General features: G+C 74.8%; 54 protein-coding genes, 1 pseudogene and 1 riboswitch (1 of these 56 cut by a window edge). Of the genes and pseudogenes, 34 read left to right on the top strand and 21 right to left on the bottom strand.

The genetic code is table 11. The annotated features are described in order from the left end of the window. A pseudogene (locus LPA27_RS11830) lies at positions 1 to 883 on the top strand (hypothetical protein); the annotation flags it as partial. A gap of 68 nt (positions 884 to 951) precedes the next feature. On the opposite strand, the gene LPA27_RS11835 reads toward LPA27_RS11830, so the two are convergent. Next, positions 952 to 1,701: a hypothetical protein gene (locus LPA27_RS11835; protein WP_056864190.1), complete on the bottom strand. Its 750-nt coding sequence runs from the start codon at positions 1,699 to 1,701 to the stop codon at positions 952 to 954. Positions 1,702 to 1,799: 98 nt separating this feature from the next. Between LPA27_RS11835 and LPA27_RS11840 the strand changes: the two genes are divergently transcribed. The 6 genes from LPA27_RS11840 to LPA27_RS11865 all read left to right on the top strand — a co-directional run bounded on the left by LPA27_RS11840 (position 1,800) and on the right by LPA27_RS11865 (position 9,342). Further along, a complete protein-coding gene (locus LPA27_RS11840; protein ID WP_228942557.1) occupies positions 1,800 to 3,107 on the top strand; it encodes an oligosaccharide flippase family protein in 1,308 nt (435 codons plus the stop codon). Beyond that, a complete protein-coding gene (locus LPA27_RS11845) occupies positions 3,104 to 4,492 on the top strand; it encodes an O-antigen ligase family protein (RefSeq protein ID WP_228942558.1) in 1,389 nt (462 codons plus the stop codon). Before LPA27_RS11840 ends, LPA27_RS11845 begins: the two co-directional genes overlap by 4 nt. A gap of 35 nt (positions 4,493 to 4,527) precedes the next feature. After that, the gene (locus tag LPA27_RS11850; protein WP_228942559.1) at positions 4,528 to 5,679 is read left to right on the top strand and encodes a glycosyltransferase family 4 protein; all 1,152 of its coding nucleotides are present in this window, start codon (positions 4,528 to 4,530) and stop codon (positions 5,677 to 5,679) included. Next, positions 5,676 to 6,791 carry a glycosyltransferase gene (locus LPA27_RS11855; RefSeq protein WP_228942560.1) on the top strand — a complete coding sequence of 372 codons (1,116 nt, stop codon included), beginning with the start codon at positions 5,676 to 5,678 and terminating at the stop codon, positions 6,789 to 6,791. The genes LPA27_RS11850 and LPA27_RS11855 overlap by 4 nt, the downstream gene beginning before the upstream one ends. A 128-nt stretch (positions 6,792 to 6,919) precedes the next feature. Continuing rightward, complete coding sequence (locus LPA27_RS11860; RefSeq protein ID WP_228942561.1) at positions 6,920 to 8,191, top strand: hypothetical protein; 1,272 nt, start codon at positions 6,920 to 6,922, stop codon at positions 8,189 to 8,191. Between the two features lie 44 nt (positions 8,192 to 8,235). Next, positions 8,236 to 9,342, top strand: a complete 1,107-nt coding sequence (locus tag LPA27_RS11865) for a glycosyltransferase (RefSeq protein ID WP_200919048.1) — start codon at positions 8,236 to 8,238, stop codon at positions 9,340 to 9,342. Between the two features lie 30 nt (positions 9,343 to 9,372). On the opposite strand, the gene LPA27_RS11870 is transcribed toward LPA27_RS11865, so the two are convergent. Next, the gene (locus tag LPA27_RS11870) at positions 9,373 to 10,914 is read right to left on the bottom strand and encodes a sugar transferase (RefSeq protein ID WP_082502842.1); all 1,542 of its coding nucleotides are present in this window, start codon (positions 10,912 to 10,914) and stop codon (positions 9,373 to 9,375) included. Positions 10,915 to 11,042: 128 nt separating this feature from the next. Between LPA27_RS11870 and LPA27_RS11875 the strand changes: the two genes are divergently transcribed. From LPA27_RS11875 to hemW, 4 genes are all read left to right on the top strand, one after another. Then, positions 11,043 to 11,699, top strand: coding sequence for an MOSC domain-containing protein (locus LPA27_RS11875; protein ID WP_228942562.1), 657 nt, complete (start codon positions 11,043 to 11,045; stop codon positions 11,697 to 11,699). A gap of 102 nt (positions 11,700 to 11,801) precedes the next feature. Further along, entirely contained in the window at positions 11,802 to 13,622 is a 1,821-nt protein-coding gene (locus LPA27_RS11880) for an AMP-dependent synthetase/ligase (RefSeq protein WP_056864197.1), read from the top strand. Between the two features lie 94 nt (positions 13,623 to 13,716). Beyond that, positions 13,717 to 14,622, top strand: a complete 906-nt coding sequence (locus LPA27_RS11885) for a 3,4-dioxygenase subunit beta (protein ID WP_228942563.1) — start codon at positions 13,717 to 13,719, stop codon at positions 14,620 to 14,622. Positions 14,623 to 14,680: 58 nt separating this feature from the next. Then, positions 14,681 to 15,919, top strand: a complete 1,239-nt coding sequence (hemW, locus tag LPA27_RS11890; protein ID WP_056864199.1) for a radical SAM family heme chaperone HemW — start codon at positions 14,681 to 14,683, stop codon at positions 15,917 to 15,919. On the opposite strand, the gene LPA27_RS11895 is transcribed toward hemW, so the two are convergent. From LPA27_RS11895 to LPA27_RS11915, 5 genes are all read right to left on the bottom strand, one after another. Further along, complete coding sequence (locus tag LPA27_RS11895; RefSeq protein WP_082500244.1) at positions 15,912 to 16,334, bottom strand: DUF4870 domain-containing protein; 423 nt, start codon at positions 16,332 to 16,334, stop codon at positions 15,912 to 15,914. The two genes, hemW and LPA27_RS11895, sit on opposite strands and share 8 nt — an antisense overlap. A gap of 24 nt (positions 16,335 to 16,358) precedes the next feature. Next, a complete protein-coding gene (locus LPA27_RS11900; protein WP_228942564.1) occupies positions 16,359 to 17,204 on the bottom strand; it encodes a DUF3097 domain-containing protein in 846 nt (281 codons plus the stop codon). Between the two features lie 48 nt (positions 17,205 to 17,252). Next, positions 17,253 to 17,450 (bottom strand): hypothetical protein, encoded by a 198-nt coding sequence (locus tag LPA27_RS11905; protein ID WP_056903886.1) that lies wholly within the window; start codon positions 17,448 to 17,450, stop codon positions 17,253 to 17,255. Between the two features lie 104 nt (positions 17,451 to 17,554). Further along, on the bottom strand, positions 17,555 to 18,415 hold the full coding sequence (locus tag LPA27_RS11910; RefSeq protein ID WP_228942565.1) for an MBL fold metallo-hydrolase: 861 nt from the start codon (positions 18,413 to 18,415) through the stop codon (positions 17,555 to 17,557). Positions 18,416 to 18,900: 485 nt separating this feature from the next. Next, positions 18,901 to 19,626, bottom strand: a complete 726-nt coding sequence (locus LPA27_RS11915; protein WP_228942587.1) for a hypothetical protein — start codon at positions 19,624 to 19,626, stop codon at positions 18,901 to 18,903. Positions 19,627 to 19,900: 274 nt separating this feature from the next. Between LPA27_RS11915 and hrcA the strand changes: the two genes are divergently transcribed. The 3 genes from hrcA (at position 19,901) to LPA27_RS11930 (ending at position 23,031) form a co-directional block, all read left to right on the top strand. Continuing rightward, a complete protein-coding gene (gene hrcA / locus LPA27_RS11920; RefSeq protein WP_228942566.1) occupies positions 19,901 to 20,932 on the top strand; it encodes a heat-inducible transcriptional repressor HrcA in 1,032 nt (343 codons plus the stop codon). Between the two features lie 169 nt (positions 20,933 to 21,101). Then, positions 21,102 to 22,283 carry a molecular chaperone DnaJ gene (gene dnaJ / locus LPA27_RS11925; RefSeq protein WP_193661040.1) on the top strand — a complete coding sequence of 394 codons (1,182 nt, stop codon included), beginning with the start codon at positions 21,102 to 21,104 and terminating at the stop codon, positions 22,281 to 22,283. Between the two features lie 7 nt (positions 22,284 to 22,290). Next, positions 22,291 to 23,031, top strand: coding sequence for a 16S rRNA (uracil(1498)-N(3))-methyltransferase (locus tag LPA27_RS11930; protein ID WP_228942567.1), 741 nt, complete (start codon positions 22,291 to 22,293; stop codon positions 23,029 to 23,031). Between the two features lie 258 nt (positions 23,032 to 23,289). On the opposite strand, the gene LPA27_RS11935 is transcribed toward LPA27_RS11930, so the two are convergent. Continuing rightward, positions 23,290 to 24,240, bottom strand: coding sequence for a Gmad2 immunoglobulin-like domain-containing protein (locus LPA27_RS11935; protein WP_056864207.1), 951 nt, complete (start codon positions 24,238 to 24,240; stop codon positions 23,290 to 23,292). Positions 24,241 to 24,417: 177 nt separating this feature from the next. On the opposite strand from LPA27_RS11935, the gene LPA27_RS11940 reads away from it, so the two are divergent. Further along, on the top strand, positions 24,418 to 24,756 hold the full coding sequence (locus LPA27_RS11940) for a histidine triad nucleotide-binding protein (protein WP_228942568.1): 339 nt from the start codon (positions 24,418 to 24,420) through the stop codon (positions 24,754 to 24,756). 58 nt (positions 24,757 to 24,814) lie between these two features. On the opposite strand, the gene LPA27_RS11945 is transcribed toward LPA27_RS11940, so the two are convergent. After that, positions 24,815 to 25,099, bottom strand: coding sequence for a hypothetical protein (locus LPA27_RS11945; protein ID WP_056903894.1), 285 nt, complete (start codon positions 25,097 to 25,099; stop codon positions 24,815 to 24,817). 218 nt (positions 25,100 to 25,317) lie between these two features. On the opposite strand from LPA27_RS11945, the gene LPA27_RS11950 reads away from it, so the two are divergent. Genes LPA27_RS11950 through LPA27_RS11965 form a run of 4 tightly spaced genes read left to right on the top strand, consistent with a single transcriptional unit; the run spans position 25,318 to position 28,396 of the window. After that, entirely contained in the window at positions 25,318 to 26,277 is a 960-nt protein-coding gene (locus LPA27_RS11950) for a PhoH family protein (protein ID WP_228942585.1), read from the top strand. 5 nt (positions 26,278 to 26,282) lie between these two features. After that, complete coding sequence (ybeY, locus tag LPA27_RS11955) at positions 26,283 to 26,732, top strand: rRNA maturation RNase YbeY (protein ID WP_056864211.1); 450 nt, start codon at positions 26,283 to 26,285, stop codon at positions 26,730 to 26,732. Positions 26,733 to 26,739: 7 nt separating this feature from the next. Continuing rightward, a complete protein-coding gene (locus LPA27_RS11960) occupies positions 26,740 to 28,047 on the top strand; it encodes a hemolysin family protein (protein WP_056864212.1) in 1,308 nt (435 codons plus the stop codon). Beyond that, on the top strand, positions 28,040 to 28,396 hold the full coding sequence (locus LPA27_RS11965) for a hypothetical protein (protein WP_056864213.1): 357 nt from the start codon (positions 28,040 to 28,042) through the stop codon (positions 28,394 to 28,396). Before LPA27_RS11960 ends, LPA27_RS11965 begins: the two co-directional genes overlap by 8 nt. Before the next feature lie 19 nt (positions 28,397 to 28,415). Here LPA27_RS11965 and thiD read toward each other — a convergent pair whose 3' ends face one another. Beyond that, positions 28,416 to 29,336: a bifunctional hydroxymethylpyrimidine kinase/phosphomethylpyrimidine kinase gene (gene thiD, locus LPA27_RS11970; protein ID WP_228942569.1), complete on the bottom strand. Its 921-nt coding sequence runs from the start codon at positions 29,334 to 29,336 to the stop codon at positions 28,416 to 28,418. 20 nt (positions 29,337 to 29,356) lie between these two features. Next, positions 29,357 to 30,073, bottom strand: coding sequence for a thiamine phosphate synthase (thiE, locus tag LPA27_RS11975; RefSeq protein WP_228942570.1), 717 nt, complete (start codon positions 30,071 to 30,073; stop codon positions 29,357 to 29,359). Next, positions 30,064 to 30,159: riboswitch (TPP riboswitch) on the bottom strand. Its footprint overlaps the gene before it by 10 nt. Positions 30,160 to 30,227: 68 nt before the next feature. On the opposite strand from thiE, the gene LPA27_RS11980 reads away from it, so the two are divergent. From LPA27_RS11980 to era, 4 genes are read left to right on the top strand one after another with little or no spacing between them, the layout of a single operon-like run. Beyond that, positions 30,228 to 31,604: an FAD-binding oxidoreductase gene (locus tag LPA27_RS11980; protein ID WP_228942571.1), complete on the top strand. Its 1,377-nt coding sequence runs from the start codon at positions 30,228 to 30,230 to the stop codon at positions 31,602 to 31,604. After that, positions 31,601 to 32,884 carry a class I SAM-dependent methyltransferase gene (locus LPA27_RS11985; protein WP_228942572.1) on the top strand — a complete coding sequence of 428 codons (1,284 nt, stop codon included), beginning with the start codon at positions 31,601 to 31,603 and terminating at the stop codon, positions 32,882 to 32,884. Before LPA27_RS11980 ends, LPA27_RS11985 begins: the two co-directional genes overlap by 4 nt. Positions 32,885 to 32,897: 13 nt before the next feature. Beyond that, on the top strand, positions 32,898 to 33,701 hold the full coding sequence (locus LPA27_RS11990; RefSeq protein WP_056903897.1) for a siderophore-interacting protein: 804 nt from the start codon (positions 32,898 to 32,900) through the stop codon (positions 33,699 to 33,701). Then, positions 33,694 to 34,704: a GTPase Era gene (era, locus tag LPA27_RS11995; RefSeq protein WP_082500245.1), complete on the top strand. Its 1,011-nt coding sequence runs from the start codon at positions 33,694 to 33,696 to the stop codon at positions 34,702 to 34,704. Before LPA27_RS11990 ends, era begins: the two co-directional genes overlap by 8 nt. A gap of 33 nt (positions 34,705 to 34,737) precedes the next feature. Here the strand turns inward: era and LPA27_RS12000 are convergent, their stop codons facing one another. From LPA27_RS12000 to LPA27_RS12010, 3 genes are all read right to left on the bottom strand, one after another. Next, a complete protein-coding gene (locus LPA27_RS12000) occupies positions 34,738 to 35,601 on the bottom strand; it encodes a septum formation family protein (protein WP_228942573.1) in 864 nt (287 codons plus the stop codon). Further along, entirely contained in the window at positions 35,598 to 36,452 is an 855-nt protein-coding gene (locus tag LPA27_RS12005) for a septum formation family protein (protein ID WP_228942574.1), read from the bottom strand. The genes LPA27_RS12000 and LPA27_RS12005 overlap by 4 nt, the downstream gene beginning before the upstream one ends. A 100-nt stretch (positions 36,453 to 36,552) precedes the next feature. Beyond that, entirely contained in the window at positions 36,553 to 37,044 is a 492-nt protein-coding gene (locus LPA27_RS12010; protein WP_056864630.1) for an NAD(P)H-dependent oxidoreductase, read from the bottom strand. Positions 37,045 to 37,114: 70 nt separating this feature from the next. Between LPA27_RS12010 and LPA27_RS12015 the strand changes: the two genes are divergently transcribed. Further along, positions 37,115 to 38,044, top strand: coding sequence for a LysR family transcriptional regulator (locus LPA27_RS12015; protein ID WP_156718132.1), 930 nt, complete (start codon positions 37,115 to 37,117; stop codon positions 38,042 to 38,044). Here the strand turns inward: LPA27_RS12015 and LPA27_RS12020 are convergent. Beyond that, positions 38,041 to 38,670: a helix-turn-helix transcriptional regulator gene (locus LPA27_RS12020; protein ID WP_228942575.1), complete on the bottom strand. Its 630-nt coding sequence runs from the start codon at positions 38,668 to 38,670 to the stop codon at positions 38,041 to 38,043. The two genes, LPA27_RS12015 and LPA27_RS12020, sit on opposite strands and share 4 nt — an antisense overlap. Before the next feature lie 304 nt (positions 38,671 to 38,974). Between LPA27_RS12020 and leuA the strand changes: the two genes are divergently transcribed. Then, a complete protein-coding gene (gene leuA, locus LPA27_RS12025) occupies positions 38,975 to 40,726 on the top strand; it encodes a 2-isopropylmalate synthase (protein ID WP_056903900.1) in 1,752 nt (583 codons plus the stop codon). 1 nt (position 40,727) lies between these two features. Here the strand turns inward: leuA and LPA27_RS12030 are convergent, their stop codons facing one another. Further along, positions 40,728 to 43,577 (bottom strand): ATP-binding protein, encoded by a 2,850-nt coding sequence (locus LPA27_RS12030; protein WP_228942576.1) that lies wholly within the window; start codon positions 43,575 to 43,577, stop codon positions 40,728 to 40,730. A 48-nt stretch (positions 43,578 to 43,625) separates the two neighbouring features. On the opposite strand from LPA27_RS12030, the gene LPA27_RS12035 reads away from it, so the two are divergent. Genes LPA27_RS12035 through LPA27_RS12045 form a run of 3 tightly spaced genes read left to right on the top strand, consistent with a single transcriptional unit; the run spans position 43,626 to position 46,089 of the window. Next, positions 43,626 to 44,495 (top strand): alpha/beta fold hydrolase, encoded by an 870-nt coding sequence (locus LPA27_RS12035; protein ID WP_228942577.1) that lies wholly within the window; start codon positions 43,626 to 43,628, stop codon positions 44,493 to 44,495. A gap of 36 nt (positions 44,496 to 44,531) precedes the next feature. Next, positions 44,532 to 45,260, top strand: a complete 729-nt coding sequence (gene recO / locus LPA27_RS12040) for a DNA repair protein RecO (protein WP_056864632.1) — start codon at positions 44,532 to 44,534, stop codon at positions 45,258 to 45,260. A 43-nt stretch (positions 45,261 to 45,303) separates the two neighbouring features. After that, positions 45,304 to 46,089, top strand: a complete 786-nt coding sequence (locus LPA27_RS12045; protein ID WP_193661023.1) for an isoprenyl transferase — start codon at positions 45,304 to 45,306, stop codon at positions 46,087 to 46,089. Between the two features lie 7 nt (positions 46,090 to 46,096). On the opposite strand, the gene LPA27_RS12050 is transcribed toward LPA27_RS12045, so the two are convergent. The 5 genes from LPA27_RS12050 to LPA27_RS12070 are packed head-to-tail and all read right to left on the bottom strand — an operon-like array spanning position 46,097 to position 50,043. Further along, on the bottom strand, positions 46,097 to 46,657 hold the full coding sequence (locus tag LPA27_RS12050; RefSeq protein WP_228942578.1) for a gluconokinase: 561 nt from the start codon (positions 46,655 to 46,657) through the stop codon (positions 46,097 to 46,099). Then, positions 46,639 to 47,100, bottom strand: a complete 462-nt coding sequence (locus LPA27_RS12055) for a Fur family transcriptional regulator (protein WP_267477208.1) — start codon at positions 47,098 to 47,100, stop codon at positions 46,639 to 46,641. Before LPA27_RS12055 ends, LPA27_RS12050 begins: the two co-directional genes overlap by 19 nt. 5 nt (positions 47,101 to 47,105) lie before the next feature. Continuing rightward, the gene (locus LPA27_RS12060; protein WP_056903903.1) at positions 47,106 to 48,164 is read right to left on the bottom strand and encodes a metal ABC transporter permease; all 1,059 of its coding nucleotides are present in this window, start codon (positions 48,162 to 48,164) and stop codon (positions 47,106 to 47,108) included. Continuing rightward, on the bottom strand, positions 48,161 to 49,045 hold the full coding sequence (locus tag LPA27_RS12065) for a metal ABC transporter ATP-binding protein (RefSeq protein ID WP_228942579.1): 885 nt from the start codon (positions 49,043 to 49,045) through the stop codon (positions 48,161 to 48,163). Before LPA27_RS12065 ends, LPA27_RS12060 begins: the two co-directional genes overlap by 4 nt. After that, the gene (locus LPA27_RS12070; RefSeq protein WP_228942580.1) at positions 49,042 to 50,043 is read right to left on the bottom strand and encodes a metal ABC transporter substrate-binding protein; all 1,002 of its coding nucleotides are present in this window, start codon (positions 50,041 to 50,043) and stop codon (positions 49,042 to 49,044) included. The genes LPA27_RS12065 and LPA27_RS12070 overlap by 4 nt, the downstream gene beginning before the upstream one ends. A gap of 117 nt (positions 50,044 to 50,160) precedes the next feature. Here LPA27_RS12070 and LPA27_RS12075 point away from each other — a divergent pair, with 117 nt between their 5' ends. From LPA27_RS12075 to LPA27_RS12100, 6 genes are all read left to right on the top strand, one after another. Then, positions 50,161 to 50,481, top strand: coding sequence for an antibiotic biosynthesis monooxygenase family protein (locus LPA27_RS12075; RefSeq protein WP_056903905.1), 321 nt, complete (start codon positions 50,161 to 50,163; stop codon positions 50,479 to 50,481). Positions 50,482 to 50,532: 51 nt separating this feature from the next. After that, positions 50,533 to 51,930, top strand: a complete 1,398-nt coding sequence (locus tag LPA27_RS12080; RefSeq protein WP_056864226.1) for a glycine--tRNA ligase — start codon at positions 50,533 to 50,535, stop codon at positions 51,928 to 51,930. A 25-nt stretch (positions 51,931 to 51,955) separates the two neighbouring features. Further along, positions 51,956 to 52,735, top strand: coding sequence for a hypothetical protein (locus LPA27_RS12085; RefSeq protein WP_056903906.1), 780 nt, complete (start codon positions 51,956 to 51,958; stop codon positions 52,733 to 52,735). A 37-nt stretch (positions 52,736 to 52,772) separates the two neighbouring features. Further along, positions 52,773 to 53,945: a tRNA dihydrouridine synthase DusB gene (gene dusB, locus LPA27_RS12090; RefSeq protein ID WP_267477209.1), complete on the top strand. Its 1,173-nt coding sequence runs from the start codon at positions 52,773 to 52,775 to the stop codon at positions 53,943 to 53,945. 206 nt (positions 53,946 to 54,151) lie between these two features. After that, complete coding sequence (locus tag LPA27_RS12095) at positions 54,152 to 55,105, top strand: hypothetical protein (protein WP_228942581.1); 954 nt, start codon at positions 54,152 to 54,154, stop codon at positions 55,103 to 55,105. Positions 55,106 to 55,125: 20 nt separating this feature from the next. Next, a protein-coding gene (locus LPA27_RS12100) for a deoxyguanosinetriphosphate triphosphohydrolase (RefSeq protein WP_228942582.1) crosses the window boundary here: on the top strand, positions 55,126 to 56,050 show its 5' portion. The gene runs 344 nt beyond the window's last position; only the first 925 of its 1,269 coding nucleotides appear in the window; its start codon is at positions 55,126 to 55,128; its stop codon lies off the right edge, out of view.

Consider the following 56,050-nt stretch of genomic DNA (forward strand, 5'->3'; position numbering starts at 1 on the left):
CGGCGGCGCCATCTCCCCCGAGGGCGTGGACTACAAGGAGTTCCTGGTGCCGGGCATCTTCGCCCGCGTGCGCGACGCGGCCGTGGCCGAGGCCGACGACCTCGTGCGCGAGGCCCAGGAGCTGGCCACCACGCTGGTGGCCGAGGCCCGCGCCGACGCCGAGCGCGAGCGCGACGCCGCGGCGGAGCGGGCCCGCAGCACGGTGGCGGAGGCGGAGGCGACGGCCACCCGGGTGAAGGCGGCGGCCGAGGCGGAGGCCGTCCGGGTGCGCGACGAGGCCGAGGCCGCGCGCACCGAGGCCCGCCGCGAGGCCCGGGCCGAGGCCCTCGCCGAGATGGCCCAGGTGCGCCAGCAGGCCGAGCGGCTCATCGCCGGGATCGACTCCGACCTGCGCGGTCTCGCCACCACCCTGGCGAGCGCCAGCACGGTGGCGCTCGCGGTGACCACCGCGGCCGCCGAGCTCGACGCCGCCGTCGGCTCCGACCTGACCGACACGACCGACACGACCGACACGGCGGACACGACCGACACGGCGGACGCACCCCAGGGCGCCGACGGCGCCTCCGGCCCAGGGGCCGAGGTCACCGCGCTGTCGGTCGTGGTCGTGGGTCCCGACGACCACGCTGCCGACGACCTCGCTGCCGACGACCTGGCCGACGACCTGGCCGACGACGGTGACGGGGAGCCCGGGTCCACCTCGGGCGCGGAGACCGCCCCCGGCCCGGTGCCCGTGGGGGAGGACGAGACCGTGGCGCCCGAGCCGGCGACGGGTCCGTCGCAGCGGACGGCGTCGGGCGCCCGTGCCACGGGCGGCGAGCAGGACGACCTCGACCAGGCCCTCACGGGTGCCCGCCCGCTCGGCTGGCTCTTCCGCGGCCACTGATCCGCTCGGGCGGCCGCGGCGCACGCGGTGCCCTCGGCGCCTCCTGCACCCGGGGCTCCCGGGCGTGGCTAGCCGCAGGTGGGTGCGACGGGGCTGGTCGAGGGGTCGAGCGGTCGCACCGTGATCGAGTCGACCACGGTGCCCTCGGGCACGCCCTGGAAGAGCTGCATCTCGATCGGGCGCACCTCGAAGGCCGTCAGGCAGGTCCACACCCCGGTGACGACCGCCACCAGCTGACCGTCGACGCCGCGCAGGATGGCCTGCACGAGGGCCTGCGGGATGTCGGCGCTGCCCACGGTGAGGTCGGCGTTGACGACGGTGCGGCTGGCGTTGAGGTCGCTGGCCAGGCCGGTGGCCGAGGCGGTGGAGCTGTCCTGGTCGGTCGCGGCGGGCTGCCAGGCGACGTCGCGGTAGTCGAGGTCGACCGCGGCGACCTCCCCGACGTCGACGCCGACGGGGAAGTAGAGCCCGTAGATCTCGCCGGGGGCCAGGTCGGTGACGGTGCAGCAGGCGTCCTGCCCGACCATGGCGCTGGCGCTCCAGGTGCCGAGGGACACGTCGTCGCGGTCGAAGGCCTCGAGGGTGACCTCGGCGGTGCGCAGCGTGCGGTCCTCCTCGTTGCGCACCAGCACCGAGAGGAGTCCGTCGGTGACGGCCCACTCGCTGGTGGTCAGCACGTCGGGCGCCTCGGCCGCGCCCGAGGCGGGGGCGTCGGCCGCGCCGGCCACCTGGGCCCGCAGGTCGGCGCAGCCGGCGAGGGCCAGCAGCAGAGCGGGCAGCAGGAGCGCCACCAGGAGGCGGGCCGGCTGGGTGCGCATGTGTTCCCCCGAATCACCGTCGACACGCGTGGACCGGCCCCCATGATGCCCTCGCGGGTGTAGCGACACACCATCCGGGGTAGCGTCGGAGCACGATCATGGCGATCGGGAGGACGTCCCGGTCGCAGTCCGGGGGGATGATGTTCGACGTCGCGCGTGCCGTGCTGGCCGCACCGACGCGCGCCCTCCCGCCCCGCGAGCGTCCTGTGGGCACGGGGGCGCTGTGGTTCGCCACGCACGCCGTGAGCCTGAAGGCCGGGCAGACCGTCGTGCTGCTGGCCCTGGCCGCGGCCCTGGTGCCGGCCGACCTCGGGGTCGTCGCCCTGGCCACGCTGGTGTCGAGCGCCGTGGCGCTCGTCAGCGGTCTCGGGGCCTCCGCCGCCCTGGTGCGCTGGGAGGGCGACGTCGACCGGGCCGCCCGCTCCGCGGTCTCCCTCGCGCTGGCCTCGGGCGCCGCGGCGACGCTCGCGGTGTGGGTCTCGGCGCCGGCGCTGGTGTCCGCGCTGGGGGCGGGGCCCGCCGCCGTGGGCCCGGTGCGCGGCCTCGTGCTGACGGCGCCGCTGGTCGCGGCGGCCATGGTCACCCTCGAGCTGATGCGCCGGCGCCTGGCCTTCGGCCGCCGGGTGCTGCCCGACGTCGCGGCCTCCCTGCTGGGGGCCGCGCTGGCGGTGTGGCTGGTCGGGCGGGGCTGGGGCGTCGGAGCGCTGGTGGCCGGCCAGGTGGTGCAGGGCGTCGCGGTGCTGCTGCTGGCCTGGTGCGTGCACCCGCCCGTGCGCCCGGGGTGGCACGCCGACGACGTGCGCGGCCTCCTGCGCTTCGGGCTCCCGTGGTCGGGGGCCCACCTGCTCGAGCTCGTCCAGGTCAACCTCGACTACGTCGTGGTCGCCCACCTGCTCGGCGCCGTGGCGCTGGGCCACTACTCGTTGGCCTTCCGGGTGGCGGCGGTGCCCTACCTCCTGGTGGCCGTGGTCCTCTCCAGCGCCGCCTTCCCCGTGCTGTGCCGCCGGCACGGCGCGGAGCTGCGGGCCACGGTGTCGGACCTCGCGCGGCTCTCGCTGGCGCTGCTCCTGCCCGTCTGCGGGCTGCTGGCCCTGCTGGCCGACCGCCTGGTGCTGCTGGGACCCGCCTGGGCACCGGCCGTGCCGGTGCTCCGGGTGCTCGCGGCCTACGCCCTCGCGGCGGGGCTGCTCCACGTGACGCTGACCGTGCTGCACGCCATGGGCCGTCCCGGCGAGGCGGTGCTCGCGCGGCTGGCCCACCTGCTGCTCCTGCTGCCGACGCTGCTCCTGCTCGCTCCCGCCGGGGTCGTGGCCGTCGCCGCGGCGCAGGTCGTCGTGGCGGCAGCCGTGCTCCTGGCGGCCCTCGCGCGCGTCGGCTCGCTCCTGGGAGAGGGCCGGACCCGATGACCCTCATGCTCCGGGAGGCGCCCAGCGCCCTGCTGTCGGTGGGGCGCCCCCGTCGGCACGACCCGTCGCGGCGGACCCGGCCGGCGTGGCTGCACACCGTCGTACCGGTCCTGCTCGCCCTCCTGGGCGGCGTGTCGGTGGGTCTCGCCCCGGGCCTCACCGGGCTGGTCGTGCTCGCCGTCGTCGTGCTGACGCTGCTGCTGGGCCAGATCGAGATCGCCGCCCTGGTGGTCGTGGCGGCGTCGGTCTTCGAGGACTACCTGGTCTTCGTCTCGCCCGCCGCCACCAAGACGCTGGCCGTGGTGGTGGTGGTCGCCTGGGCCGTACGCCGGGCCGCGCGGCCCTTCCACCACGCACCGCGCAGCCCCGTGCTGGTGTCGGCCGGCGTGCTCGTCGTCGTGCTGCTGCTGTCGACCCTGGTCACCGGCTCCGACGGCGCCGCGGTGGCCACCCTGGGTCGGTGGGCCGGCTTCCTGGCCGTGCTGGTCGTGCTCGCCGACTGCCTGCGCGGGCGCCTGGCGCCCACCGTGCTCGCCGAGGTCTACGTCGCGTCCTGCGCCCTGGCGGCCCTCTGCGCCCTCGTGGTCTTCCCCTCCGCCGACGGCGACCGCCGGGTCGGCGGTCCGGTGGCCGACCCCAACGACTTCGCCTTCTACCTCCTCGCCGCGGTGCCGCTCGGCCTGGCCGCGCGCGCGGAGAGCCGCCGACCCCGCGCGTGGGACCTCGCCACGGTCGTGTGCGCGGTCGCCCTGGCCGGCACCTACTCCCGCGGCGCCGTGCTCGGGCTGCTGGTCGCGCTGGGCGTCGCCGTCGTGGTGCGGCTGCTGCCGTGGCGCGCCGTCGGCGCCCTGCTGGTGGTCGTGGTCACCGCGGTCGCCTTCACGGCGTCGGTCAACGCCGATCTGGTGAGGGTCAGCTTCGAGCAGAAGCAGGCGGTGGCCCAGGAGAACGTCTCCCAGCGCCTCGAGCTGTGGCAGCAGGCCGCGCGGATGACCCTCGACGCGCCGCTGCTCGGTCACGGCCCCGGGTCCTTCGCCGAGGAGCACCAGGACTACGCCGGCGACGCCGGGGCCTCCGTGGCCGACCTCGACACCGCCCACAACACCTATCTCGAGGTGGCGGCCGAGCTCGGTCTCCTCGGCCTGCTGGCCCTGCTCTCGGTGCTCGGGACCGCCTTCGCCGGCGCCTGGGCCCGCTGGCGGCGCGACCGCTCGCCGCTGGCCGCGGGGGTGTGCACCGCCCTGGTGGGCACCGGGGTGGCCGCGTCCTTCCTCAGCGAGCAGTTCTACCTCCCGCTGTGGCTGCTGGCTGCCCTCGCCGTCGCGGTGTCCGTCGGCGACCGCGCACCCGCGCGGCGACCACCGCGCGTGCGCCGCGCCCGATGAGGCCCCCCGACGAGGTCCGCCCGACGAGGTCGGACGTGCCCGCCGAGCACCGGTGGCGCGGCCGGGTGGTGCACGTGCTGACCCAGCCGGGGGGCGGACCGGCCGACCACGTGTCCGCGGTGGCGGCCGCCATGGCCCGACAGGGGATCGACGTGCACGTGGTGGGTCCGGCGTCGCCGCGCACGGAGACGGTGCGGGCGGCGGGGGCTGCCTGGCACACGGTGGCGGTGACCTCCAAGCGGGACGCCGCCGGGGCCCTGGCGCTGGCGCGCGTCGTGCGCGGCCTGCGGCCCGACGTCGTCCACCTCCACGACCGGCGGGCGGCCTGGGTGGGCCGCCTCGCCGCACCCGCCCTGCAGGCGGGCGTGGTCCACACCGTGCACGGGGTCGCCGACGGCCTGAGCGACCAGGTGGCGGGCAACGCCCTCGTCGGCCCGCGCCGGCGGCGCGACGACCTCTACTACGTCGCCGGCGAGCGGTGGGCGACCCGCTGGTCGGCCCGGTGGGCGCGCACGCGGGTGGTCACGCCCAGCCGGGCCGTCGCGGACTTCCTGGTGCACCGCGTCGGCGTGGACCCCGACCTGCTCGACGTCGTGCCCAACGGCGTCGAGGTACCGCCCGTCGGCCCCGTCGGACCCGCCGGACCCGCCCGGGCGCCGGCCCTGGTGTGGGCCGGCCGGCTGGTGCCGGCCAAGCGGCCCGGCGCTCTGCTCGACGCGGTCGAGCGGGTGTCGGGGCTGGGACCGGTGGTGATCGCGGGGGAGGGGCCGGAGCGCGACCTCCTGCTGCGCCGCGTGGCGGCGACCGGCTGGCGCGGCCCGGGCGGCGTCGAGGTGGTCGGGCAGCTGCCCGACCTCGGCCCCGCGCTGGCTGCGGCCGACGTCTACGTGTCGACCTCCGCCGCCGAGAACCAGCCGCTCGCGATGCTCCAGGCCATGGCCCACGGCCTGCCGGTGGTGGCGACCGCGGTCGGCGGGGTGCCGGAGGTCGTGCGCGACGGCGTCGAGGGCCTCCTGGTGCCGGTCGACGACCCCGACGCCCTGGGGGGCGCGCTCCGCCGGCTGCGCGACGACCCGCGGCTGCGACGGCGGCTCGGCACGGCCGCGCGCGAGCGGGTGGCGGCCGGGTGGACCCGGTCGCACTGCGTCGCGGGACTGCTGCGGACCTACGGTCGGGTGACGGCGTGAGGGTGCTGGTCACGATCGCCGAGATGGGACCGGGCGGCGCGGAGACGCTGGTCGCGGAGATGGCCGCCCACCTGGCCGCCGAGGGCCACCAGGTCAGCCTGGCCAGCAGCGGCGGCTTCCGGGAGCGGGAGGTCGCCGGGATCGGCGGTGTCGAGACGCTGCGCGTGCCGCTGCGACGCGACACGGCCCTCGACCGCACGCGCTCCGTCGTACGCCTCGCGGCGCACGCCCAGCGCCTGCGCCCCGACCTGGTCCACGCCCACAACGTCCGGGCCACCCTCGTCGCCCGGATGGCGACCTATCCCGCGGGGGGACCTCCGGTGCTGAGCACCGTGCACGGCCTCCCGCCGCAGAGCTACCCCCGCGCCGTCGGGGTGCTGACCCGCTGCGCCGACCACGTCGTGGCCGTCTCCGACTCCGTCGCCGACGACCTCGTGGCGGCCGGGCTCGACCCGCAGCGGCTCTCGGTCATCGAGAACGCCGTGCGGGTGGCTCCGGCGGCCCGCGCCGGCGACCGGGTCGCAGCGCGGCGCGACCTGGGGCTCCCCGAGGGGGGACCGGTGGTGCTCTGCCTGGCCCGGTTGGCCGGGCCCAAGCGCCAGGACCTGCTGGTCGAGGCCTGGGCCGAGCGCTCCTCCGGGCACGGGGAGGCGCTCGGTACCCTGCTGCTGGTCGGCGAGGGGCCGCAGCGCCGGGCCCTCGAGCAGCAGGTCGCCGACGCCGGGCTCACCGCGAGCGTGCGCCTGCTCGGCGAGCGCGCCGACGTGGCGCGACTGCTGGCCGCGGCCGACGTCCTGGTGCTCCCCAGCGACCGTGAGGGCCTGCCGATGGCCGTGCTCGAGGCCATGGCGGTCGGCGTGCCCGTGGTCGCCAGCGACGTGGGCGGCCTGGCCAGCCTGGGCGATGCCGTGACGCGGGTGGCGCCGGGCTCCGCGCCCCGGCTGGCGGCCGGTCTGCACGAGGTGCTCGCCGGCGGCCGCGCGGTCACGGAGCGCACGGCGCGGGCCCGCGGGCTCGTCGACGCGCGTTTCGCCACGGCGACCATGCACGCGGCCTACCGTGACCTCTACCGCAGGCTGCTGACGGGTTTGGGTGGTGCGCTCGGGTGGTAGACATTTCAAGCGGTGGCCGCACCAGGGTGCCACCGTGCAGCACTCCGCTCGGGGGCGTGCGGGGCCGGGAAGATCTCCTGGCCACGGGTGAGGACGGTCGGGCAGGACCGACCGCGGAGAGCGTGGGCATGGAGCTGCGAGACATGGGGGCCGCTCTGTGGCGCCAGCGTCTGCTGGTGGCCGTGGTGGTGGTGGTCACGGCGATCGGCGTCGCGGTGGGGGTGTGGTCCTCGACCAAGACCTACACCGCGACCGCGACGGTGTCGGCCGCCCCGGCGCCCGGAGCGCCCGCCCCGGCCGAGCTCGACGACCTGCGCGCGACCTTGGCCGAGACCGCCACGACGCCCGAGGTGCTGCGTCAGGCCGCCACGCGCGCCGGGGTCGACCGGTCGGTGGGGCAGCTGCTCGACGAGGTCGACGCGCGCTGGGTCGAGGGCACCCAGCTGATCGAGATCACCGTCGCCGACCCTTCGGCCCGCGACGCGGCGGGCCTGGCCAACGCCGCGTCCTTCACGCTGCAGCAGAGCGACCCCACCGGGGCCTTCGAGTTCACCGACGTCGACCCCGCGGTCGAGCCGGCGACCTACTCCAGCCCCGACCTCCCGCTCGCCATCGGCGTCGGCGTCCTGCTGAGCCTGGTGCTCGCGGTGGTCTCGGCCCTGGCCCGCGACCGCCGGACCTACACGGTCAAGGACGCCCACGGCGTCGAGGCGGCGCTGCGGGCCCCCGTGCTCGCCCACGTGGCCCCACCCCGGTCGCCGACCCTGCAGGCCATGTTCACCGGCACGCCGGCCGCCGACGTCTTCCGCCGCCTGCGCCTGTCGCTGGAGGCCTCGCACCGGGCGCACCCGCCGCGCCTGGTCGTCGTCACGGGGGTGACGACGGGCGACGTCAACGCCTGGCTCGGCGCCAACCTGGCCATCTCCCTGGCCTCGGCCGGGCGCCGGGTGCTGCTCCTCGACGGGCGGCTCGCGACCCCCGCCGACGAGCCCCTGCCCGAGGAGCCCGACACCCCCGGTCTCCACGACGTGCTGCGCGGCACGCCCTGGGAGCACGCGGTCAGCCCCGGCCCCGTCGACGGACTCAGCGTGCTGCCTCCCGGTCGCGCGCCCGCCTCCGACGCGGGCGCCGAGCCGGGCGACCTGCTCGAGCGGAGGTTCGGGGCGCTGGCCGAGGCCCTGACCCGCACCTTCGACGTCGTGGTGGTCATCGCCCCCTCGCTGGAGGAGCGCGACGACGCGCTCGTCATGTCCGCGGGCGGCTCGCTGCTGCTCGGGGTCGTGGAGGGCGTCATCAGTCCCGAGGCCCTGGCCGCCTACGCCGACCGGTTCGTCGTCGCCGGCGTGCGCCTGGCCGGCACCGTGCTCGTCGGGCACCGCGCCGAGGCGGTGGCGCCCTGAGCGCCGCGACCGCCCCCGTCGGGGCCACGCCGGGCCGTCCGCACGTGCTGCACGTCAGCGTGCCGACGAGCGAGGGCACGGCCGAGGTGCTGCTGGGCTACGTGCGCGAGCAGCTGGCCCGGGGCTGGCGGGTGAGCGTGGCCTGCCCCTCGGAGGGCTGGCTGGGCTACGCGGCCCGCGAGGCCGGCGCCGAGGTGGCGTGGTGGCGTGCCGGCCGCGAGCCCGGCGTCGGGACCCTGGAGGAGACCGCCCGTCTGTCCGCGCTGGTCACCAGGCTCGGTCCCGACCTGGTGCACCTGCACAGCTCGAAGGCCGGCCTGGCCGGTCGGCTCGCGGTGCGACGGCGCGTGCCCACCGTCTTCCAGCCCCACGCCTGGTCCTTCCAGGCCGGGTCCGGCACGTCGAGCCGGCTGGCGCTGCTGTGGGAGCGCTTCGCCGTGCGGTGGACCGACCAGGTCGTGTGCGTCGGCGAGGGGGAGCGGCTCGTGGGCGAGGCGGCGGGCGTGCGCGCCGAGGTGACCGTGGTGCCCAACGGGGTCGACCTGCGCCGCTTCGGCCCCACCAGCCCCGAGGACCGGGTCGAGGCGCGGGCGCGCCTGGGCCTGCGCGAGGCCCCGACGGTCGTGTGCGTGGGGCGGCTGAGCCACCAGAAGGGCCAGGACGGGCTGCTCGACGCCTGGACGTCGGTCCTCGAGGCCGTGCCGGGTGCCCAGCTGGTGCTCGTCGGCGCCGGGCCCGACGAGGCCGACCTGCGCCGGCGTGCCAGCGGCCTCCGCGGGGTCGTCTTCGCCGGCGCCCGCGTCGACGTGCCCGACTGGCTCTCGGCGGCCGACGTCGTGACCGTGCCCTCGCGCTACGAGGGCATGGCCCTCGCGCCGCTCGAGGCGATGGCGAGCGGACGCAGCGTCGTGGCCACCGACGTCCCGGGGATCGCCGAGGGCGTGGTCGACGGCGTGGGGGCCCTCGTGCCGCCCGGCGACCCGGACGCCCTCGCCGCGGCGCTGGCCGAGCGGCTCCTCGACCCCGCGCGGGCCGACGACGAGGGGTGGGCGGGCTACGACCACGTCAGCGCCGAGCGCGACGCCGCCGAGGCCGCCCGGCGCGTGGCCCGGCTGTCGCTGGGCCTGATGGCGTCACGCAACCGCGCCTGAGCGGAGCCGGACGACCCGCCGGGGGACGGGTCAGGCGCCGCGGCGCACCGACTCGGGCGTCCCCTCGGAGCCCCGGTGCCCGGCGGGCGGACGCTGCGCGCCGTCGATGCGACGTACGACGGCCGGGTCGACGGTGACCTCGGCGGCCCGGTCGCCGCCCGTCACGCGGTCGGCGGTCGTGGGGCCGGCCGAGGCCGGCGTTGCCGCGGGCTGGGGTCGCACGAGGGTGCGCGCGGTGCGCACCACGATCTTGACGTCGCCCCACAGCGACCAGTTCTCGATGTAGTAGTTGTCGGCCCGCACCCGGTCGTCGATGGAGGTGTCGCCCCGCAGGTCGTTGACCTGCGCCCACCCGGTCAGGCCCATCGGCACCCGGTGCCGGTGGCCGTAGCCCCGGGTCTCGCGGGAGAACTGCTCGACGAAGTAGGGCCGCTCGGGGCGCGGGCCGACCAGGCTCATGTCACCGCGCAGGATGTTGACCAGCTGCGGCAGCTCGTCGAGACCGGTGCGGCGCAGGAACCGGCCGACCGGGCCGATGCGGTGGTCGTTGTCGATGTTCCACGCCGTGGCGCTCTCGGAGGGGTCGGCGGGCTTCATCGAGCGGAACTTCATCAGCTCGAAGGTGCGACCGCCGCGGCCCACGCGCACCTGGCGGAAGATGACGCCCGGCCCGGTCTCGAGCCGGACCGCGAGCGCGATGCCGAGCATCAGGGGGGCGAGGGCGGCCAGGGCGGCCGCCGACAGGGTGGCGTCGAAGCACCGCTTGACGAGCAGGGCGTGGGGCCGCACCCGCCAGCGGCGCAGCCGCACGACGGCGACGTCGCGCACGACCTCGATGCGGCTGGGGCGGTCGAGGCCCATCATCTCGTAGAAGCGCGGCACCACGAAGACCTGGTGGTCCTGGCTCTGGCAGTAGCGCACCAGGGCCAGGGCCCGCTCGTCGGGCGCGTTGCCGAAGGCGAAGATGACGTCGTTGACGTCGAGGGCCCGCATCGCGTGGGGCAGGTCGCCGAGCGCGCCGAGCAGGGGCACGGGCAGGTCGAGGGCGGTCTCGACGTCGTCGTCGACGAACCCCACGGGGTGCAGCCCGAGGCTGCGGTCGGCGAGCAGGGCCGCCGCGAGGCGCCGGGCCACGCCGTCGGTGCCGACGATGACGACGGGGTGCGAGAGCACACCGCGCCGGCGCCCGGCCCGCACGAGCGTGTACGCCACCCCGCGCAGGGTCGCCAGCAGGCCGAGCGTCGTGGCCGCGAAGGCCGCGACCGGGCCGAGCACCGCTCCGCCGTCGCCCACGTCGAGGCCGCTGGTGGCCAGCAGCAGCAGCGTGGAGGCGATCGCGGTCAGGCTCAGGGCCGGCAGGTCCTCCAGGACCGACAGCACGAGTCGGGAGCGCTGGAGGCTGAGACCCCGGCTGACCACGGCGCCGCCGACGGCGGCGCACAGCACGGTGACGAGCGTGACGGAGTCGGCGACGACGAGGCTGGCACCCGTGACGGCCAGCAGGTCGGCGGCGATGAGCAATGGTGTGACGCTGGCCAGTCCTGGCACGACGTCGTCCATGTGAAGACGCATGTAACTGATACCCCCCGGTATGACACCACTCAACCTATCCCGGTGGGCCCGGTCCAAACCACCGGGGTGCGTGACGTGTCACACGGTGTGGCGCCGGGTGCCGGACCGCGGGCTGGCACGATGGCGACGTGGCGGTGGTGCGGTCGGTCAACGTGGGTCGTCCCCGTGCGGCGTCGTGGGCGACCACGGGGCGCACCTCCATCGACAAGTCCCCGGTCCGGGGGCCGGTGCGGGCGACGGCGGCGGGCCTGGTGGGCGACGAGGTGTCGAACCGTCGCCACCACGGAGGGCCCGACAAGGCCGTCTACGCCTACGCCCGCGAGGCGCTGGACGACTGGGCCGCGGAGCTGGGCCACGACCTGCCCGACGGACAGCTGGGGGAGAACCTCACCGTGAGCGGGCTCGACGTCGACGACTGCGAGATCGGCGAGCGCTGGGAGGTGGGGGAGGTCGTGCTGGAGGTGCGCTCGCCCCGCACCCCGTGCCGCACCCTGAGCGGCTGGATGGACCACTGCGGACTGCCCGCCGAGGCCTGGCTGCGGCGCTTCACCGAGCGGGCCCGCCCCGGCGCGTACCTCAGGGTGCTGGGGGAGGGGGCGCTGGCCGCCGGCGACGAGGTGCGGGTGCGCCACCGGCCCGGGCACGGTGTGACCGTCGCGCTGATGTTCCGGGCCGTGCACCTCGACCGGACGCTGCTGCCCCGACTGCTGGAGGTGCCCGACCTGGTGCCGGAGGCGCGGCTCGCCGCCGAGCGCTGGGTCGCCGGGGGCGCGCGTCCCGGGTAAAGCCTGGCCCGACACGGACCGCCTGGGGGGATCCGGTTACTGACGGGTCACGACGTGACGTAGGTTACGGGCACTGTCGTCGTCCACCGCAGGAGAGCGTCAATGCCCGCCACCATCGACCCCGGCTTCGTCGATCACCTCACACCCAACGTCGCCCTGCTGTTCCTCGACCGGGTGGCCACCTCGCCCGACAGCGAGGCCTACCGCTTCCCGGTCGGCGAGGCCTGGGAGTCGGTGACCTGGCGCCAGACCGGCGAGCTGGTCTCCCGGCTCGCCGCCGGCCTGCTCTCGCTGGGCATCGAGCCCGAGCAGCGCGTCGGCATCGCCTCGAGCACGCGCTACGAGTGGGTCCTGGCCGACCTCGCGATCATGCTCGCGGCCGGTGCGACCACGACGGTCTACCCCACGACCAACAGCGAGGACACGGCGTACATCCTCAGCGACGCCGAGTGCCGCGTGGTCTTCGCCGAGGACGACGAGCAGCTGGCCAAGATCGCCGAGCACCGCGGCGAGCTCCCGGCCCTCGGCACGGTCGTGACCTTCGACGGTGCCGCCGACGGCGAGGGCGTGCTCAGCATGGACCAGCTCGCCGCCCGCGGCGACGCCTACCTCGCCGAGCACCCCGACGTCATCCGGCGCACCGCCGAGGCGATCCCGGCCGACCAGCTGGCCACGCTGATCTACACCTCGGGCACGACTGGGCGCCCCAAGGGCGTGCGCCTGCTGCACCGCGGCTGGGTCTACCAGGGTGCGCTCATCAAGGAGCAGGGGATCCTCGACGAGACCGACCTGCAGTTCCTGTGGCTGCCGATGGCCCACTCCTTCGGCAAGGTGCTGCTCTCGGCCCAGCTCGCCTGCGGGTTCGCCACCGCCATCGACGGTCGCGTCGACCGCATCGTCGACAACCTCGGCGTCGTCAAGCCGACCTTCATGGGTGCGGCCCCCCGCATCTTCGAGAAGGCCCACGCCCGCATCGTCACCATGCAGGCCGCGGAGGGTGGCGCGAAGGAGAAGATCTTCACCAAGGCCTTCGAGGTCGGCACGACCGTCGACCGCCTCAAGCGCGAGGGAAAGTCGGTCCCGCTGGCGCTGCGGGTGCAGCACGGCCTCTTCGACAAGCTGGTCTACAGCAAGGTCCGCGAGCGCTTCGGCGGCCGCGTGAAGTTCTTCATCTCCGGCTCCGCCGCCCTCAACTCCGAGATCGCCGACTTCTTCCACGCCGCCGGCATCCTCATCCTCGAGGGCTACGGCCTGACGGAGAACTCCGCGGGCGCGGCGGTCAACCACCCCGACGACTACCGCATCGGCAGCGTCGGCAAGGCCATGCCCGGCAGCGAGATCCGCATCGGGGAGGGCGACGAGATCCAGATCCGCGGCCCCCACATCATGGCCGGCTACCACAACCTGCCCGAGGAGACCGCCAAGGCGTTCACCGAGGACGGCTGGCTGCGCACGGGCGACAAGGGCAGCCTCGACGCCGAGGGCTTCCTCACCATCACCGGCCGGATCAAGGACCTCTTCAAGACCTCGGGCGGCAAGTACATCGCCCCCTCGGCCATCGAGGCCAAGTTCAAGGCGCTGTGCCCCTACGCCAGCCAGTTCCTCGTCTTCGGCAACGAGCGCAACTTCGTGGTCGCCCTCATCACCCTCGACCCCGACGCGATGGCGACGTGGGCCGAGGAGAACGGGATGTCGGGCGCCTCCTACACCGACATCGTGCGCTCGGAGAAGGTCCGCGCGATGGTCGGGGGCTACGTCGACCAGCTCAACGAGCGGCTCAACCGCTGGGAGACCATCAAGAAGTGGGACCTGCTCGACCACGACCTGACCATCGAGTCCGGCGAGCTGACCCCCTCGATGAAGGTCAAGCGCAACGTGGTGGAGAGCAACAACTCCGAGAGGATCGCCTCCTTCTACTCCTGAGCGCAGGCTCCCCACAGGGGGCGCACAGACAGGACGACTCGAATGGGTGCCGGCGGGAGACCGCCGGCACCCGTTCCGTCTTCCGAGGAGAGCCATGACCCCGCACCAGCCCCACGACCACCACCACGGCGAGCTCGAGGACCACGACCTGGGCCTGAGCCACGACCTGCCCCGGATCGTGGAGCGCAACCGTCTCGGGCGGCGCCGCTTCCTCGCCGCAGTGGGTGGCGTGGGCGCGGCCACGGCGCTCGCGGCGTGCTCCGCCGACGCCGACTCGACGAGCAGCACCGGGAGCGGCACCGCGGGCGGCACCCCGCCGGAGGGCGGGCCCGGCGGCGCGGTGCCCACCGGGTCCGAGGTGGAGGTCGCCGAGGGCGAGATCCCCGAGGAGACCGCCGGTCCCTACCCCGGTGACGGGTCCAACGGCGTCAACGTGCTGACGGAGTCGGGGGTCGTGCGCTCCGACATCACCCGCAGCTTCGGCTCCGCCTCGGGCGTGGCCGAGGGGGTGCCCACGACGCTGCGCCTCAAGGTCTACGACCTCACCGGCGACGAGGCCGAGGTGCTGTCGGGGGCGGCGGTCTACGTGTGGCACTGCGACCGCGACGGGGAGTACTCGATGTACTCGGAGTCCATCGCGGAGGAGAACTACCTGCGCGGGGTCCAGGAGACCGACGAGAAGGGCTGGGTGGAGTTCACCACCATCTTCCCCGCCGCCTACTCGGGTCGCTGGCCCCACGTGCACTTCGAGGTCTACCCCAGCCTCGAGGACGCCACGAGCGCCTCCAACAAGCTGCGCACCAGCCAGCTGGCCATCCCCCAGGACGTCGCCGACGCCGTCTACGCCGAGGCCGAGGGCTACGAGCAGAGCGTCACGAACATGGCCCAGACCAGCCTCGAAAGCGACAACGTCTTCGCCGACGGCTACTCGCTGCAGCTGGCGAAGGCGACCGGGTCGGTGGCCGAGGGCTACACCCTGACCCTCAACGTCCCCGTCTGAGCCGTCCGGGTCCGAGCCGCCGCCGAGCCGCCCGGGCCCCGGGTGGGAGGATGGCCAGATGCCCTCCGCCCTGCCCGACGGCGATCCCGTCCCCGCCGACGGGTCCCTGCCCGAGGCCGCCCTGGCCGGTCTGGGCCGGCGCCCGTTCGGCCTCTACGTCCACGTGCCCTTCTGCGCCGTGCGCTGCGGCTACTGCGACTTCAACACCTACACCGCCGAGGAGCTCGGCCCCGCCGGGGGCGCCCCGGGGGCCTCGCGCTCGACGTACGCCGCCGCGGCGGTGGCCGAGGTCCGGCAGGCGCGACGGGTCCTCGGCGAGGTCGACCTGCCCGTGTCGACGGTCTTCTTCGGCGGCGGCACCCCCACGCTGCTCGACCCCGACGACCTCGGGGCGGTGGTGGAGGCGGTCGCCGAGGAGTTCGGGCTGGCCCCCGACGCCGAGATCACCACCGAGTCCAACCCCGACAGCGTCGACGCCGCCGACCTGGCTCGGCTGCGCGAGCTGGGTCTCAACCGCGTCTCCTTCGGCATGCAGTCGCAGGTGGGCCACGTGCTGCGGGTGCTCGACCGCACCCACGACCCCCGCCGCGTGCCGGCGGCGGTCGCGTGGGCCCGCGAGGCCGGCTTCGAGCAGGTCAGCCTCGACCTGATCTACGGCACCCCCGGGGAGAGCCTGGAGGACTGGGCCACCTCGGTCGACGCGGCCCTGGCCTGCGAGCCCGACCACGTCTCGGCGTACTCGCTCATCGTCGAGGACGGCACCGCCCTGGCCCGCCGGGTGCGCCGGGGCGAGCTGCCGATGCCCGACGAGGACGACCTGGCCGACAAGTACGCCCTCGTCGACGAGCGGCTGGTCGCGGCCGGGCTGGGGTGGTACGAGGTGTCGAACTGGGCCCGGGGCATGCCGGCCAGCGGAGCCCACCGCTGCCGCCACAACGAGCTCTACTGGACCGGGGCCGACTGGTGGGGCGTCGGTCCGGGCGCCCACTCCCACGTGGGGGGCGTGCGGTGGTGGAACGTCAAGCACCCCGTCGCCTACGCCGAGCGGATCGGCGCCGGGCTGAGCCCGGCGCACGCGCGCGAGGTGCTCTCACCGGAGGACCGTCGCGTCGAGCGGGTGCTGCTGGAGCTGCGGCTGCGCGAGGGCCTCCCGCTCGACGTCCTCGACGACGCCGGCGCCGCCGCCGTGCCCGGGCTGCGCTCGCGGGGCCTCGTGCGGGTCGAGGGTGACCGGGTCGTGCTCGAGGACGCGGCGCGCCTCGTCGCCGACGGCGTGGTGCGCGACCTGCTCAGCTGACCATGCGGATGGTCAGCGGGTAGCGGTAGAGCTCGCCGCGCGCCGAGCGCACCGAGCCGATGACGGTGAACACCAGCCAGACCAGCCCCACCACCGGCAGCAGCAGGAAGCCCACCAGCGCCAGGGCGAGCACGAGCGACACGACGCCGTAGATGAGGATGGAGAGCTGGAAATTGAGGCTCTCGACCGACTGCTGCCGCACGTAGGGCGAGGTGCCGCCCTTGAGGAGCAGCACGAGCAGCGGGCCGAGGAACGACAGGGCCACGAAGGCCGCGACGAGGGCCGACCAGTGCGCCGCACCGCCCCAGGTGCGCTCGTCGGGGGTCAGGCCGTCGGGCCCCGGGGTCTGGCCGTAGGGGGTCTGGCCGTAGGGCTGCTGGCCGTAGGGCGGTTGGCCGAAGGGCGGCTGGGACATGGGGCCTCCTGGTGCCGGTCGCGGTCAGTCGACCGTGACGAAGTCGATCAGCTCCTCGACCCTACCGAGCAGGGCCGGCTCCAGGTCGTCGTAGGAGGCCACCTTGCCCAGGATGTGCTTCCAGGCGCGCGCGATGTCGGCCTGGTCGCGGTGCGGCCAGCCGAGGTGCTGGCACACGCCCTTCTTCCACTCCACCGAGCGCGGGATCGTCGGCCAGGCCGCCAGCCCCAGGCGGTCGGGCTTCACGGCCTGCCAGACGTCGATGAAGGGGTGGCCGACGATCAGGACGTGCTTGCCCACCGCCGAGCGCGCGATGCCCTGGGCGATGCGGCTCTCCTTCGACCCCGGCACCAGGTGGTCGACCAGCACGCCCACGCGCCGCTGCGGCCCGGGCCTGAAGTCGACCAGGTGGTCGGCGAGGTCGTCGACGCCGCCGAGGAACTCCACGACGACCCCCTCGATGCGCAGGTCGTCGCCCCAGACCTTCTCCACCAGCTCCGCGTCGTGGCGGCCCTCGACGAAGATCCTGCTCTGCCGCGCGACGCGGGCCTTCGCCCCCGGCACGGCCACCGAGCCCGACGCGGTGCGCGTCGGGGCGACGGGGGCACCCGGGCGGGCCGGGGCCACGAGGATGACGGGGCGCCCCTCCAGCAGGAAGCCGGGGCCCAGGGGGAAGGTGCGCCGCCTGCTGCGGCGGTCCTCCAGCGTCAGCGTGTGCAGGTCCCGGTCGACCGCGACGATCTCGCCGACCCAGTCGGTGGTGACCTCCTCGACCACTGCTCCGAGCTCCGCGGGCGCCTCGACCGCGCGGCCCCGCTTCGGGGCGCGCCAGTCGCCGGAGAGCACGTCGCCGCCGTACCGATCACTCATCGCAGCAGGCTAGGACGCCCGTCGGTGCGAGCCGGCCCGGCGCGCCGGTCAGTGCCGGGTGTCGGGTTCCTCACCGTCGTCGTCGCCGTCGGACTCTGCGGCCGGCTTGCCGTCGTGGAGGAGGTCGCCGGCGTCCTCGCCGGCGGGCAGGCCCTCCGCGAGGGGGTTGTCGTCGCCGGGCACGAGGTCCTCGGGCAGCTGGTCGTCGGAGATGCCGGTCGTGGGCTCGTCGGGGGTCTCGCTCATGGGGCGACGCTAGTGCTCCGGCGGGCGGCCGGTCGACCGCCCGGCGGGGTGGTGACGGTGCGGGGTGGTGACGGCGTGGTGCCGCGGCGGGGCCGGGGGGCGGGTCAGACGAGGGGGAGCCGGCGCGGGGTGCGCGGCAGCTGGGAGTATCCGCGGGCGACCGCGTCGGTGAGGGTCGCGGCCGGGTAGGGCCACGCCCCCGTGGCCAGGGCCTCGGCCTCGGGCACGCCGCGGGCCACCAGGTCGCGGATCTCGGTGGCCACCAGGCCGATCTCGTTGCGCTGGACCTCGACGAAGTCGCGGCCGACCGGCGACCCGTGGCCGGGCACGACCACCGAGCGACCGGTGGTCAGCGACAGCACGACGTCGAGGCTCCAGGGCCACTCCAGCGGGAACGAGTCGGCGCCGTACGCCGGCACCGCGCCGTCCCCGGCACCGGCGGGCGGCGCCTCCTCGACGAGGTCGCCGGCCAGCAGCACGTCGACGTCGGGCACCCGCACCACGAGGTCGCCCGCGGTGTGACCGCGGCCGGGGTGGACCAGCTCGAGGGCGCGGTCGCCCAGGTCCAGCACCGTGGCGGAGGAGAACACGTGGTCGGGCACGACCACCTCGGTCGCGTGGACCTCCTCGGCGTGCTCGCCCCGGTAGTCGCCCGTGCCGCGCCGGGCGGCCTCGGTGAGCAGCGCGGCGGCCGTCTCGTGGGCGTGCACGGGCAGGGGCCCCCAGGCCTCGAGGAACGCCCCGGTGCCGAAGGCGTGGTCGTAGTGGTCGTGGGTGGTCACGACGGCCACCACCTCGCCCCGGCCGAGCGCACGGACGTCGTCGACCAGCGCGCGGCCCGAGGCCAGCGACCCGTGCGTGTCGACCACCACCAGGCCGCGCTCACCGCGGACCACCGTGACGTTGACGTCGCACCACGCGCGCCGCGAGACCCAGACGCGGTCGGCGATCTCCTCGAAGCCCATCGGCTCAACCTAGCCGGGTGCGGGACGCGGGGTGCGGGGTGCGGGGTGCGGGGAGCGGAGCGCGCCGCGCAATTGCGCTGGTTGAGCAGGCTGGGGCCGTCGGGGTGGTCGCGGATCACGCAGACCGGTGGGCGTCGAGGGGTGCGCGCTGCGCAATTGCGCTGGTTGAGCAGGCTGGGGCCGTCGGGGTGGTCGCGGATCACGCAGACCGGTGGGCCTCGAGGGGTGCGCGCTGCGCAATTGCGCTGGTTCAGCAGGGTGTGGCCGCCGGGGTGGTCGCGGATCACGCAGACCGGTGAGCCCTGCGCCCTGCCCCCTCCGCAATTGCGCTGGTTGAGCAGGCTGGGGCCGTCGGGGTGGTCTCCGATCACGCAGACCGGCGAGCCCCGAGGCGTGCGCGCTGCGCAATGGCGCTGGTTCGGCGGCTCAGGACCCCGGCGGTCCGCTCCGACCGGGCGACCCCGACCGCGCGAGGGTCGGCGGGGTCAGCAGATGCCGGCGCCGAGCTCGCGCCGCAGCATCGCGGCCAGCTCCGCGGGCGTGCGCGCGGCGCGGGGGAAGACCAGGCGGGTGACGTGGGCGCCGGCGTCGTCGATCCAGCGCACGTCGACCCCGCCGGCGGTGAGGTCGGCTAGCTCGGCGGCGATGAGGCGCTCGACGGGCACGCCGGCGGCCAGGGCGACCGAGGCGCGCAGCTCCTCGGGGTGGCAGCGGCCCGCGTGCTCCACGCAGCGCTGCAGGTAGCCGCGGTTGAGCGCGTGGGCGGGCGCGGCGTACTCCTCGACCGGCACGGTCAGCGAGGTGCCGACACCGTCGGGGCCGGTGAGCTGGAGGGCGACCTGCTCGGGCACCAGGCGCACGACCTGCCGCTCGTACTCGCAGCAGGGGCAGGCCTCCAGGCCGGCCAGGGAGAGGCGGCCCGAGACCGTCACCGAGGGAGGGCGGGCGCCGGCGGGGCCGGCGAGGGCGCTGTCGACGGTGAGCACGGCCCCGGCGCCACGGGCGGCGGCCAGGGCGAGGTCGCCGGCGGGGGAGCAGGTGAGGGTCGGCACGCCGTCGCGCTCGGCCATGCCCAGGGTGTCGTCGCGCAGCACGTCGGGGGCGCCCTCGACGACCAGCCCGGCGTCGGTGGCGCACGACAGGACCGCGCGCGCCTCGGCCGCGACCAGGTAGGGGTCGTGGAGGGGACGGGTCGAGCTCTCGGCGGTCATGCTGCCTCCGATCGGCGGGCGGTCCTGGGGCGGACGCCGTGACGGGTGGTCGTAGTTAGGTCAGCCTAACCTACCCGGGTCGTCGGGGGAGGGGCTCTCCGAGTCGGGTACGCCACACGCGCCGGAGCGCGGACGCCCGGCGGCCCGACGCGGTCCACGCCCGGGCTGCCGTGAGGGACCCGACCTTGTAGAGTTGGCACTCCACGGAATCGAGTGCCAATCGAGCGCGGCCGGGTGCCAGAGGCCCCGGGCCGGGCCGGCGGGAGGAGGCGGGATGCAGGAGGACCGCAGGCTCGCCGTGCTGCGAGCCATCGTGGAGGACTACGTCGCCACCGACGAGCCGGTCGGCTCCAAGGCGCTCGTCGAGCGGCACGGGCTGGGCGTCTCCTCGGCCACCGTGCGCAACGACATGGCCGTGCTGGAGGACGAGGGCTACATCACCCAGCCCCACACCAGCGCCGGTCGCGTGCCGACCGACAAGGGCTACCGGCTCTTCGTCGACCGGCTCACCACGGTCAAGCCCATGAGCACCGCCGAGCGCCGGGCCATCTCCACCTTCCTCGACGGCGCCGTCGACCTCGACGACGTGGTGCAGCGCAGCGTGCGGCTGCTCTCCCAGCTGACCCGTCAGGTGGCCGTGGTGCAGTACCCCACGCTGTCGCGCTCCACGGTGCGCCACGTCGAGCTGGTCTCCCTGGGCGCCCACCGGCTGCTCGTCGTGCTGATCCTCAGCACCGGGCGCGTCGAGCAGCGCGTGGTCGAGCTCGAGGGGGAGCTCGCCGACGAGGAGCTGGCCGAGCTGCGCTCGCTGGTGCTGCGCACCGTCACCGGCGCCACCATCGCCGAGGCCCTCGTGGCCCTGCGCGCCCTCGGCGAGGCCGGCGACCCCGACGGCCGGGGCCCGAGCGCAGCCACCGTGCAGGTGGTCGAGGTGCTCGTGGACTCGATGAGCGACCACCGCAACGACGCCCGCGTCGCCGTCGGCGGCGCAGCGAACCTCGCGAGGTACGGCGACAGCTTCGACTCCGCCGTGCGCCCGCTGCTCGAGGCCCTCGAGGAGCACGTCGTGCTGCTCAAGCTGCTGGGGGAGTCGGGCACCGGCGGGCTCGTCACGGTGCGCATCGGCGCCGAGGGCCCCTACGAGGAGCTGTCCTCGACCAGCGTCGTCTCCACCGGCTACGGCCCCCGCGAGGAGTCGCTGGCCACGCTCGGCATCGTGGGTCCCACCCGCATGGACTACCCGGGCACGATGGCTGCGGTGCGCGCGGTCGCCCGCTACGTCTCCCGCATCCTCGACGAGGCCTGAGCAGGCCCTCGCCGGCCGGGCCCGCGGGCCCGCCCCGCACCCGGGGCCCCCGCGCGCCCCACCAGACCAGCACGCCAGACCAGCACGCCAGACCAGCACGCCAGACCAGCACGCCAGAGCACGACGCACGACCAGCACGCACCACCCGGACGACGACGAAGGACCATCAGTGAGCCAGGACCTGTACGACCTCCTCGGGGTCGCCCGCGACGCGGACGGCGACGCGATCAAGAAGGCCTACCGCCGACTGGCGCGCCAGCTGCACCCCGACGTCAACCCCGACCCCGAGTCGCAGGAGAAGTTCAAGCAGGTCTCGATGGCCTACGAGGTGCTCTCCGACCCGCAGAAGCGCTCCTCCTACGACCGCGGCGCAGACCCCTTCGGTGGGGGCGGCCAGGCCGGCTTCGGGCAGGGTGCCGGGTTTTCCTTCACCGACATCATGGACGCGTTCTTCGGAGGCGGCGGTCAGGGCGGTGGCCAGGGCCGTGGTCCGCGCCCGCGCGTTCGTCGGGGGCAGGACGCGCTGATCCGCCTCGAGGTCGACCTCGCCGACGCCGCCTTCGGCGTCACCCGCGAGATCAAGGTCGACACCGCGGTGCTGTGCTCGACCTGCCACGGCGACGGCGCCGCACCGGGCAGCCAGCCGGTGCCGTGCGAGACCTGCCGGGGCCAGGGCGAGGTCGCCCAGGTGCAGCGGTCGTTCCTCGGCGAGATCCGCACGCTGCGCCCCTGCGCGGCCTGCCGCGGCTTCGGCACGATCATCCCCGACCCGTGCCGGGAGTGCTCCGGCGACGGCCGGGTGCGCTCGCGTCGCTCGCTGACGGTCAAGATCCCTGCGGGCGTCGACACCGGCACCCGCGTGCAGCTGACCGAGCAGGGCGAGGTCGGGCCGGGCGGCGGCCCCGCCGGCGACCTCTACGTCGAGATCCACGTGGCCGAGCACCCGACCTTCCGCCGCCACGGCAACGACCTCCAGTGCACCGTCACGGTGCCGATGACGGCGGCCGCGCTCGGCACCACGATCACGCTGCCGACCCTGGAGGCCGACGTCGTGGCCGACCCTGACGAGCCCACCGAGCTGGAGACCAGCTTCGAGATCGAGGTCCGCCCCGGCACCCAGTCGGGCACCGAGCAGGTGCTGCGCGGCCGCGGCGTGCCCGGACTGCGGGGCGGCCGGGGCGACCTCGTCGTCACCATCGCCGTCGAGACCCCCGGTCGCCTCGACGCGCGGCAGGAGGAGCTGCTGCGCGAGCTCGCCGCGCTGCGGGGCGAGGAGGCCCCCACGGGGTCGGTGCGCCCCGGCACCAAGTCGGTCTTCGGCCGGCTGCGCGACGCCTTCAACCCGCACTGAGCCGGTCGTGACGCTGCCGGTGCACCTCGTCGAGACCCTCGCCCACGCCCGGGTGGGGGCGCCCGTCGCGCTCGAGGGCGACGAGGCCCACCACGCCGTCGCCGTACGCCGGATGCGTGTCGGTGAGCGCCTGGTGCTGACCGACGGCCGCGGACGCACCGTCGTGGCCGCCGTGACGGCCACGGCCAAGCGGTCGCTGGAGGCCGTCGTGGAGGAGGTGGCCGACCACCCCGAGCCCGAGCCGTCGGTCACGGTGGTGCAGGCCCTGCCCAAGGGCGACCGGGGCGAGCTGGCCGTGGAGGTGCTGACCGAGGTCGGCGCGGCGGTGGTGGTGCCCTGGGCCGCCGCGCGGTCGGTCGCGGTGTGGAAGGGCGAGCGGGCCGAGCGGTCGCTGGCGCGGTGGCGGGCCACGGCCCGCGAGGCCGCCAAGCAGGCGCGCCGGCCCTGGCACCCGCAGGTCGACCCGCTCGCGCGCACCGAGGACGTCTGCGCCCTCGTGGCGGCCGCCGACCTGGCCGTCGTGCTGCACGAGGAGGCCACCGAGGCGATGTCGGCGCTGAGCGTGCCGGCCACCGGTCGCCTCGTCGTGGTCGTCGGCCCCGAGGGCGGCCTGACCGAGGAGGAGGTCGCGGCCCTCGTCGCGGCCGGCGCCCGCTCGGTGCGCCTGGGCGCCGAGGTGCTGCGCACGTCGACCGCGGGGCTCGCCGCCGTCGCGGCGCTGCTGGCGGCCACGCCGCGCTGGGGCTGAGCCCCACCACCTCGCGGGGCCGACGTCAAGTTGGGTACTCGCGACGCCGGCGGGGTACCGTCCCCGACGTCTCCGCCGCCCTGGGCGGACTTCCCCCGGTTCTGTCCCGGCGCGGGCTCCGGAGACGGCTCGACCCCGGCCTCGATGTGTGAGGCCGGGGTCGAGCGCCGCAGACGGTCCGGACCCGGAAAAGGCCCCCACGCCACGAGGCCGGAGCGTCTGCCCTGGTGCTTCGGAGTCGTGCTGCGGGTGGATTGGTCAGCCGACGGTGAAGTCCTTGGAGTCCTCGGTGGGGCCGGGGCCCTCGCCGCCGGCGTCGTCGGTCGACGCGACGAAGGTGTAGTCGCCGGGCTCCAGCGAGGACAGGTCGACCTCGGTCGTCCACGGGAAGAGCCGGCCCATGAAGCCGTCGGCGGTGGCGAACCCGTCGAGCACGACCTCGCCGGAGGCGTCGCGCACCTCCCACGGCACGGTCGCCTCGAAGGAGCTGGCCAGGCCCGAGGCCGTGACCGTGCCCGACAGGGTCGCGCCCTGCTCGGGCGCCGTGACGTTGACCAGGCCCAGCACCGAGAGCTGCGGGGCCTGCTTGACGCCCGCGGAGGTGTCGACCCCGAAGAGCGTGGAGGGCTCGCCGTCGAGCTCCGCGCGCAGCGGCGCCCGCTCCTGCTGCACCCCCTGCAGCGTGTAGACCACCTGCTGCACTGCGAGGCGGGCCTCGCGCGCCGACAGGCCGCCCCGCTCGGCCCACGAGGCGTCGGGGAGGGAGACCACGAAGGCGTCGCCGTCGTAGGAGACGGAGGAGAACGTGCCGGCGGGCACGAGCGAGCGGTAGTCGGGGTCGGTGGCCTCGCCGGTGGTGACGAGGTCGGCGGCGGCCTGGAGCGGGTCGCCGGAGACCTGGTGGAACTCGCGGAAGAGTCGCGGGCCCTGCGGGGCGTCGGCTACGAAGTAGGTCGGCACCGTCTCCGAGCCGGGGTCCTGGCTCGGCTCCTCGGAGGCGCTGGCGGTCGGGGCGCTGGCGCTGGGGGAGGTGGTGGGCTCCTCGCTGCCGCTGGGCGACTCCGAGGGGGTCGTGGAGGCGGTGGCGCTGTCGGAGGCCGTCGGGTCGCCGGCGGTGTCGTCGTCGGCGCCGCAGCCCGCGAGCACGCAGGCGCCGAGGGCGAGGGTGCCACCGACGGTGGCGAGACGGGTCCAGGGGGAAGCGGTCATGGGTCCATCCTCGGGGTGGGAGCCGGTCCAGCGCTGGAGGCGGGGGGCTCGCGTGTCGGGTCGGTGCTGGTGCGGGGTCGGCGCAGGTGAGACGCTCGGGGCGCCCCCGGGGTTGCGCCGGCGGCACGAGCGAGCGGTCCCGCCGGGGCCCGACGCACCCCACCGATGGAGGGCCCCGTGGCCGACTGCCTGTTCTGCAAGATCGTGGCGGGGGAGGTGCCGGCCGAGGTGGTGCACGTCACCGAGCGCACGGTGGCCTTCCGCGACCTCAACCCCCAGGCGCCGACCCACGTGCTCGTCGTGCCGCGCGAGCACCACGCCAACGCCGCCGAGCTGGCCGCGGGCGACCCGCAGGCTTCGGCCGAGCTGGTGACGACCGCGGCCGCGGTGGCCACGGCCGAGGGCCACGACGACTACCGCCTGGTCTTCAACACCGGCGCCGACGCGGGCCAGACGGTCTTCCACACCCACCTGCACCTGCTCGCGGGCCGCGCGATGACCTGGCCGCCCGGCTGAGCCGGTCGGCGGGGCCGGCGGTGTGGCCCGGGGTCGCGACGGGGCGCGACGCGCTCGGTCAGCCGGGCACGACGGCGAGCACGAGGCGCAGCACGTAGAAGAACACCGGCAGGCCGAAGACCACGAGCATCACCCAGGCGGTGATCTTGTGCAGCGGCTTGCTGGGGTCGAGCGAGCCCGCGAAGTCGAGCAGGGCCCCCTCCTGCGTGTGGTGGGTCAGCCCCATGCCGCGGGCGTGGCCGGGGAGGTGCTGACCGGGGAACCAGTACGGCTCGGTGTCGTCGTCGTGGTCGTCGGGGTCCTCGTCGGGCCACTGCTCGACGTGCGCGTCCGGACCGGCCATGCGCCCACCGTACGCCGCGCCCGCGGCTCCCAGCGAGGAACCCGCTGGGCTGGTCGGGCGGCGCGCCGTACGATGGAACGGCCGCACCGCCGACCACGAGAGGCGCCCCGACCGGGGCATCCATGACCGAGAGCACCCCCCGCGACCTCGACGCCCCGCAGAGCCCGTCCGTCGCCCACCAGACCCGGCACACCGTGGTCGTCCCGAACAGCATCAACATGGTCAGCCTCCTGGGGGCCGGCGACGAGCACCTCGCGCTCATCGAGCGGGCCTTCGACGCCGAGATCCACGTGCGGGGCAACCGGATCACCTTCCTCGGCGAGCCCGGCGAGGTCGCGCTGGCCGAGCGCCTGCTCGACGAGCTGGTGACGATCATCCGCACCGGCCAGGGCGTCACCGCGGAGACCGTCGAGCGCGTGCTCGGCATGCTGCGCGCCGAGACCACCGAGCGTCCCGCCGACGTGCTGAGCATGAACATCCTCAGCAACCGCGGCCGCTCGATCCGGCCCAAGACGCTGAACCAGAAGCGCTACGTCGACTCCATCGACAAGCACACCATCACCTTCGGCATCGGCCCGGCCGGCACGGGCAAGACCTACCTCGCCATGGCCAAGGCCGTGCAGGCGCTGCAGTCGAAGGAGGTCACCCGGATCATCCTGACCCGTCCGGCCGTCGAGGCCGGCGAGCACCTGGGCTACCTGCCGGGCACGCTGAGCGAGAAGATCGACCCCTACCTGCGCCCGCTCTACGACGCGCTGCACGACATGATGGACCCCGAGTCGATCCCCAAGCTGCTCGCGGCCGGCACCATCGAGGTGGCACCGCTGGCCTACATGCGCGGTCGCACCCTCAACTCCTCCTTCATCATCCTCGACGAGGCGCAGAACACGACGCCGGAGCAGATGAAGATGTTCCTGACCCGGCTGGGCTTCGGCTCGAAGATCGTGGTCACCGGCGACATCACCCAGACCGACCTGCCGGGTGGCACGAAGTCGGGGCTGCGGATCATCGAGGGCATCCTCGACGGCGTCGACGACATCTCCTTCAACCGCCTCACCAGCAGCGACGTCGTGCGCCACAAGCTGGTCGGCAAGATCGTCGCGGCCTACGACGAGTTCGACGCCCGCACCGAGAGCGCGCGATCCGAGCGGTCCCGCGCGGGCCACCCCGGGCGGTGAGCGGGATGAGCATCGAGGTCCTCGACGAGTCCGGCCGGGGTCTCGACGTGGCGCACCTGGCCGCGCTGAGCCGCTACGTCATGGACGCCATGCGGGTGCACCCCCTCGCCGAGCTGTGCATCAAGGCGGTCGACGAGGACACCATCGCCCAGCTCAACGAGCAGTGGATGGAGAAGGAGGGCCCCACCGACGTGCTGGCCTTCCCGATGGACGAGCTGCGTCCGGGACTGGTCGACGAGGAGCCCGAGGAGGGCGTGCTCGGCGACCTGGTGCTGTGCCCGGTGGTCGCGGAGCGGCAGGGCGAGACGGCCGGGCACGGCACGCTGGCCGAGCTGGAGCTGCTGACGACCCACGGCATCCTGCACCTGCTCGGCTACGACCACGCCGAGCCGGAGGAGCACCGGGAGATGTTCGGTCTCCAGGACGAGCTCCTCGCCGGCTGGCGCTCGCGGTGACCCGGCGGTGACCTCGGGCGATCTCGGGCTGCTGGTGACGGCGGCCGCCCTGGTCGTCCTCGCCGGCGTCTTCTCCGCGGCCGAGGCCGCGCTCGCGTCGTTCTCCCGCGCCCGGGCCGAGGAGCTGCTCGCCGAGGGGCGCCCCGGCGCGCGCCGGCTCGTCGTCCTGCTCGAGGACCCGCCGCGCTACCTCAACACCGCCCTGCTGCTGCGGCTGCTGTGCGAGATCTCGGCCATCGTGCTGGTCGCCGACCAGATCGACGAGGCCTACGACGGCGCGTGGTGGCGCAGCGTCGTCACGGCGATCCTCGTGATGCTGGTGGTCTCCTTCGTCGCCGTCGGGGTGGCCCCGCGCACGGTGGGACGCCAGCACGCCGAGACGGTGGCGCTGCTGTCGGCCGGCCCGCTGGCCGTCATCACGGGTGTCCTCGGCCCGCTGCCGCGACTGCTGATCGCGGTCGGCAACGCCATCACGCCGGGGCGGGGCTTCCGCGAGGGGCCCTTCTCCACCGAGACCGAGCTGCGCGAGCTCGTCGACCTGGCCGAGGCGTCCTCGGTGATCGAGACCAGCGAGCGCAAGATGATCCACTCCGTCTTCGAGCTCGGCGACACCACGGTGCGCGAGGTCATGGTGCCCCGCGGCGACGTGGTCTTCCTCGAGCGCCACAAGGACCTGCGCCAGGCGCTCTCGCTCTTCCTGCGCTCGGGCTACTCCCGCGTGCCCGTGGTGGAGGAGAACGTCGACCACATCGTCGGCATGGCCTACCTCAAGGACATCGTGCGCCGCGACTTCGAGGCCCCCGAGGTCGCGCTCACCCAGCGCATCGACGAGGTGATGCGCCCGGTGCACTGGGTGCCGGAGTCGAAGCCGGCCAATGCGCTCCTCACCGAGATGCAGGCGCGGCGCCAGCACGTCGCGGTGGTCGTCGACGAGTACGGCGGCACCGCCGGGCTCGTCACCATCGAGGACATCCTCGAGGAGATCGTCGGGGAGATCACCGACGAGTACGACGCCGAGGAGGTCGAGGTGGAGGTGCTCGGCGACGACGTCTTCCGGGTCTCCTCCCGCTATCCCGTCGACGACCTCGACGAGCTCTTCGGCCACCGGGTCGAGGAGGAGGACGTCGACTCCGTCGGCGGCCTCATGGCCAAGCACCTCGGTCTGGTGCCGATCGCCGGCTCCGAGGTGGAGGCCCACGGCCTGCGCTTCACCGCCGAGCAGACCACCGGGCGGCGCAACCGGATCGGCACCGTGCTGATCAGCCGCGTGCCCCCGCAGGACCCCGCCCACGACGACGAGGAGCACGATGACTGAGACCCGCACCGAGGAGACCTCCGCCGAGGACCGCAAGCTGGTGACCCTGGCGCGCGCCACCCGGGCCCGCACCGGGGCCGCGGAGGGCGCGGCGGTCCGCGACTCCGACGGACGCACCTACGCCGCCGCGACGGTGGCGCTGCCCTCGCTGGCCGTGTCGGCCGTCGGGGTCTGCGTGGCGATGGCCGTGGCCTCGGGCTCGAAGGGTCTGGAGGCCGTCGTCGTGCTCACCGACGCCGACGCGGTCGCCGACACCGACCTCGCCGCCGTGCGCGACCTGGCCGGGGCCGGGGTCGTGGTCCACCGCGGCGACGCCCGCGGCTCCCTGCTGGGCACCACCACCACCTGAGCCGCGCCGGGGGCCGGGGTCACCGGGCCGCGGCCCACAACGCGTGCAGGTGGTGCACGGGCCCGTGGCCCGTGCCGACCTCGAGCTCCGGTCCGTGCTCGATGGCGCCGCGGAGCCAGGCCTTGGCCGTGCGCGCCGAGCCGGCCCAGTCGGCGGTGCGGGCCAGCAGGGTGGCCATCGCCGCCGACAGCGAGCAGCCCGTGCCGTGGGTGCCGGTGCTCGCCAGCCGCCGCCCCGGCAGCTCGAGCAGGCCGCCCGGCACCACCGGCGCCGCGGCGGCGTCCACGAGGGCGTCGGGACAGCCGGCCTCCCCGCCGCGGTCGGAGGCGCTGCGCGCCAGGTGTCCTCCCTTGGCCAGCACGACCGCGCCGGTGCGCGCCGACAGCTCGGCCGCCTGCGAGAGCGCTCCCGACCAGTCGGGTGCCGCGGGCCGGTCGACCAGCACCGCCAGCTCGGCGAGGTTGGGCGTCAGCAGGTCGGCGCCGGCGCACAGGTCGCGCACCGCGGCCTCGGCGTCGGCGTCGAGGAGGCGGTGGCCGCTGGTGGAGACCATCACGGGGTCGAGCACCACCAGCGGCGGCGCCGTCCGCCCGAGCCACGCCGCGACCTCGCCGACCACGTCGGCGCGGGCCAGCATGCCGACCTTGACCGCGTCGACGGCGATGTCGTCGGAGACGGCGTCGAGCTGGGCGCGCAGGAAGGACGACGGCGGCACGTGCACGGCGCGCACCCCCTGGGTGTTCTGGGCCGTGAGGGCGCTGAGGGCGGCCATGCCGTAGCCGCCGTGGGCGGCGATGCTCTTGAGGTCGGCCTGCACGCCGGCGCCGCCGCTGGGGTCGCTCCCGGCGATGCTGAGCACGCGGGGCAGGTCCCTGGCGCGCAGGTCCGGTCGTGCCCGGCGCCCCGCGGTGGTGACGGGGCGGCTCACCGGGCGGCTCACCGGGTGGCTCCACGGGCGGCTCACGGGGCGCCCCAGGCGGTGACGAGGGCCGCGGCGGCGCGGCGCGGGTCGGGGGCGGCGCAGACGGCCGCGACGACGGCGGCTCCCGCCGCGCCCGCACCCCGCACCGCGGCGAGGTCGTCCGCGACGATGCCACCGATCGCCACGCAGGGCAGCCGCCCGGCCGCGGCCACGACGGCGGCGAGGCCGGTCGCGCCGGTCACCGGCGGGTGGTCGGCCTTGGTGGTGCTCGCGCGGTAGGCGCCGACCCCGAGGTAGTCGACCGTGCCGGGTGGCAGGTCGCCCGCGCGGGCGGCCAGCGCCGGGGTGGGGGTGGTCAGCCCGACCAGCGCGTCGGGGCCGACGAGGCGGCGTACGAGGTCGACGGGCAGGTCGCGCCGGCCCACGTGCACGCCGTCGACCGCTAGGCCGCGGGCCCGCGCGGCGAGCAGCACGTCGACGCGGTCGTCGACCACCAGGCGCGCCCGGTCGCGGCACAGCTCGGCCACCTCGCCCAGCAGCTCGAGCACCTGGCCGTCAGGCTCGGTCTTGGCGCGCAGCTGCACCCAGCCCACCCCGCCGTCGAGGGCGGCGGCCACCGTGGCCACCACGCCCCGCGGCCGGCAGGCACCGGTGTCGGCGACCAGCAGGACGCCGCCGGGGCGCCACCGGGCGGGGTCGGGCCGGATCGGGTCCGGCCGGATCGGGTCAGGCTGGATCGGGCGTGGCTGGTCCACGGCGACATCCCTTCGCTAGTGCGAGCTAGATCAGGTTCGACGGGTCTGCTCTCAGCCCGCGTCGGCGGGCACCCCGTGTCGTCCGCCACCGTACGACGGGGGGCGACACGGACCCGACACCTGGGCGACACGACCCGGGAGTAACGTGCGGCGAGTGGCTGAGAGCGGTGCTTGGAGACAGCATGAGGAGGCGGTCGCCCGCCTGCTGACGTCGTACGCGGACCTGGCGCCCGACGCCCCCGTGCGGCTGGCCAAGCGCACCTCCAACCTGTTCCGGCCCCGCACCGCGACCACGTCACCGGGCCTCGACGTGTCGGGCCTGACCGGCGTGATCGAGGTCGACCCCGGGCGGCGCACCGCCGAGGTGCAGGGCATGTGCACCTACGAGGACCTCGTGGCGGCCACGCTGGCCCACGGGCTCGTGCCCGAGGTGGTGCCGCAGCTGCGCACCATCACCCTCGGTGGCGCGGTCACCGGGCTGGGCGTGGAGTCGACGAGCTTCCGCCACGGGCTGCCCCACGAGTCGGTGCTGGAGATGGACGTGCTCACCGGCGCCGGCGAGATCGTCACGACCGGACCCGGCGAGGACCTCTTCGACACCTTCCCCAACTCCTACGGCTCGCTGGGCTACGCCACGCGGCTGCGGATCTCGCTGGTCGCGGTGCCGTCCTTCGTGGCCCTGCGCCACGTGCGCTTCGCCGACGCGAAGGAGCTGGCGGCGGGGATCGCGGCCGTGGTCGGGTCGGGGGAGCACGACGGGGTGCGGGTCGACGGTCTCGACGGCGTCGCGTTCTCCCCCGACGAGCTCTACCTCACGCTGGCCACCTTCACCGACCGACCCGGCGGTCCGGCGTCGGACTACACCGGCCAGCAGGTCTTCTACCGCTCCCTGCAGCAGCGCGAGCACGACGTGCTGACCACCGAGGACTACCTCTGGCGCTGGGACACCGACTGGTTCTGGTGCTCGGGGGCCTTCGGGGTGCAGCGCCCCGTCGTGCGCCGCCTGTGGCCGCGGCGCTGGCGTCGCTCCGACGTCTACCACCGCCTCGTCGGCCTCGACCAGCGCCTCGGCCTGGTCGACCGCCTCGACGCCCGCGCGGGCCGACCGCGCCGCGAGCGGGTGGTGCAGGACGTCGAGGTGCCCGTCGAGCGGCTGCCCGACTTCCTGGCGTGGTTCGACGACGAGGTCGGCATGCGCCCGGTGTGGCTGTGCCCGCTGGTCTCCCGCGGCACCAGCGGCGGCGGGCGCTGGCCCACCTACCCCCTCGAGCCCGGCGAGACCTACGTCAACGTCGGCTTCTGGGGCACCGTGCACGTCGGCGACGACGCCGACGACGGCCCGACCAACCGCGCCATCGAGGCCGAGGTGCACCGCCTCGGCGGGCACAAGTCCCTCTACTCCGAGGCCTTCTACGACCGCGAGACCTTCGACCGGCTCTACGACGGGGCGCACCTGGCCGCCGTCAAGGCCCGCGTCGACCCCGACGACAGACTCACCCACCTCTACGACAAGGCGGTGCGCAGGCAGTGACCGGCTCCACGACATCCACCCTCACCATCGGCCAGGCGGTCGAGACCCTGCTGCGCGACGGCATGCCGGTGCGGTTCCGGGCCTACGACGGCTCCGTCGCGGGCCCGCCCGACGCCGAGCTCGGCCTCGAGCTGCGCACCCCGCGCGGGCTGTCGTACCTGCTCACCGCGCCCGGCGACCTGGGCATGGCGCGCGCCTACGTCTCCGGCGACCTGGTCGTGCACGGCGTGCACCCCGGCGACCCCTACGCCGTCATGCGGCTCCTGCAGAACCACCTGCGCTTCCGCAAGCCCACCCCCGGCGAGCTCGTGACCCTCGTGCGCGGGCTCGGCCTGGGGCACCTCAAGCCGCCGCCGCCCCCGCCGCAGGAGCACCTGCCGCGCTGGCGACGCGCCGTGGAGGGCCTGCGCCACTCCCTGACGCGCGACGCCGAGGTCATCAGCCACCACTACGACGTCTCCAACGCCTTCTACCGCCACGTGCTGGGCCCCTCGATGGCCTACACCTGCGCCGTCTACCCCGACGCCGACGCCTCGCTGGAGGAGGCGCAGGCCGAGAAGTTCGACCTCGTGTGCCGCAAGCTCGACCTCAAGCCGGGACAGCGCCTGCTCGACGTGGGCTGCGGCTGGGGAGGCATGGTGCGCCACGCCGCGCGGGAGTACGGCGTGAAGGCGCTCGGCGTGACGCTGTCGCGCGAGCAGGCGTCGTGGGCCAAGGAGGCCATCGACCGCGACGGCCTGGGCGACCTCGCCGAGGTGCGCCACAGCGACTACCGCGAGGTGCTCGAGACCGACTTCGACGCGGTCAGCTCGATCGGCCTGCTCGAGCACGTCGGCGTGCGCAACTACCCGGCGTACTTCTCCTTCCTGCGCGAGCGGCTGCGCCCCGAGGGCCGGCTGCTCAACCACTGCATCACCCGCCACGACAACGCGGTCACCGAGACCGGGGCGTTCATCGACCGCTACGTCTTCCCCGACGGCGAGCTCACCGGGTCGGGCACGATCATCGCCACCGCCCAGGACGCGGGGCTGGAGGTCGTGCACGAGGAGAACCTGCGCCGCCACTACGCGATGACCCTGCGCGACTGGTGCGCCAACCTCGTCGAGCACTGGGACGAGTGCGTGGCCGAGGTCGGCGAGGGCACGGCCCGGGTGTGGGGGCTCTACATGGCCGGCTCGCGGCTCGGCTTCGAGCGCAACGAGATCCAGCTGCACCAGGTGCTGGCGGTGCGCACCGGCGAGGACGGCTCCGACGGATTGCCGCTGCGGCCCACCTGGTGACTAACCTCGTCCGGTGAGCACCCGCGCCCAGCAGTACGCCGCCGTGGTGCTGCGTCGCGAGCAGCGCAGCGACCACCTCGTGCGCCTGGTCCTCGGCGGGCCCGGTCTGGCCGGGTTCGTCTCGACCGGGGTGCCCGACGAGTGGGTGGGCCTCGTGGTGCCGGGCCAGTTCCAGAGCCGCTACTACACGGTGCGCTCCTGGGACGGCACCGAGCTCGTGCTCGACGTCGTCGTGCACGACGTCGGCCTGGTCACCGAGTGGGCGGCCCGGCCGGCCGAGGAGCTGGTGGGGGAGACCGTCACGGTCACCGAGCCCAAGGGCTCCTTCGCCATGCCGGCGGGAGCGGCCTGGCTGATGCTGGTCGGCGACCTCACCGCCCTGCCGGCCATGGCCCGCATCGCCCAGACGACCACCCGGGCCGACGGCGCGAGGGCCGCGGTGCCGACCCGGATCTGGGTCGAGGTGCCCGAGGTGCCGACCGGCTACCTGCCCGAGGGCCTCGACGTGACCTGGCTGCCGCAGCCCGGCGAGGGCCGCTCCCGGCTGGCCGAGGTCGTCGAGGAGCTGGACTGGCCCGCCGACGAGGGATACTTCTGGATGGCGGGGGAGTCCTCGCAGATGCGGGCGATCCGCAAGCACCTGATGCGCGAGCGGTCGCTGCCCAGCACGGCCTACGACGTGATGGGCTACTGGCGCGGAGGCGCCACCCGTCAGCCGCGCGCGGTCGACCCCGGCCCCATCTGGCGGGCCGGCAAGGCAGCGGGCAAGACCGACGAGCAGATCTGGGCCGACTACGACGAGGCGCGACATGAGTGAGACCCCCACGACCCCCGGCAGCAGGTCGGGCCGCACGTCCGGCGAGCGCCTCGACGACCACCGCGCGGGCGGCGGCGCCGACGGGAGCGCCGGCTTCCGCAGCGGCTTCGCCTCCTTCGTTGGCCGGCCCAACGCCGGCAAGTCCACGCTGACCAACGCGCTGGTGGGCTCGAAGGTGGTCATCACCTCCTCCAAGCCCCAGACCACCCGCACGGTGGTGCGTGGCATCGTGCACCGCCCCGACTCCCAGCTCGTGCTGGTCGACACCCCGGGGCTGCACCGCCCCCGCACCCTGCTCGGCGAGCGGCTCAACGACCTGGTCAAGACCACGCTGGCCGAGGTCGACGTCGTCGCCGTCTGCTTCCCCGCCAACGAGAAGATCGGGCCCGGGGACCGTTTCATCGTCGCCGAGATGGCCAAGGTGCGTCGCACGACCAAGGTCGCCATCGCCACCAAGACCGACCTCGCCACGCCCGAGCAGATCGGTCAGCACCTGCTCGACATCGCCGCGCTCGGCGCCGAGACCGGCATCGAGTGGGCCGAGATCGTGCCGGTCTCGGCCCAGGCCGGCGACCAGGTCGAGCTGCTCCAGGACCTGCTCGTCGCGCTGCTGCCGACCGGCCCGCAGCTCTACCCCGACGGCGAGCTCAGCGACGCCCCCGAGGAGGCGATCGTGGCCGAGCTGATCCGCGAGGCCGCCCTCGAGGGGGTGCGCGACGAGCTGCCGCACTCCATCGCCGTCGTGGTCGAGGAGATGGGGCTGCGCGAGGACCGCCCCGAGGACCGCCCGCTGCTCGACATCCACGCATCGGTCTTCGTGGAGCGCGACTCGCAGAAGGGGATCATGATCGGCCACAAGGGCTCGCGCCTGCGCAAGGTCGGCTCCGACGCCCGCGTGCAGATCGAGGCGCTGCTCGGCACCCCGGTCTACCTCGACCTGCGCGTCAAGATCGCCAAGGACTGGCAGCGCGACCCCCGCCAGCTGCGCCGGCTCGGCTTCTGAGCCCACCGCCGCGGAGCCGGTCCGTCGGACCGGTCAGTCCGGCACCCAGCACAGGCCGTAGGTCTGCCCGTCGGCCCACTGCTCGGCGGTGGGCCACTCGTAGCCCCAGCGGAAGCTGAGCGGGTCGGCCGCGGCGTCGCGCCCGGCGTCCTCGCACGGCGCCTCCCCCCGGGTGCGCACCGCGTCGACCCCCGGGTAGGCGCCGGTGCCGAGGTCGACCACCGAGATCGCCCGCCAGGAGTGCGGGCGCGAGCACACGACGCGGGAGAACCCCGCGGTGCCCGGTTCGGCGGTGCCGCACACGCCGTAGCGCGCGCGACCGGCCTCGGTGTCCAGCACGCCGGCGAGGACCCCGGTGAGAGGGGCGAGCCGCTCGTCGGCGGCCAGCGCGATGACGTCGCAGCGGTACCAGTCGGCGCCGGCGTCGGACTCCTCCACCGTGGGGGTGAACCACACCGCGCGCAGCATGCTCAGCCGGCGGTCGGCCTGCGTGCCGCCGAGGAAGCCGGCCAGGCGCCCGGGGCAGGTGCGCGCCACGGCGGCCTGGACCCGGTCGGAGTCGATGGCCAGCAGGTGGCCCCCCGCGAGCGCGTCGACGGTGCCGACGGCGAAGGTGCGCGCCGTGTCGCCCCCGCAGTCCACCGGGCGGGCGTCGACGGTCGGCGCCAGGGCCGCGGCGTACGACAGGCGGTAGCAGGCGCCCTCCGCGGGCCGCGCCACCGGCTCGGCCGTCGGGGGAGCGGTCGGGGTGGGGCTCGCCGAGGCCGACCCGGAGCCCGACGGTGTCGAGGAGGACGACGGCTGCGGGTCGCCGGAGCCGCCGCTGCACGCGGCGAGCAGGGGGAGCACGAGGGCGAGGGCGCCCAGACGGGTGCGCAGGCGGCGCAGGCGGGTCACCGGTCGGTCCTCGCCCAGCACACCGAGCGGCGGTTGCCGCCGTCCCACTCGGCCTCGTGGAAGTAGGTGTAGCCGTACTCGTAGGTGGGCGGGTAGCCCAGCCACGCCCCCACCGACTCCGAGCAGAAGTCGCGGGAGCGGACCTCGGAGAGCCGGTCGCCGGGATAGGGGTCGCCGGCCTCGCCGAGCTTGATGGTGGTGACGGCGCGCCAGGTGTGGGGCTCGCTGCACGGCACCCGCGGCGACCCGGCGACGGTCGCGCCGTCGGCGCAGACCAGCCACCGGTCGTCGACGCGTCCGGTCAGCAGGCCCTCGGCGGTCTCGGGGAGCTCGACGTACTCCTCGCTCTGCTCGCTGCCGCCGACCAGGTCGCACCGGTACCACCGCGCGCCCTCGTCCCAGGCGGCCTCCGACGGGCGGAACCACGCCCACGCCACCACGGTGCGCATGACGGTGCTCTCGTCGGCGCCGAGGAAGGCCATCTGCTGGGCCGAGCAGGTGTCGTAGGCGAAGGCACCCAGGCGCGGGTCGTCGTAGGCGGCGTCGGAGAGCTCGTCGGGCAGCGGGCCCACGGCGTAGGTCTGGGCGGTGTGCGGCTCGGAGCAGTCGACGGTGCGCGTGGCGTCGGAGGGCTGCGCGACGTCGTCGGGGGTGAGCACGCGGCACGCGCCCAGCTCGGGCGCCTCGACGGCGTCGACCTGGGCGGGGTCGACCTCGGGGTCGGCCTGGGCGCCCCCGCTGCAGGCGCTCAGCAGCGCGGTGAGGGCGAGGGTGGCCAGCACGGCGGTGGGCCCGGGGCGCGGGCGCCGTCGGGGCACCAGCGAGGCGTGGGGCAGCGGTGCGTGGGGCAACGCGCTCCTCCGGTGCTGGTCTCGGCCCGGCGCGACGCCGGGTGGTGGGGCGGACACCGGGATGCTACCGGTGGGGGCGCCGGCGAGGGGCGGGAGTGGCTCAGGCGTCGGGCGACACCAGGGCGGCCAGCGTGGCGCCGAGCTCGTAGGCCGCGTCGCGGGCCCGTCGGTCGACGTCGCCGACCACCTCCAGCACAGCGGCCGCCTGCCGCCACGGCAGCGCCCCGGTGATCGTGAGCACCGACCGGGTCGCGCCGGTGGTGTCGTAGCGCCCGTGCACCCACAGCCCGAAGGGCGTGCTGGCGCCCGCGCCGGAGGCGGCGGAGCCGTCGTCGGACAGCGAGCCGCCGACCTCCAGGAAGACGGAGTCGAAGAAGTGCTTGAGCGCTCCCGACATGTAGCCGAAGTTGGCCGGGGTGCCGAGCACGAGGCCGTCGGCGGCGAGCACGTCCTCGGGGCCCGCCGACAGCGCGTCGCGCACGACCACCTCGACGCCGGTGACCTCCTCGTCGTGGGCCCCGGCCTCGACCCGGTCGGCCAGCTCCGCGACGACGGCGGTGGGGGCGTGGTGCACGAGGAGGAGCCGGCTCATGGGCCGACCGTAGCGGCCGGTCACCGCGCTGCGGGGGTGCGGCAGCGCCGCGGGCACTAGCGTGCTGCCCGTGAGCTCCCTCCCCGACCTGCCGGCGCTGCGGCTGCTCGTCGACGTGGCCCGGCTGGGCAGCATCGGCGCGGCCGGACGCGCGGCGGGGATCTCCCAGCAGAGCGCGTCGGAGCGGCTGCGGGCGGTCGAGACGCAGACCGGGCTCTCGCTGGTGCAGCGCTCCACCAGCGGCTCGACCCTCACCGCCCACGGTCGCCTGCTCGTGGAGTGGAGCCAGGACCTGCTCGACCGGGCCGACGAGCTCGACCTCGCGCTGCGGACCCTGCGCTCGGAGGGCGCGCGGGAGCTCCACGTCTACGCCAGCATGACCACCGCGGAGTTCCTGCTCCCGCGCTGGCTCGTGCGGCTGCGCCAGCAGCGCGCGGCCGGGACGGCCGCGCCGGTGGCGGTCAGCCTGCACGCGACCAACTCCGAGACCGTGGTCGCCGCGGTGCGCGACGGCAGCGCCGGGCTCGGCTTCGTGGAGGGGCCGGTCGACCTCCACGGGCTGGCCACGCGGCCGGTGGGCACCGACGAGCTGGTGCTGGTGGCGGCGCCCGACGACCCGTGGGCGAGCCGGCGCACCCCGCTGCCGGCCGCCGGGGTCGCGGCGCGGGCGCTGACCACCCGCGAGCCGGGCTCCGGCACCCGCCGCGTGCTGGAGGACGCCCTGGCCGCGGCGGGGCACGTGGCGTCGGCGCCGGAGGTGGAGCTGACCACCAATGCCGCGGTGCTGGCCGCCGTGCGTGCGGGCAGCCCGCCGGCCTTCCTCAGCCGCTGGGCGGTGCGCCGCGACGTGGAGGCGGGCGACGTGGTCGAGGTCGCTACCACCGGGCTGGACCTCCACCGGGTGCTGACCGCGGTCTGGCAGGGCAGCTCGCGACCGCCGGCGGGGCCGGTGAGGGACCTGCTGGCCATCGCCGCCGGCCCGGGCGAGGCCCGGCGCTAGCCGGTCCAGCCCTGGCGGTGCGCCCAGGCCACGGCCTGCGTGCGGCGGCTCACCCCGGTCTTGGCGTAGACCTGGCGGACGTAGGTCTTCACCGAGTTGACGCTCACGAAGAGGGCCTCGGCGATCTCGCTGTTGGACAGCCCCCGGCACAGGAGGACGAGCACCTCCGACTCGCGGCCCGACAGGCCCGGGAAGGCCGGTGGACCCGCCTGGGCCGGCACGGCCTCGCCGCGGTGGACCGCCTCCACCGCGACCACGAGCTCGGCCGCCGGGGCGGTCTTGGCGACCCAGCCGTCGGCGCCCGCGTCCAGCGCGCGCTCGACCGCCGAGGCGTGGGTCTGCCAGGTGTGGACGAGCACCGGGACCCCGGGGGCGTGCGCGAGCCAGGCCAGGAGCCGGGCCTCGTGGCCCGGACCGGGGGTGAAGGGGTCGCACAGCACGAGGTCGACGCCGGCCAGGGCCCTCGGCTCCTCGAGGACCTCGTCGGGCAGGAGGTCGACCACGACACGGTGACGGTAGGGCGTCAGCATCCCGACCAGCCCCGCGGCCACCAGCTCCGACTCCGCCAGCACCCCGACGCGCAGCGGCGGTCGCGCGCGGGACGGAGCAGGAGGTGGTGCGGTCACGGAACGGGAACCTAATCGTGAGCACGACACGAGTGACATGGGGACGCCTCGCCCGGAGGGGTGAAATTTTCGTGAACCGGCCCGTGGGCGCCGGCCGGGTCGACGAACGGCCCGAGGGGTGGGACGACGCCCGTGCCGGCGCGGGCCCGCCCGGGGCTGGGCTATGGTGGTCGCCTCATGACGCGACAGCTGCTCCTCCTCCTTCGCTGCCGCAGCGAGGTCTGAGCCAGAGCCGGACCCCCTCGCTGCGGAGTGCACCAGTGCGCGCCGGCCGCCCACGGCCCCACCCAGCGAGGACCTGACCATGAGCAGCACCCGGATCGACCTGAGCAACACCCACAACGCCCAGCGCCCCAGCGGCATGCCGGTGCACCGCTACGAGGCGTTCCAGCCCGTCGACCTGCCCGACCGCACCTGGCCCACCCGCAAGATCACCCACGCCCCGCGGTGGCTCTCGACCGACCTGCGCGACGGCAACCAGGCGCTGATCGACCCGATGACCCCGGCGCGCAAGCTGGAGATGTTCGACCTGCTGGTGCGCATGGGCTACAAGGAGATCGAGGTCGGCTTCCCGTCGGCGAGCCAGACCGACTTCGACTTCGTGCGCCAGTTGGTGGAGGGCGACCGCATCCCCGACGACGTCCGCATCTCGGTGCTGACCCAGGCCAGGGAGGACCTCATCGAGCGCACCGTGGAGTCGCTGGTGGGCGCCGACCGCGCCACCGTGCACCTCTACAACGCCACCGCCCCGCTGTTCCGTCGCGTCGTGTTCGGGGTGACGCCGCAGGAGTGCACCAGCATCGCGGTGCGCGGCACCGAGCTGGTGATGAAGTACGCCGAGCAGCACCTGGGCCGGGCCATCGAGGAGTTCGGCTACCAGTACTCCCCGGAGATCTTCACCCAGTCCGAGACCGACTTCGCCCTGTCGGTGTGCGAGGCGGTCTCCGACGTGTGGCAGCCCGAGCCGGGCCGCGAGATCATCCTCAACCTGCCGGCGACCGTCGAGATGTCGACGCCCAACACCTACGCCGACCAGATCGAGTACTTCTCGCGCGGCCTGACCCGGCGCGAGGTCAGCGCCATCTCGCTGCACCCGCACAACGACCGCGGCACGGCGGTGGCCGCCACCGAGCTGGCCCTGATGGCCGGTGCCGACCGCGTCGAGGGCTGCCTGTTCGGCCACGGCGAGCGCACCGGCAACGTGTGCCTGGTGACCCTGGGGATGAACCTCTTCAGCCAGGGCATCGACCCCCAGATCGACTTCGCCGTCGGCGGCGGCATCGACGAGGTGCGCCGCACGGTGGAGTACTGCACCCAGCTGCCGGTGCACCCGCGCCACCCCTACGCCGGCGACCTCGTCTACACCGCCTTCTCCGGGTCGCACCAGGACGCCATCAAGAAGGGCCTGGAGGACCTCGACCGCCAGGCCGCCGAGCAGGGCCGCCCCGTCGGGGAGATCCGCTGGGAGGCGCCCTACCTGCCCATCGACCCCAAGGACGTCGGTCGCACCTACGAGGCCGTGATCCGGGTCAACAGCCAGTCCGGCAAGGGCGGGGTGGCCTACGTGCTCAAGGCCGAGCACAAGCTCGACCTGCCCCGCCGCGCGCAGATCGAGTTCAGCCGCGTGGTCCAGGAGCGCACCGACGCCGAGGGCGGCGAGATCACGCCCGACGAGATCTGGGCGGTCTTCCGCGCGGAGTACCTCGACCGGGAGGCCCCGCTGCGCCTCGACGCGGTGCACACCAGCTCCGCGGCCGGGGAGAAGGACGCCCTCGACGTGAACGTCTTCGTCGACGGGCAGGCCCAGTCGCTGCACGGCACCGGCAACGGCCCGCTCTCGGCCTTCTGCGACGCCATCAACGCGCTCCCGCAGGACTGGGACGTGCGGATCCTCGACTACGCCGAGCACGCGCTGACCGCCGGTGGCGACTCGCTGGCCGCGGCGTACGTCGAGTGCTCGGTGCGCGACCGCATCTACTGGGGCGTCGGCGTGGACGCCAACATCGTCACGGCCTCCCTGCAGGCCGTGGTGAGCGCCGTCAACCGCGCCGGCTGAGTCAGGCCGGCACGGGCCGGTGGCTCGGGTCGCCCACGGGGCGGCTCGGGCCACCGCTGTGCAGCAGCGGCAGCCGCACGGTGAAGGTGGCGCCCTCCAGGTGGGCCGACCGCACCCGGATCCGACCGCCGTGGGCCTCGACGATCGCGGCCACGATGGCCAGGCCCAGGCCCGTGCCCTGGATCGCCTCGGTGTGGGCGGTGGAGCTGCGGAAGAAGCGCTTGAAGAGGTCCTCCTGCTCGTCGAGCGGGATCCCGAGACCGGTGTCGGTGACGCTGAGCACCGCCTCGTCGCCCTCCTGGGAGAGCCGGGCGCGCACGACGCCGCCGTCCTCGGTGAACTTCATCGCGTTGCTGACGAGGTTGACCATCACGCGCTCGAGCTGCGGACGGTCGCCCAGCACGTGCAGCGGGCCCGTCGGGGTCTCGAAGGTGACCGTGAGGTCGCGCCCGGCCAGCAGCGGCTGCACGGAGTCCTCGACCAGGCCCAGGCAGGCGGCCAGGTCGACCTCCTCGCTGCGCCAGGTCACGTCGTCGCTGTCGAGGCCGCTGAGCATGAGCAGGTCGTTGCACAGGGCGATGAGGCGCTCGCCGTTGCGCGCGATGGTCTCGAAGAGGCGCAGCTGCTCGGGCAGCGGCTCGACGATGGAGCCGTCCTGCAGCATCTCGGTGAAGCCGACGATGCTGGTGATGGGGGTGCGCAGCTCGTGCGACACCGTGGAGACGAACTCGGTCTTGGCCTCGTCGAGGGCGCGCAGCCGCTCGACGGCCGTGCGCTCCTTGTCGAGCGCCGCGGCCAGCATGTCCTGGCTGCGGCGCTGCTGCGTGACGTCGCGCCCCACGCAGAGGTAGCCGACGCCGGTCGACAGCGAGGGGTCGGTCGCGCTCAGGGTCACCGAGATCACCCGGGGGCTGCCGTCGCCCCCGACGAAGGTCCACTCGCGGGCGCGGGTCTCCCCGTGACCGGCCTCCGCCACCAGGGCGGCGAAGGCGGCCCGCAGGTCGGTGGTGCCGGTGCGGGCCAGCAGCTGCTCGCGGTCGAGCAGGTCCACGAAGCGGCGACCGACCACCTCGTGGGGCTGGTGGCCCAGCAGCTGCACGGCGCCGGTGTTGACCACCTCGATGCAGCCCTCGGGGCTCAGGCCGAGCAGGGCGGTGCCGATCGGGGCCCGCATGAGGTGGCTGACCAGCCCCGCACTGGCGCGCTCGGTGGTGACGTCGATGCCGGTCATCACCCCGAAGGCCGGGAAGCCGTGCTCGTCGCGCACGACGTTGCTGCTCCACACGATGCGGCGTCGCTCGCCGCTGCGGGTGAGGGCCTCGCCCTCGCGCACCACCGGGGCGCCGGAGCGGTTGGGCCACACGAAGAGGGCGTCGAGGTCGCCGGAGCCGGGGGCCAGGCCGGTCTCCCCGACGAGGCGGCCGAGCAGCTCGGTCTCGCCGTAGCCGGTGGCGCGCGTGGTGGCCGCGTTGACGCGCACCACGCGGCCGCTGAGGTCGGTGACCAGGATGAGCGCGTCGGTGGTGTCGAGGGTGGCGCTGGTGAGCTTCTGCGCGGCCTCGAGCTGGCGTCGGGCGCTGTGCTCGCGGGAGACGTCCAGCAGCTGAGCGGAGTAGACCAGCCCCCCGTCGAGCTCGCGGTCGATCACCCCCAGGGCGACGTCGACCCGTGCTCCCTCGCGACCGGTCACCCCCACGGTGGACTGCCAGCTGCGGATGCGTCCGGTGCTCAGCCCCACGACGAGGTCGGGCAACGACTGGGGGGTGACCAGCAGCCCGCCCAGGTCACGACCGAGCAGGCTCTCGCGGCCCGCGCCGAGCACGGCCGCGGCGGCGTCGTTGATGTCGACGACGACCAGGTCGGCGCCCTCGGCGCGCAGCAGCACCTGGCCGAGCAGCGACTCGGTGAAGTTGCGCCGGAAGAGCAGGCCGTCGGAGCGGATCCGCTCGAGGAGGTCGGCGCGCTGGGCGACGACGATGGCCAGGGGCAGGGTGATGAGCACCGCGCAGACGAGGTAGCCCTGGGTGAGCGTCGCCGCGGCGAGGCCACCGAGGGCGGCCGCGTCGGCGGCGTTGCCGAGCGGCCCCCACCCGAGGTCGGTGACGTAGGTCGTCAGCACCGCGAAGCCGGCCAGCTCCACGGTAGCCGTGCGGAGGTCGAAGCGCAGGCCGGCCCAGGCCAGCAGCACGAAGGGCACGAAGGCCAGCGGCAGCGACTGGGCGGGGGAGAAGACGACCAGCGTGGCGACCAGCAGCGCCGCCACGTGCACCGCCAGCTCCTCGCTGCGCCCCCGCGGGCGACGGCGCGTCGTCGCCGCGAGCGCGATCGGGGCGATCACGAGGGTCGAGGCGGCGTGCGCGGCGAGCACCGAGACCGCGGCCTCGCCCGGGGAGCCGCCCGGCACCAGCGTGGCCACCGTGAGGGCGGCACCCGCCGCCACCGTGGCCCCGCCGGCCAGGGCGGCGAGCACCAGCCGCACGAAGTCGTCGGCCCCCGCGAGCCCGGGGGTCCCGCCCGCCCGGCCCCGCCCCAGGCGCAGCACGAGACCCGCGACGAGGGCCTCGGCGGCGTTGGCGGCGCCGAAGGCGGTGGCGACGTCGAGGGGACGGCCCCCGGTCACGTTGGCGGCCGCGGTCACCACCACGAGCGCGGCCACCGTCAGCGGCACGGCCAGTCGGCCCGGACGGGCGCAGGCGACCAGCACGACCGCGATGCCGGCGGCCGGCCACCACGCCGCCACCGGGCGGTCGGCGGGGGCCAGCGCGACCGCCCCGACGGCTGCGGCGTAGGTCGCCACGAGCAGCAGGACCGACGCCCTCAGGGTCAGGGGTCGACCGCCGTGCTCGCTCATGGCGGGCATTCTCCCCGGTGCCGGAGCCGCTCGCAGTACATTCGCGCCATGTTGGTCTCCGAGCGGATCGGTCAGTTCTTCCTCGAGGGCGAGTCGGGCCGCGACCGCCTCGAGTACACCGAGTACGGCGGCGGCGACTCGTGGGTCGTGCTGATCCACGGCCAGCTCATGCCCCGGCGCATGCAGCAGCCGCTGGCGCGCGCGCTGGCCGCCGAGGGCCTCCACGTCGTCACCGTCGACCTGCTCGGCCACGGCCGCTCCGACCGGCCCGCCGACCCGCTGGCCTACTCCATGACCGCCTTCGCCGAGCAGGTCGTGGCGCTGCTCGACCACCTCGGCGCGCCGCAGGCGGTCGTCGGAGGCACGTCGCTGGGGGCCAACGTCTCGCTCGAGGTGGCGGTGGAGGCCCCCGAGCGGGTGCGCGGCCTGATCCTCGAGATGCCGGTGCTCGACAACGCCGTCGAGGCCGGCATCCTGGCCTTCGCCCCGGTGCTCTTCGCCGCCCGCTTCCTGCCCTTCACCGTCAACGGTGTCCGGCGACTGACCCGCCCCGTGCCGCGCGGCCTGGTGCCCTTCTGGGTCGGGATCGTGCTCGACACCCTCGACCAGCGCGCCGACAGCGTCGCCGCCGTGGTGCACGGGCTGTTCTTCGGCCGCGTCGCGCCCTCCTCCCGCCAGCGGCGCGCCATCCAGGCGCCGGCGCTCGTGGTGGGCCACCCCGCCGACCCGATCCACCCGGCGGCCGACGCGGCGATGCTGGCCGAGGAGATGCCCCACGCCACCTTCGTGCGGGCCCGCAGCATCCTGGAGTGGCGGGTCGCCCCCGCCCGGCTCGACCGGGCGGCGGCCGACTTCGCGACCGCCTGCTGGCGCAGCCCCCGCGCCTCGCGCCGCACCCGCCCGCGTCCGGGCGCCTGAGCGCCGGGCGACCCCGGGGCGGGCACAATGGGGGGTGTGCCCCTCTACCGCGACGAGGCGATCGTCCTGCGCACCCACAAGCTGGGGGAGGCCGACCGCATCATCACCCTGCTGACCCGCCACCACGGCCGGGTCCGCGCGGTGGCGAAGGGCGTGCGGCGCACCACCTCCAAGTTCGGCTCGCGCCTGGAGCCCTTCACCCACGTCGACCTCCAGCTCGCCGAGGGGCGCAACCTCGACACGATCACCCAGGCCGAGACCCTCGACCCCTTCGCCGCGGGTGTGGGGCTGGACTACGAGCGCTACACCGCCGGCACCGTCATGCTCGAGACCGCCGAGCGGCTGGCCACCGAGGAGCGCGAGCCCTCGCTCCAGCAGTTCCTGCTGCTCGTGGGCGGGCTGCGGGCGATGGTCTCGGGCGACCGGGGGCCCGGGCAGGTGCTCGACTCCTACCTGCTGCGCTCGCTGTCGGTGGCCGGCTACGCCCCGTCCTTCCACCACTGCGCCCGCTGCGGGGTCGAGGGCCCGCACCGCTGGTTCAACCACGCGATGGGCGGGGTGCTCTGCGCCACGTGCCGGGTGCCCGGGTCGGCCAGCCCCGCGCCGGCCACGCTCGAGCTGCTCGGCTCGCTGCTGGCCGGTGACTGGCCGGCCGTCGCCGCCGCCGACGCCCGCACCCGCAAGGAGGCCAGCGGCCTGGTCGCGGCGTACCTGCACTGGCACCTCGAGCGCGGGCTGCGCTCGATGGAGCACGTCGAGCGGTGAGCCGCGACCGGTGCCCGGGCCCGCGGGTCCTAGGGTCTGCTGCGTGAAGCGCGACGTCCGTCCCCCGACCCCGCACCCCTCGGGCGCCCGGCCCCCCGCCGTGCCCCGCGAGCTGGTGCCCCGCCACGTCGCGGTGGTCATGGACGGCAACGGGCGCTGGGCCAAGGAGCGCGGCCTGCCCCGCACCAGGGGCCACGAGGCGGGGGAGTCCTCGCTCTTCGACGTGGTCGAGGGCGCGATCGAGATCGGCGTCAAGGCGGTGTCGGCCTACGCCTTCTCCACCGAGAACTGGTCACGCTCGCCCGACGAGGTGAAGTTCCTGATGGGCTTCAACCGCGACGTGATCCGCCGCCGGCGCGACGAGATGCACGAGCTGGGCGTGCGCGTGCGGTGGGCCGGTCGCACCCCGCGGCTGTGGCGCTCGGTGGTCAAGGAGCTGCAGGTCGCCGAGGAGCTGACCCGCGACAACGACGTGCTGACGCTGACCATGTGCGTCAACTACGGCGGACGCGCGGAGCTGGCCGACACCGCCCGCTCCATCGCCCGCGAGGTCGCCGCAGGGCGCCTCGACCCCGAGCGGATCACCGAGAAGACCTTCGCCCGCCACCTCTACGTGCCCGAGCTCTCCGACGCCGACCTGGTGTGGCGCACCTCCGGGGAGCAGCGGCTGTCCAACTTCATGCTCTGGCAGGCCGCCTACGCCGAGATGGTCTTCACCGACGTGCTGTGGCCCGACGTCGACCGCCGCGCCCTGTGGCGGGCCATCGAGATCTACGCCTCGCGCGACCGCAGGTACGGCGGGGCGCTGCCGAACCCGACCGAGGGGTAGCGCGGGCTCACGACGACGACAGCCGCGCCCGCACCACACGGGCGGCCTCGGCCACGACCTCCTCGACCGGCGGGGCGACGTCGACCACGGCGCCCTGCTCGTCGGCGTCGAGCGGCTCCAGGGTCTCTAGCTGGCTGTCGAGCAGCGAGGTGGGCATGAAGTGCCGCTCACGGCGCGCCATCCGCTCCCGCAGCACCGCCGGGTCGGTGTGGAGGTGCACGAAGAACACATTGGGCGCGCCGGCGCGCAGCCGGTCGCGGTAGGACCGCTTGAGCGCGGAGCAGGTCACCACGCCGGGCCGACCGGCCTCGACGTCGCTGCGCAGGGCCACGGCGATGCGGTCCAGCCACGGCTCGCGGTCGGTGTCGGTCAGGGGCTCACCGGCCTCCATCTTGGCGATGTTGGCCTCGGGGTGGAGGTCGTCGCCCTCCACCATCGGCCAGCCGAGCTCGTCGGCGAGACCGCGGGCCACCGTCGACTTCCCCGTCGCCGAGACACCCATGACGACGACCTGGAGCGGGGTGCGCGGCGCCTCGACGGGCGCGGGGTCTAGCGGCAGGCCGGACACGTGCCGAAGATCTCCAGGGTGTGGCTGACCTCGCCGTAGCCGTGCTCGGCGGCGATCGCGCTGGTCCAGCGCTCGACGGCGGGGCCCTCCACCTCGACGGTGCGTCCGCAGGAGCGACACACCAGGTGGTGGTGGTGGGTGGTCGAGCAGGCGCGGTAGATGGCCTCACCGTCCTCGCTGCGCAGCATGTCGATCTCGCCGGCGTCAGCCAGGCGCTGCAGCGTGCGGTAGACGGTGGCCAGGCCGACCGCCTCGCCGCGGTTGCGCAGCAGCTCGTGGATCTCCTGCGCGGAGCGGAAGTCCTCGAAGGAGGCCATCGCCTCGCTCACGGCACGACGCTGGCGGGTCGGGCGCAGCGCGGGCCTCGCAGCGGGCTCCTGGGCGGGCTCCTGGGCGGTCTGCTGGTCGGCGCGGTCCGTCGTCGGCGGCTCAGTGCTCGTCATGGGACTCAGTGCTCGTCATAGTGCCTCCCGTGCGGCGCGTGGCGGTGTCCGTCGTGAACGTAGTCGACGTGGTCGCCGTGGGGCACGGCGACGTGCCCGCAGTCGGGCCCGTGGTCGTGGTCGGCGTGCTCCTCGTCGTGGCGGTGGTCGGCGGGTCCGGGCACGACCTCGGGGCACAGGGGCGCGACCGCGCCGTCGGGGGCGTCGGGGTCCACAGGGAAGGGCGCCCGCAGCTGCTCGCGGTGGCGCAGCCACACCCCCACCGGCCAGGTGGCCACGAAGCCGGCCAGGGCGAGCAGCACGATGGTCGGCCCGGGGGAGACCGAGGTGCCGGCCGGCACCAGCGCCGAGATCACCAGCCCGCCCAGCGACGCGACGGTGCCGAGGGCCATGGCCGCGACCAGGGTGGTGCGGAAGGAGCGGGTGAGCTGCTGGGAGGTGGCCACCGGCACCACCATGAGCGCCGAGACGAGCAAGAGGCCGACCGTGCGCATGGCCACCGTGACGCTCACCGCGGCCATCACCGCCACCAGCAGGTTGTAGGCCCGGACGTTGAGGCCCGCCACGCGGGCGAACTCCTGGTCCTGGGCCACCGCGAAGAGCTGCGGGGAGAGACCGACACCGAGGAGCACGACGACGGCGGCCAGCACCATCGTCGTGACCACGTCGGCCACGGAGATCGTGGTGATCGAGCCGAAGAGGAAGGTCTGGAGCCGCGAGGCGCTCTGGCCGCCGAGCCCGGTCAGCAGCACCCCGCCCGCGAGGCCGCCGTAGAAGAGCAGCGCGAGTGCGACGTCGCCGTTGGTGTGGCCGCGCTCGCGGATCACCTCGATCAGCACCGCGCCGAGCACCGCGACCACCACGGCCGTCCAGGTCGGGGACGTGCCGGTGAGCAGGCCGAGGGCGACGCCGGTGACGGCGACGTGGCCGAGGCCGTCGCCCATGAGGGCCAGGCGCCGCTGCACCAGGTAGGTGCCGACGACCGGGGCGGCGAGCCCGACGAAGACCGCGGCGATGAGGGCTCGCTGCATGAAGGGCAGTGAGAACAGCTCGAGGGTGCTCATCGGTGGTGCTCCTCCGGGTGGGTCCCGAGCGGTGAGGCGACGTGGGGCGCGTGGTCGTGACGGGCGCGGTCGCGGTGCGTGGCGTGGTGGTGGGAGTGGGCCTCGCCCAGCCAGGGCTGGTGCACCTCGTGGTCGGCCAGGGGGGTGCCGTCGTAGACGACGCGCCCGTCGCGCATCACCACCGCCCGGTCGACCAGGGGGGCCAGCGGGCCCAGCTCGTGGGCGACGAGCACGACGGTGGCGCCGCGCTCCTTCAGGCGCGCCAGCGACGCGGCGAGGGCGTGCTGGTTGGGCAGGTCGACCCCGGCCGTGGGCTCGTCGAGGAAGAACAGCTCCGGCTCGCCGGCCAGCGCCCGCGCGATGAGCACGCGCTGCTGCTGGCCGCCGGAGAGCTGCGAGACGCCGTCACGCGCCCGGTCGGCCAGGCCGACCACCTCGAGCGCGTCGGCGATGGCGCGGCGGTCGGCGCGCCCGAGCGGACGCAGCAGGCGGCGGTGGGTGAGCCGCCCGGAGGCCACCACCTCCCACACCGACGCCGGCACGCCCGAGGCGGCGCCGGTGCGCTGCGGCACGAAGCCGACGCGGCGCCACTCGTCGAAGTGCTCCAACGGGTGGCCGAAGAGCTCCAGGCTGCCCGTGGTCAGCGGTCGCAGGCCGGTCAGCGCCCGCACGAGGGTGGACTTGCCCGAGCCGTTGGCGCCCATGAGCGCCACGAAGTCGCCGCGCGACACCGTCAGGTCGATGCCGCGCAGCACCGGGCGACCGGCGATGGCCACGGCACCGTCGAGGAGTCGCACCACGGCCTCGAGCCCGGGGCCGACCGTGTGGTCGGCCCCGGGCTCGGGCGCTGGCGTCGGTGCGGCCGGGACGGCGGGGGTCACCGGCACCCGTTGGCGGTCCGGAGGGCCGCGAGGTTCTCACGCATCAGGGAAAGGTAGTCCTCGTCGGCGGTCTCGTCGCTCAGGCCCTCCACCGGGTCGAGCACCGCGGTCTCGATGCCCTTGTCGCGGGCCAGCGACTCGCTGAGCGCGGGCGAGACCAGGCGCTCGGAGAAGACCGTGGTGATGCCGTCCTCGTCGATGATCTGCTGCAGGCGGGCCAGGTCGGCCGGGGTGGGCTCGGCGTCGGGGGAGAGCCCGGCGATGGGCTCGACCTCGATGCCGTACTTGCCGAGGTAGCCGAAGGCGTCGTGGGACACCACGATGGTCGAGCGCTCGCAGTCGGCCAGGCCCTCGGACAACTCGCCGTCGAGGGTCTCGAGGTCCTCGCGCAGGGTCGCGGCGTTGGCGGTGTAGGTCTCCGCGCCGTCGGGGTCGATCTCGGCGAGCTGCTCGGCGACGGCGTCGCCGAGCTCGGCCAGTCGGGCCGGGTCGAGCCAGAAGTGGGGGTCGAGGTCGCCGTGGTCGTGCTCCTCCTCCGCGTGCTCCTCCTCGGAGTCGGAGTCGTCCGCGTGCTCCTCCTCGGAGTGCTCGTCGGCGAAGGGCTCGAGACCGACCACCTCGGCGGCGTCGAGCGTGGCGCCCTCGGCGTTCTGCTCGACGGCGGCGTCCACGGCCGGCTGGAAGTCGGCCTCGTAGACGACCAGGTCGGCGCCGGCGACCTCGGCGGTCTGGCCGACGCTCAGCTCGAGGTCGTGGGGCTCGCCGCCGGGCTTCGTGAGGTTGGCGACCTCGGTGCGGTCGCCGGCCACGCGCTGGGCGACGAACTGCAGCGGGTAGAAGGCTGCGGCGACCGTGACGTCGCCGTCGTCGGAGGCGGTGCCCGTGTCATCGGAGAAGGCGGCGCACGAGCTCAGCGCGAGGGCGGCGACGCCGGCGACCGCGGGGGAGAGCAGCCGCTGTCGGACGGGGCGGGTGGCTCGGGTGGCACGCGAAGTCATGAGAACGATTCTCGACCCACTGAGAACGATTGTCAAAATCGCCGGCTGGGCCCGGGCTGGCCCCGGGCTGGCCCCGGGCTGGCCCCGGGCTGGCCAGGGCTGACCTAGGGTCGGGGTGTGATCGTCGTCAACCGCTTCCGCGTCGCCCCCGAGGAGCAGGGCTCGTTCCGCGTCGCGCTCGAGACCGCCCGCGACGCCCTCGCGGCGCGACCCGGCCACGTCGGCGCGACGATCGGCCGCAACGTCGACGACCCCGGCCTGTGGGTGCTGACCACGCGGTGGGAGAACGTCGGCGCCTACCGCCGCGCGCTGTCGTCGTACGACGTGAAGCTGCACGCCGTGCCGGTGCTCTACCGCGCCCTCGACGAGCCGAGCGCCTACGAGGTCGTCGAGCCCGGGACCGACCTCAATGTCGAGCGGACCCGATCGCTAGGCTGAGCGCTTCGTCCAGGACCGGCAGCCAGCCGGTCCGTGAGAGCAGGAGCACCCGTGGCCAAGCCGCCCCCGTCCACCGTCGACAACGTCGTCTCCCTCGCCAAGCGGAGGGGTTTCGTCTACCCCTGCGGAGAGATCTACGGCGGCACCCGGTCGGCGTGGGACTACGGCCCGCTGGGTGTGGAGCTCAAGGACAACATCAAGCGCCAGTGGTGGAAGTCCATGGTGCAGATGCGCGACGACATGGTCGGCCTCGACTCCAGCGTGATCCTGCCCCGCCAGACCTGGGAGGCCAGCGGGCACGTCGACACCTTCAGCGACCCGCTGACCGAGTGCCAGTCGTGCCACAAGCGCTACCGCGCCGACCACCTCCAGGAGCAGTACGCCGAGAAGAAGGGCATCGACGACCCCGACACGGTCGACATCGCCACCCTGGCCTGCCCCAACTGCGGCACCCGCGGCGCCTGGACCGAGCCGCGCCAGTTCTCCGGGCTGCTCAAGACCTACCTGGGCGTGATCGAGGACGAGTCGGGCCTGCACTACCTGCGCCCCGAGACCGCCCAGGGCATCTTCCTCAACTTCGCCAACGTCGTGACCAGCCAGCGCATGAAGCCGCCCTTCGGCATCGCCCAGATCGGCAAGAGCTTCCGCAACGAGATCACCCCCGGCAACTTCATCTTCCGCACCCGCGAGTTCGAGCAGATGGAGATGGAGTTCTTCGTCAAGCCCGGCGAGGACGAGGAGTGGCACCAGTACTGGATCGACGCCCGCACGCAGTGGTACGTCGACCTGGGCATCGACCCCGACAACCTGCGCCACTACGAGCACGCGCAGGAGAAGCTGAGCCACTACTCCAAGCGCACCGTCGACATCGAGTACCGCTTCCGCTTCGCGGGCTCGGAGTGGGGCGAGCTCGAGGGCATCGCCAACCGCACCGACTTCGACCTCTCCACCCACGCCAAGCACTCGGGCCAGGACCTGTCGTACTTCGACCAGGCCGCCGGCGAGCGCTACACGCCCTACGTCATCGAGCCCGCGGCCGGGCTCTCGCGCAGCCTGATGACCTTCCTGGTCGACGCCTACGTCGAGGACGAGGCCCCCAACACCAAGGGCGGCGTCGACAAGCGCACGGTGCTGCGCCTCGACCCGCGCCTGGCGCCGGTCAAGGTGGCCGTGCTGCCGCTGAGCCGCAACGCCGACCTCTCGCCCAAGGCCAAGGACCTGGCCACGGAGCTTCGCCGCAACTGGAACGTCGACTTCGACGACTCCGGCGCCATCGGCCGCCGCTACCGCCGCCAGGACGAGATCGGCACGCCCTACTGCGTGACCGTCGACTTCGACACCCTCGAGGACGGCGCGGTCACCGTGCGCGAGCGCGACTCGATGTCGCAGGAGCGCATCAGCCTCGACGGCATCACGGCCTACTTCGCCCAGCGTTTCGTCGGTTGCTGAGCCGCCCGCTGTGCACAATGACCCGATGACCGCTCGACCGCCGCTCCGCCGCCCCCGCCTGGCCGCCCTCGCGGTCCTGCCCGTGCTCGCCCTGGCCGCCGCCGGGTGCAGCGGGACCGACGAGGCGGCGGGGCCGTCGGAGGCGTCCGGCGCCGCCTCCGCCAGCACCAGCGCCTCGGCGGGTGCCTCGGCCCCGGCCGAGGGTGAGCCCTACCTGCCCGTGCCCGACGACGTCGAGCTGACCGGGCAGGGCTCGGCGCTCTCGCTGGGCGACGAGGCCGTCGTGGCCTACGAGCCCGACCAGAAGAGCGTCGGGGTCCTCGACATCACCGTCGAGAAGGTCCAGCGGACGACGTTCGAGAAGTCCTTCCAGGGCTGGGAGCTGACCAAGCAGGTCCGCACGGCCACGCCCTACTTCGTGCAGGCCACCGTGGCCAACGTCGGCGACAGCGACCTCGGCGGACGCCGGGTGCCGCTCTACGCCGTCGACGACGCCGACGTGCTCGTCGAGTCCTCGTCGTTCGTCAGCACCTTCACCCCCTGCCCGAGCACGCCGCTTCCGAAGAAGTTCCGCAACGGCGACCAGGAGAAGGTCTGCCTGGTCTACCTCGTGCCCGACGGCGGCTCGCTGGAGGCGGTGAGCTTCCGGCCCACCGAGGACTTCAACCCGATCACGTGGTCGGGGCCCGTCACCACCGTCGGCAAGGGCTCCGACGGCGGCGGCCAGGGCGACGGGGGCCAGGGCGGCGGCGGCGCGGGCGGCGGCCAGGGCGGCAACGGCGGCGCGGGCGGCGGCAACGGCTGATTTGGGGCGCTCGGCGGGCGCGGCGGACAATGGACCGGTGACGACGACCGCCCAGCCGACCCGCCCCCACCCGGGGCTGACCCTCGGGTCGCTGCGGGTCGACACCCCGGTGGTGCTCGCGCCCATGGCCGGCATCACCAACGCCGCCTACCGCCGCCTGTGCGCCGAGCAGGGCGCCGGGCTCTACGTCTGCGAGATGATCACCAGCCGCGGCCTGGTCGAGGGCGACCAGCACACCCGCGACATGCTCGTCTTCGACGAGCTGGAGACCACGCGCTCGGTGCAGCTCTACGGCACCGACCCGGTCTACGTCGGGCGGGCCGCCGAGATCCTCTGCGCCGACTACGGCGTGGCCCACATCGACCTCAACTTCGGCTGCCCCGTGCCGAAGGTGACCCGCAAGGGCGGCGGCGGTGCCCTGCCCTGGAAGCGGGGCCTGCTCGCGCGGATCCTCGAGCAGGCGGTGCGGGCCGCGTCGGCGTACGACGTGCCCGTGACGATGAAGACCCGCAAGGGCATCGACGAGGAGCACCTCACCTACCTCGACGCCGGCCGGATCGCGCAGGAGTCCGGCTGCGCCGCGATCGCCCTGCACGGGCGCACCGTGGCGCAGGCCTACTCGGGGCAGGCCGACTGGGACGCCATCGGCGAGCTCGTGGCCCACGTCGACCTGCCGGTGCTCGGCAACGGCGACATCTGGGAGGCCGGCGACGCGCTGCGCATGGTCGAGCACACCGGCGCCGCCGGCGTGGTCGTGGGGCGGGGCTGCCTGGGCCGTCCGTGGCTCTTCCGCGACCTGGCCGCGGCCTTCGCCGGCGACGTGCCGGCGGAGGGCTTCCGTGCGACGCTGCCGCGCCTGGGCGAGGTGCGCGACGTCATGCGCCGCCACGCCGAGCTGCTGTGCCAGCACATGGGCGAGGAGCGCGGCTGCAAGGAGTTCCGCAAGCACGTGTCGTGGTACCTCAAGGGCTTCCCGGCCGGTGGCGACCTGCGGCGGGCGCTGGCCCTGGTGGAGACCCTCGTGGGGCTCGACCGCCTGCTCGCCGAGCTCGACCCCGACGCGCCGTTCCCGGTGGCCGAGCTCGGCACGCCCCGGGGGCGCCAGGGCTCGCCGCGGGCCCGGGTGGTGCTGCCGGAGGGCTGGCTCGACGACGCCGACGGGGCCGGGTGCGCGGTCGCCGAGGACGCCGACGCGGGCTCCGGCGGCTGATCCGGGCGGCCCGCCCGCGTCGCGTCGAGGCGGTCGGGGTCGGCACGTCGTGACCGGTGACACGTCAGTTTTTACCCGCGACGGTTGGTCGCCTGATGTCCGCCTGTGCTTCACTCGACAACTCCGCCGCCCTGCCGACCGCAGGACGGCGTCGTCATGCCGGGCGACCGCCCGGCAGGAGCCAGCAACAGCAAAGGATCAGCGCTGTGGCAGATCATCGCCACAAGCGGGACGCCAATGCCCGCAGCACCACCCGACGTCCGCGTCCCCGCGCCGCCCTCGTCGCCGGACCCGTCGCCCTCCTCGCCACCTCCGCGGTCGTCGCCCTCGGCGTCGCCACCGCCGACCCCGGCACGGCGCCGCTGCAGCAGGCCGGCACCTCCGACCTCGCCGAGGCGGTCCAGCCCACCGACGTCGCCGCCCTCCAGGCCTTCGCCGAGGGCCGCGGTCTGTCCCGCGACGCCGACCGCACGGCGGCCTACCGCGTCGAGCGGGGCCTGACGCTCTCCAAGCCCACCGCGGCCGAGCGGATGATGACGCCCGCCGCCGTCCGCGCCGCGGTGGCCGGCGCCGACCAGCCCCGGTGGAGCACCGCCCCCCTCAACCTGTGGACCGGTCCCACCGGCGAGGCCGACCAGACCGGTGTGCTCGACGAGGGGAAGAAGGTCCTCGTGACCGGGCGCGCCCTGGGCGACCGGGTCGAGATCGTCGTCAAGGGGTCGGCCCGCTGGGTCACCGCCGGCTACCTCTCCGAGGACAAGCCGGTGGTCGAGGAGGCCAGCGACGTCGCCTCCGCCCGCAGCGTCGGCTCCGCCACCTGCACCAACGGCACGTCGGTGCCGAGCGGGGTCAGCCCGAACATCGCCGCGATCCACGAGGCGGTGTGCGCGGCCTTCCCGACGATCACCACCTACGGCACCTTCCGCAGCGACGGCGAGCACGCCCAGGGCATCGCGATCGACATCATGGTGTCCGGCGACCTCGGCTACCAGGTGCGCGACTTCGTCCAGGCCAACTACCAGGAGCTGGGCGTCAACTACATCATCTACTCCCAGCAGATCTGGTCGGTCGACCGCGCCTCCGAGGGGTGGCGGGCGATGGAGGACCGTGGCTCGGTCACGGCCAACCACTACGACCACGTCCACGTCACGACCTACTGAGCGCCGCTAGAGTCGGGCCGGTGCCCCGGCTCCCCGACTCCGACGACCTGCTCGAGCGCTACGACGCGTCGGCGCGCGAGCGGGTCGTGGCCGAGCCGCCGAAGCGGGTCGACGCCCCCGAGCGGACCCCCTTCGAGCGCGACCGCGCCCGGGTGGTCCACGCCGCGGCGTCGCGCCGGCTGGCGGCGAAGACCCAGGTGGTGGGTCCCGAGACCGACGACTTCGTGCGCAACCGGCTCACCCACTCCCTCGAGGTGGCCCAGGTGGCCCGCGACCTCTCGCGCGCCCTGGGCTGCCACCCCGACATCGCCGAGACCGCGGCGCTGGCCCACGACCTGGGCCACCCGCCCTTCGGCCACAACGGCGAGCGGGTGCTGGCCGACCTCGCCGCCGACTGCGGCGGCTTCGAGGGCAACGCCCAGACCCTGCGGCTGCTGACCCGGCTGGAGGCGAAGTCGGCCGACGCCGAGGGGCGCTCGGTGGGGCTCAACCTCACCCGGGCCACGCTCGACGCCTGCACCAAGTACCCCTGGGCGCGCGGGGCGGGGCCGGGGGGAGCCGCCGACCCGAAGTTCGGGGTCTACGCCGACGACGCGCCGGTCTTCGCCTGGCTGCGCGCCGGTGTCGACGGTCCGCGCCGCTGCGTGGAGGCGCAGGTGATGGACCTCGCCGACGACGTCGCCTACAGCGTGCACGACGTGGAGGACGGCATCGTGGTCGGCCACATCGAGCTCACCGCGCTCGACACCGCGGCCGTGTGGCAGACGGTGCGCGAGTGGTACCTCCCCGAGGCCGACGACGACGAGCTCGACGACGTGCTCGCGGGGCTGGTCGCGCAGGCGAGCTGGCCCAGCGCGCCGTACGACGCGAGCCGGAGGTCGCTGGCGGCGCTGAAGAACCTCACCAGCGACCTGATCGGCCGTTTCTGCGGCGCGGTGCAGGCGG

The sequence above is a fragment of the Nocardioides sp. Leaf374 genome (genome assembly GCF_916862475.1).
GTDB classification, from domain to species: domain Bacteria; phylum Actinomycetota; class Actinomycetes; order Propionibacteriales; family Nocardioidaceae; genus Nocardioides; species Nocardioides kribbensis.

What these genes read in the sequence shown, in the direction of transcription:
- LPA27_RS11835 (WP_056864190.1), bottom strand. Translation starts at nt 1,701, where the DNA reads ATGCGCACCCAGCCGGCCCGCCTCCTGGTGGCGCTCCTGCTGCCCGCT.
- LPA27_RS11840 (WP_228942557.1), top strand. Translation starts at nt 1,800, where the DNA reads ATGGCGATCGGGAGGACGTCCCGGTCGCAGTCCGGGGGGATGATGTTC.
- LPA27_RS11845 (WP_228942558.1), top strand. Translation starts at nt 3,104, where the DNA reads ATGACCCTCATGCTCCGGGAGGCGCCCAGCGCCCTGCTGTCGGTGGGG.
- LPA27_RS11860 (WP_228942561.1), top strand. Translation starts at nt 6,920, where the DNA reads ATGGAGCTGCGAGACATGGGGGCCGCTCTGTGGCGCCAGCGTCTGCTG.
- LPA27_RS11870 (WP_082502842.1), bottom strand. Translation starts at nt 10,914, where the DNA reads ATGCGTCTTCACATGGACGACGTCGTGCCAGGACTGGCCAGCGTCACA.
- LPA27_RS11880 (WP_056864197.1), top strand. Translation starts at nt 11,802, where the DNA reads ATGCCCGCCACCATCGACCCCGGCTTCGTCGATCACCTCACACCCAAC.
- LPA27_RS11885 (WP_228942563.1), top strand. Translation starts at nt 13,717, where the DNA reads ATGACCCCGCACCAGCCCCACGACCACCACCACGGCGAGCTCGAGGAC.
- hemW (WP_056864199.1), top strand. Translation starts at nt 14,681, where the DNA reads ATGCCCTCCGCCCTGCCCGACGGCGATCCCGTCCCCGCCGACGGGTCC.
- LPA27_RS11895 (WP_082500244.1), bottom strand. Translation starts at nt 16,334, where the DNA reads ATGTCCCAGCCGCCCTTCGGCCAACCGCCCTACGGCCAGCAGCCCTAC.
- LPA27_RS11900 (WP_228942564.1), bottom strand. Translation starts at nt 17,204, where the DNA reads ATGAGTGATCGGTACGGCGGCGACGTGCTCTCCGGCGACTGGCGCGCC.
- LPA27_RS11905 (WP_056903886.1), bottom strand. Translation starts at nt 17,450, where the DNA reads ATGAGCGAGACCCCCGACGAGCCCACGACCGGCATCTCCGACGACCAG.
- LPA27_RS11910 (WP_228942565.1), bottom strand. Translation starts at nt 18,415, where the DNA reads ATGGGCTTCGAGGAGATCGCCGACCGCGTCTGGGTCTCGCGGCGCGCG.
- LPA27_RS11915 (WP_228942587.1), bottom strand. Translation starts at nt 19,626, where the DNA reads ATGACCGCCGAGAGCTCGACCCGTCCCCTCCACGACCCCTACCTGGTC.
- hrcA (WP_228942566.1), top strand. Translation starts at nt 19,901, where the DNA reads ATGCAGGAGGACCGCAGGCTCGCCGTGCTGCGAGCCATCGTGGAGGAC.
- LPA27_RS11935 (WP_056864207.1), bottom strand. Translation starts at nt 24,240, where the DNA reads ATGACCGCTTCCCCCTGGACCCGTCTCGCCACCGTCGGTGGCACCCTC.
- LPA27_RS11945 (WP_056903894.1), bottom strand. Translation starts at nt 25,099, where the DNA reads ATGGCCGGTCCGGACGCGCACGTCGAGCAGTGGCCCGACGAGGACCCC.
- LPA27_RS11950 (WP_228942585.1), top strand. Translation starts at nt 25,318, where the DNA reads ATGGTCAGCCTCCTGGGGGCCGGCGACGAGCACCTCGCGCTCATCGAG.
- ybeY (WP_056864211.1), top strand. Translation starts at nt 26,283, where the DNA reads ATGAGCATCGAGGTCCTCGACGAGTCCGGCCGGGGTCTCGACGTGGCG.
- LPA27_RS11965 (WP_056864213.1), top strand. Translation starts at nt 28,040, where the DNA reads ATGACTGAGACCCGCACCGAGGAGACCTCCGCCGAGGACCGCAAGCTG.
- era (WP_082500245.1), top strand. Translation starts at nt 33,694, where the DNA reads ATGAGTGAGACCCCCACGACCCCCGGCAGCAGGTCGGGCCGCACGTCC.
- LPA27_RS12010 (WP_056864630.1), bottom strand. Translation starts at nt 37,044, where the DNA reads ATGAGCCGGCTCCTCCTCGTGCACCACGCCCCCACCGCCGTCGTCGCG.
- leuA (WP_056903900.1), top strand. Translation starts at nt 38,975, where the DNA reads ATGAGCAGCACCCGGATCGACCTGAGCAACACCCACAACGCCCAGCGC.
- LPA27_RS12030 (WP_228942576.1), bottom strand. Translation starts at nt 43,577, where the DNA reads ATGAGCGAGCACGGCGGTCGACCCCTGACCCTGAGGGCGTCGGTCCTG.
- LPA27_RS12035 (WP_228942577.1), top strand. Translation starts at nt 43,626, where the DNA reads ATGTTGGTCTCCGAGCGGATCGGTCAGTTCTTCCTCGAGGGCGAGTCG.
- LPA27_RS12055 (WP_267477208.1), bottom strand. Translation starts at nt 47,100, where the DNA reads ATGACGAGCACTGAGCCGCCGACGACGGACCGCGCCGACCAGCAGACC.
- LPA27_RS12060 (WP_056903903.1), bottom strand. Translation starts at nt 48,164, where the DNA reads ATGAGCACCCTCGAGCTGTTCTCACTGCCCTTCATGCAGCGAGCCCTC.
- LPA27_RS12070 (WP_228942580.1), bottom strand. Translation starts at nt 50,043, where the DNA reads ATGACTTCGCGTGCCACCCGAGCCACCCGCCCCGTCCGACAGCGGCTG.
- LPA27_RS12085 (WP_056903906.1), top strand. Translation starts at nt 51,956, where the DNA reads ATGACCGCTCGACCGCCGCTCCGCCGCCCCCGCCTGGCCGCCCTCGCG.